This window comes from Methylobacterium sp. Gmos1 (assembly GCF_053764715.1).
The window spans coordinates 1-56,058 of record NZ_JBSNCC010000020.1; the positions used below are offsets into that span (position 1 = coordinate 1).

Sequence of the window (56,058 nt, forward strand, 5' to 3'; positions counted from 1 at the left end):
CTGCGCGAACGGGCCGGTCGCCTCGACGTCGCGACCGGCCGCATCACCTTCGTCGCCTGTCTGATGGCCCTCACCGCACTCGACAATCCAGCATAAGATCAAGCGCTCAAACAGGCTCTGAGGCGCCCGGCCAGACGATCGACAATCGGCGTACGACGATTGGATGTCGTGGCTCAGGCTATGCTGTCCGGAAGATTCCCTGCGGCACGCGTAGCACAGCGGCACGGCACCTGAGCGAAACCAATCTCCGCCCCGCGACAGCGATGGCAGAGCCATCGCCGCGCGATCACCCGGCGGTCGTATGGCGTGGCGGCGACACGGGTTCGTCGATCGTCGGAGCCGGCCGGCTCGGTCGCCGCGCCCGTTACGGATAGCGCACCGGCGGCGGATCCTCCGGCAGGGGGATGAACTCGGCGTCGTTCGGCACGGTGTCGAACCGGCCCTGGCGCCAATCCTCCTTGGCCTGGGCGATCCGCTCGGGCCGCGAGGAGACGAAGTTCCACCACAGGTGGCGCGGCCCGTCCATCGGCTCGCCGCCCAGCACCATGAAGCGGGCATCCTCCGTCGCCCGCACGCTGATCCGGTCGCCGGGGCGGAAGACCAGGAGCTGGCCCGGCCCGAAGCCGTCGCCGGCGATCTCGATCGCGCCCGACACGGTGTAGATCGCGCGCTCGTCGTAATCGGCGTCGAGCGGCAGGACGGCGCCGGCCTGGAGCGCCACGTCGGCATAGACCATCGGGGTCGAGGTCCGCACGGGCGAGCGCGCGCCGTAGGCCTCGCCGGCGATCAGCCGGACGGTCTTGCCCTCGGCCGAGACGACCGGCAGGGACGCCGCGTCGTAATGCTCGAAGGCCGGGGCGGTCTCCTCGTCCCGCGCCGAGAGGGCGACCCAGCTCTGGAGGCCGAACAGCCGCGAGCCGGTCTGGCGCAGGGCGCTGCCGGTGCGCTCCGAATGGGTGATGCCGCGCCCCGCCGTCATCCAGTTCAGCTCGCCCGGACGGATCGGCAACTCCGTGCCGAGGCTGTCGCGGTGCATGATCTCGCCGTCGAACAGGTAGGTGACGGTGGACAGGCCGATATGCGGATGCGGCCGCACGTCCATCCCCTGGCCGAGCAGGAATTCCGACGGGCCCATTTGGTCGAAGAAGATGAACGGGCCGACCATCCGGCACTGGGTCGAGGGCAGCGCGCGGCGCACCGCGAACGAGCCGAGGTCGCGCGAGCGCGGCACGATCAGGGTCTGGATCGCGTCGCAGCTGAAGCGGTCGCCCGGGACCGGGTCGTCGGCACTGTGCCAGCTCATCGCTCATGCTCCTTCTCGGAACCGACGCGCCGGCCGGGCCGGCGCGTCCAGGTGGCAGCATCCTGCCGTCTGGCGAGCGGCTTGAAAACGGAAACGACCGAAACGCATCGTTTCTGATCCTGCGCGACTAGCGCGCAAGCCCCGCGCAATCCCCGCGATGCAGCCTCCCGCTCCTGGCAGGGGGGATCGAGCGATGGGCGACGACGCGCCGACGGAGGAGCAGGCGGCCGAGCGCCTGGCCCATCATCTCCTGCGGGAAGCCTACCGCGACCTCGCCTCGGTGCTGCTGAGCGCCAATGCCCGGGCGGCCGAGAGCCTGTTCCACGCCATCGAGGCGCGCACCGCCGATGCGCTGCGGACGATCGTCGCCGAGCGCAGCGAGGGAGCCGCCTCGATCCGCATCGCCCGCGCCGTCGGTACCGAGCTCGACGAGTTGTTCGAGGACGCGCACGGCCGCACCGGCATCCCGGCCTCGCAGCGGGTTGCGTGAGCTTGACGGGGCCCGGGACATCCGCCGTCGGCCGAGGCGGGCGGTCCCGCCCGCGCTCGGCGACGCCATCCCAGGCACCCTACACCCGGAAGGCTCCGGTCCCGCGGGTGAGCGCCTTGCCACGTCCCTTGCCACGTCCGCGGGATGCCCCCCGGGTCGGCCCGCGGCATCGGGCCTCGGCTGCGACGGCAGGTGTCGTGCCTCGCCCGTGGTAGCAGGCTCCCACGGCATGAAGCGCGCGGCCGCGGATCGTCTAGCCTGCGATGGCGGGAACAGGCGGAACGCGGCGCCGCGCCGGGGCGACGTCCGATCGCGTTGCGGCCGGGCCTCGCTCCGGGTGCCTGGTTTTGCCGCATGGTCTGCGACGAACCGGTATCCGCTTTGCCGGACAAGGCTATAAGTCCGCTTCGCCGGACAAGGCCCTAGGATGGAGACACCCGATGACCGAGACCGACACCCTCCGGCACCCCGAGATCCGCGAGGAGGTCGCCAAGCTCTGCGCCCGCTTCCCCGACGAGTACTGGCGCCGGCTCGACACTGATCGCGCCTACCCGACCGACTTCGTGAACGCGCTGACCGAATCCGGCTACCTCTCGGTGCTGATCCCGGAGGAGTACGGCGGCTCGGGCCTGCCGCTCTCGGCCGCCGCCGCGATCCTGGAGGAGGTGCAGCGCTCGGGCTGCAACGGCGCGGCCTGCCACGCCCAGATGTACACGATGGGCACGGTGCTGCGACACGGCACGACCGCGCAGAAGGAGCGCTACCTGCCCGAGATCGCCGCCGGCCGCCTGCGGCTCCAGGCCTTCGGCGTCACCGAGCCGACGAGCGGCACCGACACCACGGCTCTGCGCACCACGGCGCGACGCGAGGGCGACAAGTTCATCGTCAACGGCCAGAAGATCTGGACCAGCCGGGCCGAGCATTCCGACCTGATGCTGCTGCTCGCCCGCACCACGCCCCGCGACCAGGTGGCCAAGAAGACCGACGGGCTTTCCACCTTCATCGTCGACATGCGGGAGGCGCTCGGCCGCGGCCTGACCATCCGGCCGATCCGCACGATGATGAACCACAATTCCTGCGAGGTGTTCTTCGACAACATGGAGGTGCCGGCGGAGAACCTGGTCGGCGAGGAGGGCAAGGGTTTTCGCTACATCCTGTCGGGCATGAACGCCGAGCGGCTGCTCATCGCCGCCGAGTGCATCGGCGACGCCAAGTGGTTCATCGCCAAGGCGTCCGCTTACGCCCGCGAGCGCCAGGTCTTCGGCCGGCCGATCGGCCAGAACCAGGGCATCCAGTTCCCCATCGCCAAGGCCTACGCCAACATGCGCGCCGCCGAGCTGATGGTGCAGGAGGGCCTGCGGCTCTACGAGGCCGGGGCCAATCCGGGGGCGGAGGCCAACATGGCCAAGATGCTCGCCGCCGACGCCTCGTTCGAGGCGGCCAATGCCTGCATCCAGACCTTCGGCGGCTTCGGCTTCGCCGAGGAGTACGACGTCGAGCGCAAGTTCCGCGAGACCCGGCTCTACCAGGTGGCGCCGATCTCCACCAACCTGATCCTGTCCTACATCGCCGAGCACGTGCTCGGCATGCCGCGCTCGTACTGAGGTCCCGCCGCCCTCTGGCACCGGAGGGCCGATCCGGCCATAGGGGCGACCATGAATCCGGATCTCGCCCCGCTGCTGTTCCTGCCCGGCCTCCTCAACGACGCGGTGCTCTGGCGCGCGCCGATCGACGCGCTCGCCGACAGGTCCGCCGCCGCGGTGGCGGACCTGACCCTCGACGACAGCGTCGCGGCGATGGCGCGGCGGACGCTCGCCGCCGCACCATCGCGCTTCGGCCTCGTCGCCCTGTCGATGGGCGGCTACGTCGCCTTCGAGATCCTGCGCCAGGCGCCCGAGCGGGTGACGCGGCTGGCGCTGTTCGACACCGCCGCCGCGCCGGAGAGCACCGAGCGCGCCGCCACGCGCCGCCAGGGCATGGACCAGCTCAAGGTCGGCCGCTTCGCCGGGGTCACGACGCGCCTGCTGCCGCGGCTCGTCCATTCCTCGCACGTGCACGGGCCGGTGGGCGAGGCGGTGAAGGCGATGGCCGAGCGGGTCGGCGGCGGCGCCTTCCTGCGCCAGCAGCGCGCGATCCTCGACCGGCCCGACAGCCGCCCGGTCCTGGCGACGATCCGGGTGCCGACCCTGGTGGCGGTGGGCGCCGACGACGTGCTGACGCCGCCGGCCCTCGCCCGCGAGATCCACGAGGGCATCGCCGGCTCGCGCCTGCACGTCCTGCCCGAATGCGGGCATCTGCCGCCGCTGGAGCGGCCGGACGAGACGAGCGCGCTGCTGCGGGAGTGGCTGGCGGCGTGAGGCGCGGGCCGGCCTCAGCGGTTGCCCGCCGCCGGACCGCCCGCGGTGCCGCCGGATCCCGGCGGGCCCGCGGTCGGGCTGCCGCCGATCCACACGCCCGGATTGGTCCCGGGCACCGAATTGCCGCTCGGGTTGCCCGGCAGGTTGGTGGTCGGGCGGGAAGCCGGCGGCTTCGTCCCGGTGCCGGGGCCCGGCGCGCCGACGGCGTCGCTCGCCGGCGGCACCCGGGCGGTCTGCGCTGCGGCGGTGCCCGCGAGACCGAGCGTGAGGGCGAGCGCGAGGGTAAGTCTGGTCATCGGCCTGTCCGTGCGGAAGCGGTCGGCCGTCAACACCCGGGCGGCGCCCGGGTTCACCCGCCCGGATCGTGCCCCTCCGCCACGTCCCGCATCAGGCCCGGCACCTCGCCGGACAGCTCCCGGGCCAGGAAGCCGATCGGCCCGTTTCTCTGCGCCAGGCGCCGCCCGGCCTCGCCGTGGAGAAACACGCCCCAGGCCGCGGCCTCGGCCGGCTTCGTGCCGCGGGCGAGCAGCCCGACGATGATCCCGGCGAGCACGTCGCCCGAGCCCGAGGTGGCGAGCCCGGCGCCGCCGCCGCGGTAGTGCCAGACCTCGCCCGCGGGATCGACGATCCAGGTCTCGGCCCCCTTCATCACCACGACGGCGCCGAGGAGCTCGACGGCGCGTCGCGCCGCCGCGAGGGGATCGGCCTCGACGGCGTCGCGCTCCCAGCCGAGGCAGCGCGCCATCTCGCCGGCATGCGGCGTGATCACCACCCGGCCCCCGCGGGCGCGCACGGCCTCGGCCTGCTCGCACAGCCCGTCGATGCTCGCCGCATCGAGGACGAAGGCGCCTTCCGCCGGGCCGGTCAGGAGGGCGGCGGTCAGCGCCCTGGTCGGCTCGCCCGAGGCCATGCCGGCGCCGATCAGGGTCGCGGCGGCGCGCTCGGTGCGCGGCAGCAGCACCTCGGCGGCTTGCGCGTGGTCGACGTGCCCGCCCTCCCCCTCCGGCAGGCGCACCACCAGGGCTTCGGGCACCGCGAGCGCGGCGTGCGGCGCGGTGCCGGCGGCGATCGACATCTGGAGCTTGCCGGCGCCGGCGCGGAGCGCGGCCGTACCGGCGAGGATCGCGGCGCCCGGCACCTCGACCGAGCCGGCGATGACGAGGGCGCTGCCGCGCGCCTCCTTGCTGCCGCCCGAGGGGTCCGGCAGGGGCAGCCCGCGCAGGGTCTCGGCGGTGATCTCGCGCGTCATCGGGCGGCCCCCGTGGCGTCGGGCTCGGCCGTCACCGGGGCGCCGGCTCGGGTCAGCGGCGCGACGAAGTTGTAGCGCTGGAGGACGAGCTTGCCGCTGCTGCCCAGGCTCGGGTCGAAGGCGTACTCGGTGACCGAGCAATTCGCGACGTCGCCCTCGCGGTCGATGCCGAGGATCTCCTCCTCGGTCATCCCCTCGAGCAGGTAGCGCAGGCACAGGACCACGACTTGGTGGCCCACCACCAGCACGCGCCGGCCGCCGTAATGCAGCGAGACGGTGTCGAGGGCGCTGCGCAGCCGCAGGATCACGTCGCACCAGCTCTCGCCGCCCGGCGGCCGGTGGTAGAACTTGCCGAGGAGGCGGCGCAGCTCGGCCTGCTCGGGATGGAGCTGGGTGATGCCCTCGCGGGTGAGCCGGTCGAGGATCCCGAACTCCTTCTCGCGCAGGCGCTCGTCGGCGACGTAGTCGAGCAACGGGTCGGCGACGCCGCCGGCGTCGCGGATCAGCCGCGCGGTGGCCTCGGCTCGGCGATAGGGCGAGGTCAGCACCACGTCGGGCCGCTCCGACGCCGGCTTCTCGGAGAACCACCGCCCGACCGCCGCGGCCTGGCGCTCGCCGAGCGGGCTCAGCGGCACGTCGACGTCGCGCTCGGCGATGTCGATATGGGTGTGGCCCGCCGCATCCGCGGCGTCGCGGGCGACGTTGCCGGCGCTCTCGCCGTGCCGCACGATCCAGATCCGGTCCGGCCAGCGCTGCTGCATCGACATACCCCCCTCGTGTGCCAGGGAGCTAGCGGAGGCGGGGCGCTCCGCAAGCGCCGGCGGCCTGCGGCGTTTGTCGTGCGCGGGCAGACCGTCGGTCGCGGCGGCCTTCCCGCCCCGGCGGTGGACATCGGCGCCGGGGCGGAGAGTTCAGGCCGTCTCGCCGGCCGTCAGGGTGACCGCGTCGCACAGGCAGGCTTCCCCGTGCACCACGTCGAGGCCGTACCCCGTCCCGGCCTCGGACGGGTCGCCCGACCACATCGCCGTCCGGTCGCCGAACAGGCTGGTGCCGTCGGCCAGGATCTCCGTCGGTCCGATTCCCGGTATGCCGCCCTCCGCCTCCGAGACGGGGCTCGTGGTGCCGGTCTCCGAGGGGTCCGACGGGCCGAGGATCAGGGCCTGGTCGGCCGCCGAGTCCGGCTCGGTGCAGGGCGCGCCCTCGCCGTCGACGGGGACCACCGGCATCAGCGGTCGCGGCGCGACCGCGGTGCCGACCTCCGAGGCGTCGACGTCGCGCATGGTCGGGCGGAACAGGCTCGGCGGCGCGGTGCCGGGCTCGGTCTGCGCAACCGAGACCGAGACGCCGTCCTCGCCGCCGGCTGCGTCGGCCGCCGCGACCGCAGGCTCGCCTTCCGGAGTACCGCTTTGGGTGAGTTCGCTGGACACTCTGCATCCTCCAATATCATGATGTTTGATTGCTTTTTTTGCGAAATTTTACATAAATCAAACCGTATAACATTAACAAATTTAAGACAGATGGGGCCGTCAGGATTGCTCCCAACTTAATATTATCTGTTATGTTTGTCATTTCACGTTTTCTTGGCCCCTCCAGGATTGAAACTCTCAGGGTCATTCCGGGACCGCGCAGCGGAAACCAAAATCCAGGCACTCAGTCCGTTCCGAAAGAACTGGGAGTGCCCCGCCCTGTCCTGAAGCATCCGCGGTTCCAGGCCCCGGGATCCGCTGTGCGGCCCGGGAATGACCAGAAGGATGTTAAGTCTGCAGAGACGAACCAAGCAGGCTCCCGACCCATGAGCGACGACGCTACGGAATGTGGACTGCCGGTCGCCCGGCCTCATCATACCCAGGTGACGATGCCGTCCCGCCGTGATCGCCGCGGTAGCCCGGCTCGACATGCGCTCGTCCCCGGATAGGCTCCAGATCCAGGCATGCGTGTCGGGCAGGACCGACGTCACCGGCCCCCTTCCCACAGATCCAGCTCGTCGCCCGGCAACGGCGCGAAAAAGTCCGGCCCGCGCCTGAGCCGGCCCTCCAGCAGGCCGATCTTGAACGGTTGTGGGGCGATCGGCACCAGCCGGACGACCGGGTTACGCCCCTTGGCGATCACGACCTCCTCGCCGGCGAGCGCGGCCTCGACGAGCTTCGAGAGATGGGTCTTCGCCACGCGGATGGTGATCTGCTTCATGCCGAGGATCCTGATCCGAGCTCAGGGTCCCGTCGAGAGCCTGGGGCAGTCGATTCAGCCACGCGTGCACCGGCCCTCGTGCCGGCGGATCGCCGACCCCCACGCCCGTCTGGCCAAGCTCTTGCAAGCGACGACATCCGCGGCGGGGTTCCGGTCCCCGGCGAAATCTGTGAGAACTAGCGGCAGCCGGCGGGACAGCCGGGGCCGGGGCGGGACAGGGACCTCATGCAGGACGATCGGCGGCCGATCGCCAACGACCCGCGGCTGGCGGCCCTCCGCCACGTGCTCACCGTGAACGGCCGGAGCGTGGCGGTGGAGGCGGCGCCCGGCACCCGCCTCCTCTACGTCCTGCGCAACGATCTGGCGCTCAACGGCCCGAAATACGGCTGCGGCCTCGGCCAGTGCGGCAGTTGCACGGTGCTGGTCGACGGCCGGGCCCTGCGCTCCTGCGCGATTCCCCTGCGCGCCGCGGTCGGGCGCCGGATCACCACCCTGGAGGGGTTGGCGCAGGGCGGGCGGCTGCACCCGGTGCAGGAGGCCTTCATCGCCGAGAATGCCGCGCAATGCGGCTACTGCCTGAACGGCATGATCATGACCACGGTGGCGCTGCTGTCGGCCAATCCCGACCCGGGCGAGACCGAGATCCGCGCAGGCCTGCAGAACAACCTGTGCCGCTGCGGAACCCATATCGAGATCCTGCGCGCCGTGCGCGCCGCGGCTGCGCGGATGCGCGCCCATTCCCGGGGAGACGAGGCATGACCCGGGATCCCGGCGCCGAGGGCCGGCACTGGCGGGTGGCCGGCGACCTGCTGCTGGTCTACCGCGAGACGATGGGCCGCCCGCCCCGCCTCGGCGACGCGCCGGGGGCCGCCCTCGCCGCGGGGCCGCAGCGCGCGCTTTATCTCGCGGTCGACGGCGAGGGCCGGGTCACCGCCTTCAACGGCCACGTCGATCTCGGCACCGGCATCCGCACGGCGCTCGCCCAGATCGTCGCCGAGGAGCTGGACGTGCCGCTGGCACGGGTCGCGATGGAGCTCGGCAGCACCGCGACCGCCCCCGACCAGGGCGGCACCATCGCGAGCGAGACGATCCAGATCGCCGCGATCCCCCTGCGCCAGGCCGCCGCCACCGCCCGCCGCCACCTCGTCGAGGCGGCCTCGCGCCGGCTCAACCGCGGCACCGCGGAACTCGTGGTCGAGGCCGGCACCGTCCGGGTCGCGGCGGAGCCCGATCTCGGCGTCGCCTACGGCGAGCTGGTGCGGGGGAGCCGCACCGAGCTGACCCTCGATCCCGAGGCGCCGGTGAAGCCGGTGGCAGACTACGCCATCGTCGGCCGGCCGGTGCCGCGGGTCGACATTCCGGAGAAGGCCGTCGGCGCCTGGACCTACGTCCACGACGTGCGGGTGCCCGGCATGGTGCATGGTCGCGTGGTCCGCCCGCCCGGCGCGGGCGTCGAGACGGGCTTGGGGGCCAGGCTGGTCTCGGTGGACGAGGCCTCGGTCGCCCACATCCCGGGCCTCGTCGCGGTGGTCGTCGTCGGCGACTTCGTCGGCGTGGTCGCCGCGCGCGAGGAGAACGCCGCGGAGGCGGCGCGCTGCCTGTCCGTGACCTGGCGATCCGCCGAAGACCTCCCCGACCTCAACCGGCCGGAAGCGGCGCTTCGCGGCAACCCGGCGACGGCGCGCCGGCTCCTCGAGCGCGGCGACGTCGAGCGGGCGCTGACCCACGCCGAGGCGCGGCTCGACCGCACCTATGTCTGGCCCTACCAGATGCACGGCTCGATCGGCCCGTCCTGCGCCGTCGCCGAGTTCCGCCAGGGCGATCTGGAGGCCGACCTCGTGGTGTGGTCCGGCACCCAGAACCCGCACGTGCTGCAGAGCGACCTCGCGCTCCTCCTCGACATGGCCGAGGACAGGATCGCGATCGAGCGCCACGAGGCGGCGGGCTGCTACGGCCGCAACTGTGCCGACGACGTCGCGGCCGATGCCGCGCTGCTGGCCCGGGCGACCGGCCGGCCGGTGCGGGTGCAGCTCACCCGCGAGCAGGAGCACGCCTGGGAGCCGAAGGGCGCCGCGCAGGTGATGGACGTGCGCGGCGGCCTCGATGCCGCGGGCGGACCGGCGGCCTACGATTTCGAGACCCGCTACCCCTCGAACGGCGCGCCGACGCTCGCGCTGATCCTCACGGCCAAGGTGCCGGCGACGCCCGCGACCTACCCGATGGGCGACCGCACCGCGGTGCCTCCTTACGCCTTCGGCCACGCCCGGGTGACGGTGCACGACATGCCGCCGATCGCCCGCGCCTCGTGGATGCGCGGCGTCTCGGCCCTGCCCAACACCTTCGCGCACGAATCCTACATCGACGAGCTCGCCACCGCGGCGGGCGTCGACCCGATCGAATACCGCCTGCGCTACCTGCCCGATCCCCGCGCCGCCGACCTCGTGCGCGCCGTGGCCGAGCGGGCGGCCTGGGTGCCGCATACGGGGCCCGGCAGCCATGGCGGCTCCGGCGACATCCTCTACGGGCGGGGCTTCGCCTACGCGGTCTACGTGCACGGGCCGTTCCCCGGCAAGGCCGCGGCGTGGGCCGCCTGGGTGGCGGACGTGGCGGTCAACCGGGTCACCGGGGAGGTCGCGGTGACCCGGGTGGTGGTGGGCCAGGATTCCGGCCTGATGATCAACCCGGACGGGGTGCGCCACCAGATCCACGGCAACGTCATCCAGTCGACGAGCCGAGTGCTGAAGGAGTCGGTCGGCTTTGACGCCACCGGGGTGACGAGCCGGGAATGGGGCAGCTACCCGATCCTCGCCTTCCCGCAGGTGCCGGAGATCGACGTGCTGATGCTGCCGCGCCAGGACCAGCCGCCGCTCGGGGCCGGCGAATCCGCCTCGGTGCCGAGCGCGGCGGCGATCACCAACGCGCTGTTCGACGCCACCGGGATCCGCTTCCGCGAGCTCCCGCTCACCGCGGGAGCCGTGCGCGCGGCCCTCAACCCGCCGCGGATCGCCGGGCCCGACGCCGCGAAGCCGCGCCGGCGCGGCGTCCTCGCCGGCCTGTTCGGGGCCGGCGCCGGGGCGCTGGCGCTCGGCCTCACCCTGCTGCCCTGGCGCCCGGCCTATCCGTCGATCGAGCGGCCGGACCCGGCGACGTACTCCGCAGCCACGATCGCGCAGGGGCGCCTCGTCGCGGCGGCGGGCGCCTGCCTCGTCTGCCACGTCGGCCCCGACGGCCGGTCCTTCGCCGGCGGGCGCGGGCTGGAGACGCCGTTCGGGGTCGTCTACGCCTCGAACATCACGCCGGATGCGGGCGCCGGCATCGGCGCCTGGTCCTACCCCGCCTTCGCCCGGGCGATGCGCGAGGGCGTGTCGCGGGACGGGCACCACCTCTACCCGGCCCATCCCTATACGAGCTTTTCGGGCGTCTCCGAGCGCGACCTCCAGGCGCTCTACGCCTACCTGATGGCGCAAGCGCCGGTGGCGGCGAGCGTCCCCGAGACCGCCTTGCGGGCGCCGTTCCACCTCCGGCCGCTGATGGCGGGCTGGAACGCGCTCTTCCACCGCCCGGCGACCGTCGCCGATCCGGAGCGCGGCCCGGACTGGAACCGCGGCGCCTACCTCGTCGAGGCGTTGGGCCATTGCGGCGCCTGCCACACCCCGCGCAACGGGCTCGGCGCCGAGCGCCGGGGCGGGGCGCGCCTTACCGGCGGGTTCGCCGACGGCTGGGAGGCGCCGGCGCTGGCAGGCCCGTCCCGCTCCCCCCTGCCCTGGACCGAGGACGACCTCTTCGCCTATCTGCGCTCCGGCCGCTCGCCCCGCCACGGCAGCGCCGCCGGCCCGATGGCCGACGTGGTCGCCTCGCTGGCGCCCCTGCCCGACGCCGACATCCGCGCCATGGCGGTCTACCTCGCGAGCCTCGCCCGCGCCGCGCCGGCGCCCGTCGCGGCGGCCGCGACCGCGCCCCCGCCCGCCTCGGCCCTGTTCCAGGGCGCCTGCGCCGCCTGCCACGAGGGCGGGGCCGGCGGGGAGCTGGTGCCGCTCGGCCTCGTCACCTCCGTCCACAGCGCGCATCCGGACAACCTGATCCAGGCGGTGCTCAACGGCGTCGCGGCCGCCGCCGAGCGCTTCCCCAACCCCGATCCTGCCGCGCCGCCCGCCGCGATGCCGGCCTTTCGCGACACCCTCACAGACCGGCAGGTGGCGGAGGTCGTCGCCTATACCCGCGCCCGCTACGCGCCGGATGCGCCGGACTGGCAGGGCCTGGAGGCGGCGGTGGCGCGGGTGCGGGGCCTGAAGCCGCATGCGGGGTGGTGATACCAACGGTCGTTGAAAACGACCTTTGGTTCCGTTCTCGAATTTTCGCCAAGCCTTTGGCTTGGTGTCGAAAATTTGGGATGGATCAATGGTCCGATGCGTCAGCATCCTGGGCCATTGGTATGAGGACCACCCTCACCACCGGTAGATCAGACTTCCCAGAATCTGCCGCGGCTGGCCGCGGTAGCAGGCACCGGCCTGGCAGTTGAAATAGTTGCGGTCGAGCAGATTCGAGACGTTGACCTGCGCCCGCATGCCCTTCAGCCGCGGGTCGATGCGCTCGAACTCGAAGGCCGCCACCGCGTCGAACAGGGTCACGGTGGAGTTGCGGAAGCTGCCGATCACGTCGTTGGCCGGGCTGGTGCCGGCGTAGCGTACGCCGCCGCCGAGGCTGAAGCCGCTGAGCGGCGAGGCGGTCGGGAAGGCGTAGGTGGCAAACAGCCGGAACGTGTTGCCGGGGATGCCCGAGAGCGGGAGGCCGACCGTCTCCGGGCTGCCGGGATTCTTGGTGGTGCGGATGTCGACGTGGCTGTAGGCGGCGGTCACGTTGATGCCGGGGCCGAGATTGGCCGTCGCCTCGAGCTCGGCGCCGCGGGAATTCACCTCGCCGACCGCCGCGGTGTAGAGGATCGGGTTGACCGGGTCCGGCACCAGGACGTTGGTCTGGGTGATGTCGAACACCGCCATGTTGAGGAAGACGCTGGTGCCCGGCACGTTGAACTTCACGCCGCCCTCGAGCTGGTTGCCCGTCGTCGGCTGGAACGCCTGCCCGAGCCGGTCGAGGCCGAGCTGGGGCGCGAAGGTGGTGGCGTAGCTGACATACGGCACCAGCTCGTCGGTGAGCAGGTAGTTGAGGCCGACGCGGCCGCTGAACGCTCGGTCGGAGGTCGCGGTGCGGCGCGTCGGATCGCCGGCGGTCTCGTTTGAGGTCGCGACGCTGTCGTGCCGGCCGGTGAGCGTCAGGATGAAGCGGCCGACTTTCGCCTGGTCCTGCACGTAGGTGCCGAGCTGCGACTGCGTCAGCCGCGTGGCGGTGCCGAGCACCGGCGCGGCGATGACTTGCGCCCCGTAATTCGGCCGCACCAGGCCGCCGATCTGCAGGTCCGGCGCCGCGCCGAAGCCCATGCGCTGGCTGTAGCTGGAGGTGGTGTAGTCGAGGCCGGCGACGAGATCGTGCCGGATCGCGCCGGTGGCGCCGCGGATCTCGATCTGGTTGTCGAGGGAGATGGTGTCGAGGACGTTGGTGATCCGCCCGGTGCTGCGCGTGGCCCGGGTGAGGTCGTCGCTCAGGGAATCGATCTGCGTGTAGCGCAGGTCGGCATCGACGTGGGAATAGCGGAAATTCTGCCGGACGACGATGTCGGGCGTGATCTTGTGCTCGAAGGCGTAGCCGATCCGGCCCTGCCCGGCATTGAAGTTCTGGAACGCCGGATCGCCGGAGAAGATCCGGCTCTTCTGGAAGCGCGGATCGGCGTAGTTCGAGTAGAACGAGGTGTTTCCCGGCACCGTGTTGTTCAGGTACTCGGCGAGCAGCGTGACGCTGGTATCCGCTGACGGCCGCCAGGTCAGCGCCGGGGCGATCATCGCCCGGTCGTCGATGCTGCCGGGCAGGAAGGTGCCGCCCTGCCGCACGAGGCCCGTCAGCCGGTAGAGGAGCTGGCCGTCGCTGCCCTCGACCGGACCGCCGAGATCGAAATTGCCCTGCGCGCGGTCATAGCTGCCGCCCTGGAGCCAGACCTCGCCGAACGGCACGGCGGTCGGGCGCTTCGAGGTCAGGTCGACGATGCCGCCGGGCGAGCCGAGGCCGTAGAGCCCGCCCGCCGGCCCGCGCAGGATGGTGATCGCGTCGAGGCCGTAGGGCTCGACACGCGGGATGGCGAACGGCGAGGAGGGCTGGCGCAGACCGTCGCGGTAGATGCCGATATTGGTGACGCTGAAGCCGCGGATGTAGAACGCGTCGAAGCGCGGGTCGTAGCCGAACACGTTCGAAGCGACGCCCGGCGTGTAGTTGATCGCCTCGTTGAGCGTCTGGACGTTGCGGTCGTTGAGCTGCTCGCGGGTGACGACCGAGACCGATTGCGGCGTCTCGATCAAGGGCGTGTTGGTCTTGGTGGCGGTGGGCGACACCCGGGCGGTGTAGCCCTGCACCCCGCTCGGCCCCCCGCCGCCGCCGCTGGTGGCCGAGGAATCCGCCGGCGCGCCGACGCCGCGCGGCGCCTGCGGCGCGGAGACCGAGATCTCGTCGAGCTTGATTACCTCCTGTTGGGCGAGCGCCGGCGCGGCGGCGAGCCCGGTCGCCAGGCCGGAGAGGAGCAGCGACCGGAAGGGCGGCCGGGGCGACGGACGGGAGGGGGAAGGCTGGCTCATGCCTGACGCAACTCGCAAGAGGAGGGCTGCTGCCGGATGGCCGCAACCTACGTCGCGTCGGCGATCAGGATAAGCATTCATTCCATGTCGTTTAGATCATGTCAAACTTACACCCTTGTTTGTCAGCGCATGAGGCCGCCATGCAACAATTTTTACTTGTTATAAGTCAGTTTAGAATTATACAAAACAAACATACGGGATTTGAAAGACGGGTCGTCCTCGCCTAAGAGTGCGCCGACGGGGCGCGACGGCGCCCGGCCGGACGACGCTTGAGCGAGGAGCACCCCATGGCCGACGGATCCACCTTCGTGCAGGCCTTCACCATCCTGTTCCGCGAGGGACTGGAGGCGCTGCTGGTGGTGGCGGCGCTCGCGGCGTTCCTGCGCCGGGCCGGGGCCGGCGAGCGCATCCGCCCGGTCTATGCCGGCGCCGGCCTCGCGGTGCTGGCGAGCTTCGGCATGGCCTGGGTGTTCGAGGCCTTCTTCGACGGCAACCACAACGACCTGATCGAGGCCGGCGTCATCGTGGTCGCCGCCGGCCTGATGTTCACGATGAGCGGCTGGCTCTTTCTGCGCCAGGACCCGGCGGCCTGGAAGGCCGAGATCAACCGCATGGCCGAGCGGGCGATGGGTGCCGGCACGCTCATCTCGCTCGCCGGCATCGCCTTTCTGGCGGTGTTCCGCGAGGGCGCCGAGACGGTGCTGTTCCTCCACGCGCTCGCCCGCACCGCCGGCGGCTTCGACGCCTCGCTGCTCGGCGGGCTCGCCGTCGCGGCGGTCGCGCTCGCGGCCGTGTTCGTGGCGATGCAGTGGCTGGCGCTGCGGCTGCCGCTGCGGCCGGTCTTCCTGCTCACCTCGGCCTTCCTGTTCGTGATGGGCCTGCGCATGGTCGGCGCGGCGATCCAGGAATTCCAGGAGCAGGTGCTCGTGCCGGTGCACAACGACGGCGTGCCGGACCTCGTCACGGCGCTGGGCTTCAACGGCAGCTGGGAAGCCTTGAGCGTGCAGGGCGCGATCGTGCTCTGCGCCCTGGTGTGGCTGGTGGTGCGCCGCACCCGCCCGTCGGCCGGCATGGCGGCCCGCCCGCAGGTCTCCGCCTGACCGGTTTCCGGCCGGGGATCCGCGCCCGCGCGGTACCGCCCGGACCCGGCTTGGCGTATGGGACGAGGAGCGCCGCCCCGCAACGCCGGGCGCGGCCCGCGCCGGGAGGCCTCCTTGTCCGAAACCCTCACGCTCTACTACTCGCCGGGCGCCTGCTCGCTCGCGCCCCACATCGCCCTGGAGGAGACCGGTGCGCCGTTCGAGGCGGTGAAGGTCGATTTCGCCACCGCCGAGCAGCGCGGCGGCCGCTACCTCGCGATCAACCAGAAGGGCCGGGTGCCGGCGCTCGCCGAGGGCGAGTGGGTGCTGACCGAGAACCCGGCGATCCTGCGCTACATCGCGCGGCGGCATCCCGACGCCGGGCTCTGGCCCGAGGACCCGCGCGAGGAGGGGCGGTGCGCCGAGTGGCTGGCCTGGTTCTCCTCCACCATCCACCCGGCCTACGCCCATATCCGCCGGGCCGAGCGCTACGCCACCGACGAGGCGGCGATCGAGGACGTGAAGGCGAAGGGCCACGAGACCTGCGCCGATCTCTGGACGATGATCGAGGTCGGGCTGTCGCGCGGCGGCTGGGCGGCCGGCGAGCATTACAGCGTCGCCGACCCCTACCTCCTGGTGTTCTGGCACTGGGGCCGCGGCCAGGTGCTCGGCTACGACATGGCCCGCCAGTTCCCCTACTGGACCGACCATGCCCGCCGCATGGCCGAGCGCCCGGCGGTGCAGCGGGCCTTCGCCCGCGAGGGGCTGCCGCTGCCGGCATAGATCAGCCCCGGAACGCGTCCTCGCCCGCGAGGTACTCCCGCTCGGCCGCCGTCTCGGGGCGGCCGAGTACCGCGTTGCGGTGGGGAAAGCGGCCGAAGCGGCGGATCAGGTCGCGGTGCTCGACCGCGGCCTCGAGGTGCACCGGCAGGCCGAGCGCGGTGAAGAGCGCGACGCTGCGCTCCTGGAGGGCCGGATCCTCGGCGTGGGTCAGCGGCATGTAGAGGAAGATGCGCAGTTGCGGCGCGATCGCCCGGTCGTGGCCGCGGGCGAGCGCGCGTTCGGCCGCCGCCAGCGCGAGCGCGTCGGTCGCGAAGGCCCGGGGCGTGCCGCGAAACAGGTTGCGGGGGATCTGGTCGAGGAGCAGCACCAGGGCGAGCGCGCCCTCCGGCGTCTCCTCCCACACCGCGAGGTCGCCGCGCGCCGCCGCCTCGTGCAGCGGCAGGTAATCCCGGCAGGCGGCGTCGAACCCCGGATCGGCGGTGAACCAGCGGTCGATCCCGGCCTCGCGCCAGAATTCGACAAGTCCGGCCGGGCTCGCCCCTTGCGTCATGTGGATCCTCTCGGCGCGCCTCGATCACCGCCATCCGCGCAACAAGCCGAGCAGCCATGTGCGGTTCCGCGCGCATCGCCTATTCCCTGACGCGAATCACGCCGCTACAAGCCGCCCGTCGCACGGCCGCTCCAGCGCCGGAGCGTTCGAGTTTCTCGCCATCTGCACAAGGGGGAGCCGCCATGCGGGTCTATTACGATCGTGATGCCGACATCAATCTGATCAAGGGCAAGAAGGTCGTCATCGTCGGCTACGGCAGCCAGGGCCACGCCCACGCGCTCAACCTGCGCGACTCGGGCGTCAAGGACGTGGTGATCGCGCTCCGCAAGGGCTCGGCCAGCGCCAAGAAGGCCGAGGCCGAGGGCTTCAAGGTGATGGAGGTCGCCGACGCCGCCAAGCAGGCGGACGTCGTCATGATGCTGACCCCCGACGAGCTGCAGGGCGAGATCTACCGCGACTCGCTCCAGGCCAACATGAAGCAGGGCGCCGCGCTGCTGTTCGCCCACGGCCTCAACGTCCACTTCAACCTGATCGAGCCGCGCGCCGACCTCGACGTGCTGATGGTCGCCCCGAAGGGCCCGGGCCACACCGTGCGCTCGGAGTACCTGCGCGGCGGCGGCGTGCCGACCCTGATCGCCATCGCCCAGGACGCCTCGGGCAACGCCCACGACCTCGGCCTGTCCTACGCCTCGGCCAATGGCGGCGGCCGCGCCGGCATCATCGAGACCACCTTCAAGGAAGAGTGCGAGACCGACCTGTTCGGTGAGCAGGTCGTGCTCTGCGGCGGCCTCGTCGAGCTGATCAAGGCCGGCTTCGAGACCCTGGTCGAGGGCGGCTACGCCCCCGAGATGGCCTATTTCGAGTGCCTCCACGAGGTGAAGCTGATCGTCGACCTCATCTACGAGGGCGGCATCGCCAACATGAACTACTCGATCTCGAACACCGCCGAGTACGGCGAGTACGTGACCGGCCCGCGCATCATCACGCCCGAGACCAAGGCCGAGATGAAGCGGGTGCTCACCGACATCCAGAACGGCACCTTCACCCGCAACTGGATGCTCGAGAACAAGGTCAACCAGACCTCGTTCAAGGCGACCCGCGCCCGCAACGCCGCCCACCCGATCGAGGAGGTCGGCGAGCGCCTCCGCGGCATGATGCCGTGGATCAAGGAGAAGGCCCTGGTCGACAAGGCCAAGAACTAGAGCATTTTCCGACGAAGCGGATGCCGCTTTGTCGAATAAAGTGAGTTAAAACAAGGACTTAGAGAGATTCTCGATTGCCACGCGATCGTGACGTGCTCTAAGCGCGACGCGCCGCGGCCGCCTCTAGCGGGCCGCGGCCGATCGCCTGCGAGCGCCGCGCGGCACACCCTGCCGCGCGGCGTCTCCCGTTCTTCGGGGTCGTCGAAGCGTCGAGTCGATCGGGCTACTGGGCCAAGACCCGGGGCCGGCTCTCGCAGACGCGGCGAGTTCTTCCGGTCAACGGCGAAGCTCTCTCCGCTGCCACCCACTATATGGCCGCAGCCAGTACTTCATCTTTGAAAAAATTTAACATAGGTCAAATTCGCCGGCACCGTCGCGAATGCTGCCAAATCTCGGCGAGAGGCGGCACGCCGGGGCAAGATATCATGAATGTCTCGGCCTGATGATTGTCCGTCGAGGCGAGCCCTGGCGGCGGCCATGGCTGCCACGAGACTGTCTGACGGGCCGTTCGCCGGCCGCTCCGATGCGTCAACCACTCGACACATCTTTCCGGGGTGCTGCAAGGCGCCGCGGGCGCGCCGCCGTTGACGCAGCGCAGCGCCGCGCGATCTCGCCGGCATGATTGACCACCCCGTCCTCTTCTGCCTGCACTTCCTCGGGGGCAGCGCCCGCGAGTGGCAGCCCATCGCCGAGCATCTCGGGCCCGCGGCGCGATGCGTCGCCATCGACCTGCCGGGCTTCGGCGACGAAGCCCATCGGCCGGGCGGCGCCGTCGCCGCCAGGGCCGACCACGGCGCGGCCCGGATCCGGGCCGAGGCCCCGCCCGGGCCCTGGCTGCTCGCCGGCAACAGCATGGGGGCGAAGGTTGCCCTGGCGCTGGCGCGGCGCCGTGAGGACGGCGACGAGGGCCTGCACGGCCTCGCCGGCCTCGTGCTGCTCGCAGGCTCCCCGCCCGCGCCGGAGCCGATGGCCGAGGAGCGCCGCCGGGCGATGGTCGCCTGGATCGATGCCGACCCGCAGACGAGGCGGCGGGAGGCCGAGGCCTTCGTCGCGGCCAATGTCGGCGCGCCGCTGGAGCCCGACGATCACGCCCGGACCGTCGAGGACGTGCTGCGGGCCAATCCGCAGGCCTGGAAGGCCTGGCTCACCGGCGGCGCCAACGAGGATTGGCGCGGGCGCATCGGAACCCTCTCCACACCGGCGCTCGTGGTGAGCGGGGCGGAGGACGGGGATCTGGGGCCGGAGGCGCAGGCCGCGCTGACCCTGCCCCACCTCGCCCGCCACCGCCACGAGGTCGCCCTCGGCGCCGGCCACCTTCTGCCGCTGGAGCGCCCGCAGGTCCTGGCGGCGCTGATCCGCGACTTCCTCGCGGCGCCGCCGCACGCCGCCGAGACCCCGGAGCTGCCGCCGGCCTTCGCGGCGCTGATGGCCTCCGACCGGGTCAATTCCCGCCTGCGCGCGACCTTGCGCGAGCGGATGCGCGAGCCGGATGGCCCCTTCTGCCTCAGCCCCGAGGCACGCGCGACGCTGACCGCCTGCCTCGACCGGGTGCTGCCGCAGGACGGCGCCGGCCGGATCGATCTCGCCCGCCGCATCGACGCGCGGCTCGCCAGCGGCGCCGGGGACGGCTGGCGCTACGCCGCCCTGCCGCCGGACCCGCAAGCCTATGCGAGGGCGCTGCGCACCCTCGACGCCGCCGCCCGTGCAGCGCACGGGCGTTCCTTCGCGGATCTCGACGGCGCGGACCAGGATGCGCTCCTCGACCGCGCCGCCTCGGGCCGCCTGCCGTCGACCCCCGGCGGCATCGACCCCGAACTGATGACCTGCTGGTTCGAGGAGCTGCGGGGCGAGGCGGTGCGCACCTTCCTCGCCCATCCCGCCGGCCTCGCGGCGATCGGCTTCACCGGGATCGGGGCGGGCGGCGACGACGCCGACGCCCTGCCGGGCTACCGCCTGACCGGCCTGAACGCGCGAGAGCCCTGGGAAGCCCCGATCCTCGAGACCACTGGAGACGCCCGATGAACCTCTCGGGGCAGAAGCGCTACGGCACCGACGAGGTCGTCGACGTCGTGGTGGTCGGGACCGGCGCGGGGGGCGCGCCGCTCCTCGCCGAGCTCGCCGGCGCCGGCCTCAAGGTCGTGGCGCTGGAAGCCGGGCCGAACTTCGATCCGGCTGCTTACGGCTTCGACGAGACGCTCGCCGACGAGATCTACTGGACCGAGGAGCGCCTGAGCGGCGGCTCGACCCCGGAGGCGTTCGGCGCCAACAACAGCGGCACCGGCATCGGCGGCTCGACCCTGCATTGGGGCGCCTTCGTGCCCCGGGCCGACCCGCGCGACTTCCGCCTGAACACCGAGACCGGCGAGGGCTGCGACTGGCCGATCGAGCACGCCGAGCTGGTGCCGTTCTACGACCGCGTCGAGCGGTTCATCGGCACCTCGGGCCCGACGCCCTATCCGTGGGACGAGGCCCGCCGCTTTCCCCTGCCGCCGGTCCTGCGCAACGGCCCGGCGCAGCTGATGGCCAAGGCCTGCGACAGTCTCGGCATCGCGGCGACCGACGCGCCGGCGGCGGTGGTCTCGCGCGACTTCACGATTGATCCCGCCGTGCCGGAGCGCAAGGCCTGCATCAATTGCGGCTACTGCCACCAGGGCTGCCGCACCCGCGCCAAGGCCAGCATGGACGTGACCTACCTGCCGCTGGCGGTGGCCAAGGGGGCGGAGATCCGGGCCGAGGCCCGCATGCATGGGGTCGAGCGCGACAAGGCCGGACGGATCACGGCGGTGCTCTACCGCCAGGGCGGGCGCGATCACCGCCAGCGTTGCGCCCACCTGATCCTGTGCGCCGGCGCCGTAGAGACGCCGCGGCTTCTGCTCCACCTCGACCTTGCCACCGGCAGCGGCCAGGTCGGGCGCAACTACATCGGCCACGTCGCCACGCAGGTCTGGGGCACCTTCGCCGACGAGGTCGGGATGAACCGCGGCTACCCGTCCTCGCTCATCACCGAGGATTACACGCGGCCGAAGGGCGCCGACTTCGCCGGCGGCTACCTGGTGCAGAGCCTCGGCGTCGAGCCGCTGACCTGGGCCAATTCCGTCGCCCGCGGCCGCGGCCTGTGGGGCAAGGCGCTGACCGACTACCTCAAGCAGTACAACCGCGTCGCCGGCATCGGCATCAACGGCGAGACGCTGCCCTGCGACGCGAACGTCCTGACCCTGTCGGACGAGACCGACGCGCTCGGGATGCGCAAGGCGCATGTCAGCTTCGGCTACGGCTCGAACGAGGACAGGCTCAACGTCCACGCTACCAAGCTCATGCGCGAGATCTGGGAGGCGGCGGGTGCCAGCGACGTCTGGGTGCTGGAGCGCGTCGCCCACACGCTCGGCACCTGCCGGATGGGACGGAACCCGGACGCGTCCGTCGTCGATGCCTTCGGGCGGAGCCACGAGGTCGAGAACCTGTGGATCTGCGACGGGTCGGTCTTCCCGAGCTCGCTCGCGGCGAACCCGGCCTTGACCATCATGGCGTTGTCCCTGCGCACCGCCGGCGCGTTCCTGAAGGGCACTCGATGAGCGACGATCCCCGCGAAGCCTATCCCCGGCCGCCCTTCCCCGGCGCGCAGCAGCAGCCGCGCCCCGGCCTCACCGGCCCGATGGATCCCCCGCCCGACCACGGTGAGAAAAGTTACGTCGGCAAGGGCCTGCTCACCGACAAGGTCGCGATCGTGACCGGCGGCGATTCCGGCATCGGCCGGGCGGTCGCCATCGCCTATGCCCGCGAGGGGGCGGACCTGGCGATCTCCTACCTCGAGTCCGAGGAGGACGACGCGCAAGGCACGAAGGCCTGGGTCGAGAAGGCCGGCCGGCGCTGCCTGCTGCTGCCGGGCGACCTGCGCGACGAGGCGCATTGCCGCGCGATCGTGGACAAGACCGTGGCCGAGTTCGGCCGCATCGACGTGCTCGTCAACAACGCCGCCGCGCAGGTGGTGAACGAAGGGCTCGACGACGTCACCGCCCACGACGTCGAGGGGTCGTTCCGCGCCAACGTCTTCGCGATGATCTACCTGGCGCAGGCCGCGGTGCCGCACATGCGCCCGGGCTCGGCGATCGTGAACTCGACGAGCCAGCAGGCCAAGGTCGCGGATGCCAGCATGCTGGTCTACGCCGCCACCAAGGGGGCGATCAGCACGCTCACGGTCGGGCTGTCGAACCTGCTCGCCCCGAAGGGCATCCGGGTGAACTGCGTCGCCCCCGGGCCGGTCTGGACGCCGATCCAGCCGATCGTCAAGAGCCCTGAGCAGATCGAGAAGCTGGGCTCCGACACGCCGCTCGGCCGCGCCGGCCAGCCGGCGGAGCTGGCGCCCGCCTACGTGCTGCTCGCCTCGCGCGAGGGCAGCTACATGACCGGCGCCCTGGTGCCGGTCACCGGCGGCCAGCCGATGCTCTGACGGAAGGGCAGGTTCTCGGCCGGCGGGGTGTCCGTCCGGGTACTCCGCCCTAGCCTCTTCGTCAGCGGACGAGACGGTCCCCGTCTCCGGCCAGACGGCCGGGGATGACGATCAAAACCCCGCCGCCCCATCGGAACGGCCGCCGCCCGGCCTCGTTGTTGCGGCAAATCCACGGAGTTGACCGACATGACGGATTCCCAGGGCAAGGCCGGCCAGCCGCGCCAGCACCGCACCCGCAACAACACAGACTCGAACGCCAAGCGCGTCTCGATCGAGACCCTGAATGCGCGGCTCGCCGACGGCATCGACCTCGCGCTCAACATCAAGCAGGCGCACTGGAACCTGAAGGGCCCGCAATTCATCGGCATCCACGAGATGCTCGACGGCTTCCGCACCGAGATCGACGACCTCAACGACAAGGTCGCGGAGCGGGCCGTGCAGCTCGGCGGCACGGCGCTCGGCACCGCCACGGTGGTCTCGGCCTCCTCGAAGCTGTCGCCCTATCCCACCGACATCTACGCCATCGCCGACCACCTCTCGGCCCTGATCGACCGCTACGCCGCCTACGCCAACGCGGTGCGCGAGAACATCGACCAGACCGACGAGGCCGGCGATCCGGACACCGCCGACCTGTTCACCGAGGTCTCCCGCGCCGTCGACAAGCAGCTGTGGTTCCTCGAGGCCCACGTGCAGGAGCCGACCGGCGCGATGCGCGACGGCGACGGCAAGGGCGCGCGCTGAGGCCGGCAGGATCCAGTCGCCGGGGCTCGCGATTGAGCCGGCCCCGGTTCTGAAATCAACGCCGATTCGCCCACGCTGAACAATCGAAGCATGGCTCGCCTCCCCCGTCTCGGGGGAGGCATTTTTGTGCGCAGGGACAGGTATCGACGGCAGAGGAACGGTCGTTTACGCAGGGTCACGAAGCGATGAGGCAAACCGTGTGACCGAGGCAACGCCCGATACAGCGGAGGTCGCTGCACGCCGCAAGCACACGGCGAAGCGCCTGAACGAGCACCTCAAGCTGCTTGCGGCCTACATCAACGCCATGGCGATCGCCATCGCCGGCGCGGCTATCATCGTACCGCTGGTCAGCAACCCGGATGCGGCCGTGAGGCTGTCGCATGTCTCTTGGTTCGCAGCCTCTCTCGCCTTACATCGTGCCGGTCAAGCGGTGATCCGACTTCTGCGCCGGGAGGAGTGACGATGCCCTGGGACGCCACTCTCGCGATGCTCGGCTTTTCCCTGTTCGTCTCGGTGACGGGCATTACATGTGCTTGGTACGCCGTCTACCGCTTCGAGAAGAAGTACGGCCAGACGGGGCGCACCGACACCCCGCCCGCCGAGTAGCTAAGAGCCCTACATCGCCTCCGGTCCGCGCCCCATCGCGGCGACGCCGGTGCGGGACACCTCGACCAGACCCACCGACGCCATCAGCTTGACGAAGCGGTCGATCTCGTCGGTCGTGCCGGTGAGCTCGAACACGAACGAGGTCAGGGTCGCGTCGACCGTGCGGGCGCCGAAGGCGGCGGCAAGCCGCATCGCCTCGACCCGGTGCTCGCCCTTGCCGGCCACCTTGATCAGCGCCAGCTCGCGCTCCAGTGAATCGCCCTGGAGCGTCAGGTCGACCACCCGGTGCACCGGCACCAGGCGGTCGAGCTGCGCCTTGATCTGGTCGATCACCGCGTTGGTGCCCGTGGTCACGATGGTGATGCGCGAGATGTGCCGGGCGTGCTCGGTCTCCGAGACGGTCAGGCTCTCGATGTTGTAGCCGCGGCCGGAGAACAGCCCGGCGATGCGGGCGAGCACGCCGGGCTCGTTGTCGACGATGACCGCCAACGTGTGGCGGTTCACCGGCTCGACGCGGACCGGATCGGGGTAGTGGGTGTTCATGGCGTTCATCGTCCTCAAACCCTCGCCCGGTCAGACCAGCATCTTGCCTTCGTCGGAGATCACGTCGCCCAGGTCCGCCCCGGTCTCGCCGAGGTAGTCCGAGAGCAGCATCTCGTTGTGCGCCTTGCCCGACGGGATCATCGGGAAGCAGTTCTCGGTCTTGTCGACGATGCAGTCGAAGATCACCGGGCCGTCATAGTCCAGCATCTCGGCGATCGCCGCATCGAGGCTGCCGGGATCGGAGCAGCGGATGCCCTTGGCGCCGTAGGCCTCGGCGAGCTTCACGAAGTCGGGCAGGCTCTCCGAATAGCTCTCGGAGTAGCGCGAGCCGTGCAGCAGCTGCTGCCACTGGCGCACCATGCCCATGTACTCGTTGTTCAGGATGAAGATCTTGACCGGCAGGCGGTACTGCACGGCGGTCGACATCTCCTGGATGTTCATCTGGATCGAGGCCTCGCCGGCGATGTCGATCACCAGCGCGCCGCGATGCGCGAGCTGGGCGCCGATCGCCGCCGGCAGGCCGTAGCCCATCGTGCCCAATCCCCCGGAGGTCATCCAGCGGTTCGGCTCGTCGAACTTGTAGTACTGGGCGGCCCACATCTGGTGCTGGCCGACCTCCGTGGTGACGTAGGTCTCGCGCCCCTTGGTCGCCTCGTAGAGGCGCTGGACCGCGTATTGCGGCTTGATGGTGGTGCCCGACGGCCAGTAGCCGAGGCATTCGCGCGCCTTCCAGCCGCGGATCTTCGACAGCCATTCGGTCAGGCGGCCCTTGTCGGGCTCCGGTGTCAGCTGGCGCCACTCGCGCAGCATGTCGGCGAGCACCGAGCCGCAATCGCCGACGATGCCGATATCGGCCTTGACGGTCTTGTTGATCGAGGAGGCGTCGATGTCGACGTGGATCTTCTTGGAGAACGGCGAGAAGGCGTCGAGGCGGCCGGTGATGCGGTCGTCGAAGCGCGCGCCGATGCAGACCATGACGTCGCATTCGTGCATCGCGAGGTTCGCCTCGTAGGTCCCGTGCATGCCGAGCATGCCGAGGAACTGCGGGTCGGAGCCCGGAAAGGCGCCCAGACCCATCAGCGTCGAGGTGACCGGGAAGCCGGTGGCGCGGGCGAGCTCGCGCAGCAGCTGCGAGGCCTCCGGCCCCGAGTTGATGACGCCGCCGCCGGTATAGAAGACCGGACGGCGCGCGCCCGCCATCAGCGCCACCGCGGCGCGGATCTTTTCGGGATCGCCCTGCGTCTGCGGGTTGTAGGTCTTGTGGCTGTTGTCGACCGGGCGGCGGTAGACGCCGCTGGCGAACTGTATGTCCTTCGGCAGGTCGACGACCACCGGGCCGGGCCGGCCGTGCGAGGCGACGTAGAACGCCTCGTGCAGGATCCGGGGCAGGTCCTCGATCGATTTGACGAGGTAATTGTGCTTGGTACAGCTGCGGGTGATGCCGACGGTGTCGCATTCCTGGAACGCGTCGGAGCCGATCAGGTGCGTCGGCACCTGGCCGGTGATGCAGACGAGCGGGATCGAATCGAGCAGCGCGTCGGTGAGACCCGTGACGATGTTGGTGGCGCCCGGCCCCGAGGTGACGAGCACGCAGCCGACCTTGCCCGACGAGCGGGCATAGCCCTCGGCGGCGTGCACCGCGCCCTGCTCGTGCCGGACCAGGATGTGCTTCACCGTCTCCTGGTGGAAGAGCGCGTCGTAGATCGGCAGCACCGCGCCGCCCGGATAGCCGAACAGGGTGTCGACGCCCTGATCCTGAAACGCCCGGATCACCATCTCGGCGCCCGTCATGACCTCGCCCGCACTCATCGCCGCGCTCCGTTCCTTGGGTCTCGTCCGCGCTCTCGGGTCCGTTTTACGCAACAAAAAAGGGCCCCGAAGGACCCTTGCATGCGCCACCCTTGGGATGCCGAGCTGTCAAGCTCGCCCCGTCGGTGGCGCCTCCGCTACAATAAGGACCGTACGCATGCTGTGGGTAAGCCTGCCCTTGAGAGAATGGCGCGGACCCTACGCCGCTGGCCCGGCAGGGTCAACCGATTTCGGGCCGCGCGTCAGCGATCGGACTGTCAGCGTGATGGAAGCGTCGGATAGGCGCGCCGCACGGCGCGGGCGATCAATACGGCCAGCACGACCTTCGCGGCGTCGCCCGGCAGGAACCAGGCCGAGCCGACCGCCGCCTTGGCGAGATCGATCCGGGCGACCGCGGCGATCCACGGGATGCCGACCGCGTAGGTGAGCACCACGCCGCCCAGCACCAGGATCAGCGCCTCCTTCCAGACGGTGAGGGTCTTGAGGCTGCGCTCGACCAGGAACCCGATGACGAAGGCCGCGACCGGCCACATCAGCACGAAGCCGCCGCCCGGCCCCATGACGATGCCGAGCCCGCCGCGCCCGCCGGCCATCAGCGGCAACCCGGCGCAGACGAGGAGGACGAAGAGGGCCAGGGCTGCGCCGCCGCGCTTAGGCCCGGCGATGGCGCCGGCGAGCATCACCCCCATCGATTGCGCGGTGATCGGCACGCCGATGACCGGCAGGGTCACGGGCGGGAACAGGCCGAGGGCGGCGGTGAGGGCGGCAAACAGCGCGACGAAGACGATGTCCCGGGTCGACATGGGGGTCCTTGCATCGAGAGGAGTGTCAGTTGCCGGCCCGGTCCGGATCGTAGGACCGGGCATCGATCGCCGCCGCGATGTCGTCGCTCATCTTGAGCATCCGCACGACGACCGGCACCGTCAGCGCCACCAGGCTGCGCTCGAGCCCTCGCGCCCGCTGCGCCTCGCGCACCTCGGCGGTGATGGCGGCGAGCACCGGGATGAAGCGCAAGGTCAGCGCGATGGCGAGGCCGGCCTTGGCGGGATTGACGCCCACGGGCTTGAGCCAGGCAAGCCCCCGTTGCAGCGCCTCGATCGTGTCGGCGCTGCGGGTGGTGAGCGTCACGAGGCCGGCGAGCAGCACGAGGCTCGCGAGGCGGGCGGCGACCAGCAGGCCGGCCTGCCAGCCGTCGAGGGCGAGCTGGACCACGACCAGCAGCGCGAGGATCCAGGCGAGCGGCCGCAGCTGCGCGAGCACCAGGGCACCCGGGATGCCGGCGAGCCGGTAGAGCAGGCCCGTGAGAGCGAGCGCCGCGAGCGCGAGGTCGAGCCGCGGCAGCGCGAACAGGATGGTGCCGGCCCCGATCATCGCGAAAATCTTCGCCCCCGCCGGGCAGCGGTGGATCGGGCTCGCGCCCGGGACGTAGGGGGTCACGACATCATCGCGACGTAGGCCGGGAGCGCCACGGAGGGCACGTCGTCGACGACGACGCGGCCGTCCTCGAACACCAGCACCCGGTCGAAATGCTCCAGGAAGGCGAGGTCGTGCGAGACCACGACCGCGCGCTGGGAGAGCCCGTCGATGGCCTGCGCGATCCGGCGCTTGTTGCGCAGGTCGAGCAAGGTGGTCGGCTCGTCGAACACGATCACGTCGGGCGCCATCGCGAGCACGCCGGCGATGGCGAGCAGCTGCTTCTGCCCGCCGCTGAGCAGGTGGGCCGGGTGGTCGCTGAGGTCGTGCAGGTCGTAGCGGCGCAGGGCCTCGTCGGTGCGCCGGGCGATCTCGTCCTTGGGCAGCCCAAGGTTCCTGAGCCCGAAGGCGAGGTCTTCCGAGACCACCGGCAGCACGATCTGGTTGTCGGGGTTCTGGAACACGAAGCCGACCTTGCGGCGCACCGCCTTGCCGTCGCGGCGGGTGTCGAGCCCGTCGACGCGCACCGTGCCGCGGCTCGGCACGAGCAGGCCGTTGAGCAGGCGCGCGAAGGTGCTCTTGCCGCTGCCGTTGCCGCCCACCACCGCGATCCGCCGCTCCGCGAGGTCGAGGGTGAGGTCGCGCAGGACCGTGCGCTCCCCGAAGGCATGGCCGACATGCCGGATCTCGATCATCGACGGGTCCGCTCCTCTCGCGCCGGGCGGCGCCTCATAGCACCTCCGGCCCACGCCGACAGGGCGGTTTGGAAACTTCCCCCGCCTCCCCTATCTCACGCGCGGGCAGCGGGGCCCGCGGGGATGGAACGGGATGACGACCGGGACGGCCTACCTCTTGGTCGCGATCGCCGGAACCGACTGCGCCCTGCCGCGCCGGGCGGTGCGGGAGATCCTGCCCCTGCCCCGCCTGTGGCGCCCGCCGGGGGCGCCCGGCGCGCTCGCGGGCTTCCTCAACCTCGCCGGCAGCGCCGTGCCGGTCCTCGACCTCGCGGTCCTGTTCGGCCTCGGCCGGCCGGTCACGGCGCAGGCGGCGCTCTACCGCCACCTCGTCCTGCTCCACGGCGAGGCGCCGCTCGCCCTGCTCGTCGACCGCGTCGCGGACGTCGTGCGGGTCGAGGCGGACCAGGTGCGGCCGGTCGCCGACGCGGCCACCCTGAACGGCTGCGTCGGCGCCGAGATCCGCCTCGGGGACAGGCTGGTGCACGGCCTGGCCGTCGACCGGATCCTGCTGGCCGAGGAGCGCGAGCGGCTCATGGCGCAGACGCGGGACGCGCAGGCGCGGCTCGCCGAGTGGGCGGCTTAGAGCCGGAGATGCGCAGCGTGCGGGGCGCGCCTCCCCTCGGCGACCCGGCCTTCGCGGCCCTGAAGGCGCGGCTCGTCGCCCGCACCGGCCACCATTACTACGCCGACAAGGACGACCTCCTGTGGGAGCGCGTCGGCCGGCGCATGCGCGCCCGCGGCTCGGCCGATCCAGCCGGCTACCTGATGCTGCTGGAGGAGTCGGAGGCCGAGTGGGCGGCGCTCGAGGCCGAGATCACCATCGGGGAGACGTTCTTCTTCCGCTACGCCGAGCAGTTCGCGGCCCTGCGCGGCACCATCCTGCCCGAGCGCATCGCCGCGCGGGGCGACGAGCGGCGCCTGCGGATCTGGAGCGCCGGCTGCTCCACCGGACCCGAGACCTACTCGGTCGGGATCGTGCTGCACGAGTTGCTGGGCGAGCGCCTGCCCGAGTGGCGGATCGGGCTCACCGGCACCGACATCAACCGCGACGTGCTGGCGGTCGCCCGCCGCGCGGTCTACGGCACCTGGGCGTTGCGCACCCTCGGGGCGGAGGAGCGCCAGCGCTACTTCCGGCCCGGCCCGCGGGAAGGCACCTTCGCGCTGCGCCCCGAGTTCCGCGGGCTCGCCCGGTTCGAGCCGCAGAACCTGATGAGCCTTCTCGACGGCACCGCCTCCCTGGCGCTGACCGACTACGACCTTATCCTGTGCCGCAACGTCCTGATCTACTTTCACCCGGACGTGGTCCAGGCCCTGGTGCGGGCGCTGGCGCAGCGCCTGCGGCCCGGAGGCTGGCTCCTTCTGGGACATGCCGAGCCGAACCCGGCCTTCGCGGAATTCCTGACGCCCGTCTCGCTGCCCGGCACCGCCGCCTATCGCCGCCCCGACGAGGGCGAGGTGCCGGACTTCGTCCCGCCGGCGCTGCCGGAGCCAGTGCCGGACTGGGTGCCGCTCCTGCCCCCGCTGCCGCCGGTCGTCGAGACGTCTCCTCCCGCCGGGACGCCCCCTCCCCGCCCCGCCCCGGCGACGCCCGCTCCGGTCGCGGCCGACGGCCCCCTCGCCACCGTCAGGGCGCTCGCCGATGCCGGCGACCTCGAGGCGAGCTGGCAGGCCTGCCGGGTGGCGCTGAGCCGGGACCCGACCGATCCGCGCCTGCGCTACTACGAGGGCCTGCTCGCCCGCGCCCGGGCCCGGCCGGACGAGGCGGAGCGCGCCTTTCGCGGCGCGCTGTACCTCGATAAAGGTTTCGTCATGGCGCATTACCACCTCGGGTTGACCCTGATCGCCGCCGGCCGCGCCGAGTCCGGCCGCCGCGCCGTGGCCAACGCCCTGCGGCTCGCAGCAGCCCTCCCGGCCGAGACGGAACTGCCGGAGGGCGACGGGCTCAGAGCCGCCGACCTGTCCGGCGCCGCTCGGCTGCTCCTCGGCGGCGAGGCCGCCTGATGCCGCAATCCATCAACCCGGCCGGACCCGCCCTGCCCGGCGAGGCGGCGCTCAGCGCCGCCCGGATCGCCGAGATCCTGGATGCTCGCACCCGCAACCTCGCCGCCCGCGGCACGGCGCCGGAGGCGCGACCGACCCGCTTCCTGCTCGTCTGCCGCGCCGGCGCCGAGACGGTCGGCCTGCCGCTGGAGGGCGTCGCCGAGGTGTTTCCGTCCCGGCCGTGCACGCCGGTGCCGGGGGCGCCCGCCGCCCTCGTCGGCCTCACCGGGCGGGGCGGGATCCTCGTCAGCGTGGTCGATCTCGCGCTGGCGCTCGGCGCCGCGCCGGCGCCCCCGGAGGAGAACGCCGCCCACGTCGTGGTCTTGCGCCGCGACGGGCCGCGGATCGGTCTCAGGGTCGAGCGCGTCCTGTCCGTGGCCGAGGCCGTGGTCGAGACCGAAGGCCTGGGCAGGCGGGCGGTGGCGGGCTATGCCCGCGCCGCGTCGCAGGCCTCGCGTCCGGAACAGGATGCGTCCGGTTTCGCGGTGATCGATCCCGCCTCTCTCCTGGCGCCGCTCCTCGCGGCCGGCCATCCCGGGCCGGTCTGAATTGGAGCGGTGCCCGACCGCGCTGCGATCGGGCACCGCTCCAGGTTTTTGATTTCGCCGCATTTTCCGACGAACCGGTATCCACTTCGTCGGAAAATGCTCTGGCCCTCCAGCCAAAGAGAACCCCACGCGTGTCGCTCTCGATCGGGAACCGCATCCTCCTCGGCTTCGCCGCCGTCGTCCTGGTGATCGTGGCGCTCGGCGTCTACGCGGTCGGGCAGATCGGCGAGGTGCGCAACGCCACCGACATCATCGTCACCCGCGACCTGACGGTGATGCACCAGCTCGAGAACATCCGCGAGGCGCAGCGCCGGATGAGCGACCTGCGCGACGAGGCGACCACCCGCTACTACCTTCGCACGCTCGGCCGCGAGCCGGCGGCGAAGGAGGAGCCGACGGTGACCTGGCGGCGCAACGCCGCGACCGCCGAGACGGCGCTCGCCGGCGCCATCACGACCGCGAACGACTACCGGGCCCAGTCGCTCTCGCCTGACCGCGCCGCCGCCTGGCAGCGCATCGCCGAGTTGCTGGTCGCCGCCGGGGCCGAGCTGCGCACCACCCGCACCGCCACCGAGCGCCAGTTCGAGGCGATCAACGCCAACGACGTGCCGGGCATCCAGGCGGCCGAGACCGCCCTCGATCAGTCGGGCGAGAACTTCGTGCGCACCATGGGGGCGGCGCGCGACGCCCTCGACGGCGCCATCGCGGCCGGCCAGCGCCGGGTCGGGGCGATCTATGAGGAGAGCCGGCTCTCGACCATCGCGGCGCTGGTGATCTGCGTCGTCATGGCCATCGTCATCACGGTGCTGATCCGCCGCTCGGTGGTCCAACCCCTCGACGCGGTGATGGCCTTCGTCGGCAAGGTCGGCGGCGGCGACCTGACCGGGCGCATCGCCGACACCCGCCGCGACGAGCTCGGGCGTCTGGGCTCCGTGCTCAACCAGATGGTCGAGGGCCTGCGCCAGCTCGCGAGCCAGAACCGCGCCTCGACCTCGAACCTCAACGCGGCCGCCGCCGAGATCCGCGCCTCGGCCCAGGAGCAGGCGGCGAGCGTCGAGGAGCAGTTCGCCGCCGTGCAGGAGACCGCCGCCACCGTCGACGAGATCACCCATGCGGGCGCCCAGATCGGCAAGCGGGCGCAGGAGGTCATCGCGACCGCGCAGGCCACCGCCCAGACCTCGAGCGCGGGGCTTCGCGCCGTCGACGAGACCGCGCGCGCCATGGACGCGATCCGCGAGCAGAGCGAGGCGGTGGCCGAGAACATCGTCGCGTTGAGCGAGAAGACGCAGGCCATCGGCGAGATCATCGCCACGGTCAACGACGTGTCCGAGCGCACGCATCTCCTGGCGCTCAACGCCGCCATCGAGGCGGCGGCGGCGGGCGAGAGCGGGCGCAGCTTCGCGGTGGTGGCCTCCGAGATGAAGGCGCTCGCCGACCAGGCCAAGGAGGCGACCGCCCAGGTGCGGGCGATCCTCGGCGACATCCAGCGCGGCATCAACGCCTCGGTGATGCTGACGGAGGAGGCGGTCAAGCGCGTGGCGGTCGGCAAGGAGCGCACCGACACCACCCACGCGACGATCGAGGAGATCACCGCCCGGGTGCAGGAGAGCGTGCAGACCTTCCAGCAGATCGTCGCCTCGACCAACCAGCAGCAGCTCGGCATCGAGCAGGTGATGGGCGCGCTCCAGAACATCCGCCAGGCCAGCCAGCAGACCGCCGCCGGCACCCGCCAGGTCGAGGCCGCCGCCGCCAACCTGAGCGAGCTGGCGAGCGCCCTCCTGGCGCTGGCCGAGCGCTACCGGCTCTGACCTTCGGGACATCGCACGGCTCCGATGGACGATATCCGCCAGCTTCTCCTCGCGGCCTTCGACGCCGAGCACCGCGAGCATCTCGCGGCGATCCGGGCGGCGCTCGCCGAGGCCGAGGCGGGCCGGCCGGCGGACTGGAACGACGTGTTTCGCCGCGCCCACAGCCTGAAGGGGGCGGCCCGCGCCGTCGACCTGCCGGCGGTGGAGGAGGTCGCCCACCGGCTGGAGGCCCTGTTCGACCGGGTGGTGCAGGGCCGCGGCGGCCTCGACCGGAGGACCGCGGACGTCGTCGACCTCGCCCTCGACCGGATCGAGGGGCTGGTCGCAGGCCTCGCCGACGACCCCGAGCCGGCAGCACCTTCCGATGCCATCGCGGCGCTCGATGCCTGCCTGTCCGGCGCGCCGATCCCGGAGGCCGGACCGGACGCCAATTCGGGCGCCCAAGCGGCCGTCGCGCCGGAGGCCCGCCCCGAGCCGGCGCCCGAGCGAGCCCCCGAGCCGGGCTCCCAGGACCACGCCGTCTCCTACCTGCGCATCGCCAGCGACCAGGTCGAGAGCCTGTCGAAGGCGGTGCACGACCTCACCGCCGTGCTCCAGGGCCAGGACGCGATCGGGGCTGCGGTGACGGGCCTCGAATCCGGGGCGCGCACCCTGCGCCGCAGCGTCGATTCGGTGCAGGGGCGCACCGGCGAGATGGTGGCGCTCGCCCGGCGCCTGCGCGAGGCCGGCGATCCGGCCGGCATCGCCCTCGACGGGTTCGTCGACCGGGTGCGGCGCCTCGACGGCGAGCTGAGGAGCGTGATCCGCGGCATCTCGGGCCTCGCCCGGGGGCAGAGCCGCAGCACCGGCGCGGTGGACGGCGCCCTGCGGCGCCTGCGCGACGACGCCGACCGCCTGCTGCTGGTCCCGGCCGAGACGGTGTTCGGCGGCTACGGCCGGATGGTGCGGGAGATCGCCCGCGAGGCCGGGTTGGCCGTGGAGGTGCGGCTCCACGGCCTCGACCTCCAGGTCGACCGCGGCCTGCTCCAGGCCCTCAAGGACCCGGTGCTGCACGCCCTGCGCAACACGATCAGCCACGGTGCCGAGAGTCCCGAGGCGCGCCGCGCCGCCGGCAAGCCGGAAGCCCTGTCGGTCACCCTCTCGGTGGCCTCCAAGGGCGCCCAGCTCGTCGTGACGATCCGCGACGACGGCCGCGGGCCGGACCTCGCCCGCATCCTCGAGACCGGCCGGCGCCAGGGCCTGGTGGCGCCCGGGCCCGAGCCCGGCCGGGACGAGATCCTGGACCTCGTCTTCTCTCCGGGCTTCTCGACCGCGGCCGCGATCGACCGGATCGCCGGGCGCGGCATGGGCCTGTCGGTGGTGGCGGAGGCCGCGCGGGCGTTGCGCGGCCGGGCGACCTTGCGGCCGGCGGACGCCCACGGCACCGAGGTGACCATCACCGTTCCGCTGTCGGCCGCGCGCCAGCCGGTGCTGCTGGTCGAGGCGGCGCTGCGGCCCGGCGAGGCGGCCCAGACCTTCGGCCTGCCGAGCGGCAGCGTGGCCCAGCTCCTGCGCCTCGCCGAGCGCGACCTCGCGTCCGTGGCGGGCGAGCCGGCGGCACGGATCAAGCAGGGGGGACGGGACGTTGTCGTGCCGCTCGTTCCCCTCGCGTCGCTCCTCGGATCCGGTGTTGCCCCCCTTCCCCTCCGCGACGGCCTCGTCCGCGCCGTCCTGCTGCGCTGCGGCCCGACCACCTGCGCCGTCGCCGTCGACCGGCTGCTCGACGTGCGCGTCCTCCTCGTCGGTCCGGCCCCGCCCTTCGGCGGCGATCCCGCGCTGATGTCCGGCACCGTCATGCTCGCCGACGAGACCCCGGCCCTGGTGCTCGACCCCGAGGGCCTGTGCGCCCGGTCCCGCAGCGGCGGGCTGGTGGCGGCCCCGGCGGCGACACCCGAGCGCCGGGCGAGGCGGGTTCCGACCGTGCTCGTCGTCGACGATTCGATCACCACCCGGACGCTGGAGAAGAGCATCCTGGAGGCCCACGGCTACCGGGTCTTCGTCTGCATCGACGGCCAGGATGCCCTCGACCGGCTGCGCCGCGACGGGGCCGACGTCGACCTCGTGGTCGCCGACGTCGAGATGCCGCGCCTCGACGGGTTCGGCCTGCTCCAGGCGGTCAAGGCCGATCCGGGCTTGACGCGGCTGCCGGTGATCCTGATGACCTCCCGCGGCGATCCCGCCGACATCCGCCGGGGCCTCGATCTCGGGGCCGACGCCTATATCACCAAGCAGAAGTTCGACCAGCGCGAGCTTCTCGACACGATCGGTCAGCTGCTGTGAGCGCCCCCGTCCGCGTCATGCTGGTGGAGGATTCGCTGGTGGTGCGCCAGCTCCTCGCCCACATCGTCAGCCGCGACCCGCGGCTCGCCCTCGTCGCGGCGGTGGCCTCCGGCGAGGAGGCCCTGCGCGAGATCCACCGGGTCCAGCCCGACGTGATCTCGATGGACATCCGCCTGCCGGGCATCGACGGGCTGGAGACCACCCGGCGGATCATGGCCGAGCGCCCGACCCCGATCGTGGTCGTCGCCGACGCGGTCGAGGATTCCTCGCTCAAGATCTCGATGAACGCCCTGCGGGCCGGGGCCCTGAGCGTGGTCGAGAAGCCGGTCGGCACCGGCAACCGCGCCTACGAGGCGATCTCGGACCAGATCTGCACCCAGCTGCGCATCATGAGCCAGGTGCCGGTGATCCGGCGCCGGCCGATCGGGTCCGAGCGCCTGGCGCCGCGGGACGAGGCGCGCGGGCCGACCCCGCAGATCCCTGCGACGCAGGCCCCGAGCGTGCTGGCGGTCGCCGCCTCGACCGGCGGTCCGCCGGCCTTCGCCAAGCTGCTGGGCGCCCTGCCGGCGGACTTCCCGCTGCCCGTGCTCCTCGTCCAGCACATGGGTGCGGCCTTCATGGAGGGCTTCGCCGACTGGCTGAACGGCGTCGTGCCGCTCAGCGTCGTCATCGCCGGCGAGGGCGTGCGGCCCCAACCCGGCCACGTCTACGTCGCGCCCGGCGACCGCCACCTGGCGCTCGGGCCCGGCGGGCTCCTGACCCTCCTCGACGAGCCGCCGCTCGGCGGCCAGCGCCCCTCGGCCACGGTCCTGTTCCGCTCGGTCGCGCGGATCGCCGGGCCGCGGGGCTTCGGCGTGCTCCTCACCGGCATGGGCGAGGACGGCGCCGCCGGCCTCCTCGACATGCACCGCGCGGGTGCGGCCACCATCGCCGAGCACGAGAGCTCCGCGGTCGTCTACGGCATGCCGGCGGCGGCGGTGCGCCTCAAGGCCGCCGGCAGCGTGCTCCCCCTCGACCTGATCGCGCCGCGGATCCTGCGGGCGGTGCAGCCGGGCCTTCCGGCGTGACCGCAGCCGCCCCGCCCCGCATCCTCCTGGTCGAGGATTCCGAGACCCAGGCGCTGCAACTGCGCCTGTTCCTGGAGCGCAACGGCTTCTCGGTCGCGCGCCACGCCACGGCCGAGGCCGCGCTGGAGGCGATGAACCACGGCCTGCCCGACCTCGTGGTGGCCGACTACCACCTGCCGGGAATGAACGGCGACGAGCTGACCCGGCAGATGCGCCTCGCGATGCGCACCCGGGCGACGCCGGTGCTGATGCTGACCGAGGCGAGCGGGCGCGACATCGAGCGCCAGGGGCTGGAGAGCGGCGCCGACGCCTACGTGCCGAAATCCGCCGACCGCGACCTCCTGCTCCTGCGCATCCGCGCGCTCCTGCGCGAGCGCGCCGCCGTGCCGGAGGACGAGCCGGGCCGCCCGGCGAGCTTTCGCCGCGCCCGCATCCTCGTCGTCGACGGCTCGGCGACCTTCCGCGCCTACCTCTCGGCCCTGCTCGCCCAGGAGGGCCACGAGGTCGTCGCCGCCGACGGGCCCGACCGGGCGATGGCGGCGCTCGAAGCCCCCGGCGAGGGCTTCGACTGCGTCACGGTCGATCTTCTGGGCACCGGTTTCGACGCCATCGCGCTCTGCCGCCGGATCGACGCGTTCCGGGGGGCCGCCACGGGTGCGGGGGCGCCGGGCTTCTACCTCGTCGGGATCGGCTCGGCGGCCTCCTCCAGCAAGGACCTGCTCGTCGAGGCGTTCTCGGCCGGGGCCGACGACGTGGTGGCGAAGGGGGCGGATGCCGACCTGCTGGCGATCCGGGTGCGCACGCTGGTGCGCCGCAAGCTCCTGGACGAGGACGACCGCCGCGTCGCCGACGAGGTGCGCCGGCACGCGCTCGCCGCCGAGCGTGCCAAGGCCGAGGCCACCGCGGCGGAGGCGAAGGCCGCGCTCGCCGGCGCCCTGGCGCAGGCCAACCACGACCTCGAACAGGCCAACCACCGCCTCAAGGACACGCAAGCCAAGCTCGTCCAGGCCGCCAAGATGGCCTCGCTCGGCGAGCTGGTCGCCGGCATCGCCCACGAGATCAACAACCCGCTCGCCTTCCTCCTCGCCCACCAGGGCACGGTCGAGCGGCTGGTCGGCGAGGTGGCGGGCGCGGTGCCGGAGGGAACGCCGGCCCGACGCGCCCTCGACAAGGCCCGCGACCGGGTCGGGTCGATGCGCCTCGGCCTGTCGCGGATCCAGGACCTCGTCGTTAACCTGCGCAAGTTCTCGCGCCTCGACGAGGGCGAGATGCAGACCGTCGACGTGCCGGACGCGATCGAGAACGTGCTGGCGCTGCTCCAGCACAAGCTCGGCACCCGCATCACGGTGCGCAAGGAATTCGCCGGCGCGCCCGAGATCCGCTGCTCGCCGGCCCTGCTCAACCAGGTGGTGATGAACATCCTCGGCAACGCCGCCGACGCGATCCCCGGCGACGGCACGATCACGATCGAGACCGCGATCCGCGACGAGAACGACGTGATCCGGATCTGCGACAGCGGCCCGGGCGTGCCGGAGCACTTGCGCGAGCGGATCTTCGAGCCGTTCTTCACCACGAAGCCGGTCGGATCCGGCACCGGGCTCGGTCTCGCCATTGCCTACAGCGTCGTGCAGGCGCATAGCGGACAATTATCCGTGGAATCGTCGCCGGAGGGAGGGGCCTGCTTCGTGATCAGCATTCCGAGGCGGGCCGCATGACCATGGGTGCGACGGACAGACCGATGACCCCTGCCGTGCGCGGGACGATCCTGGCGGTCGACGACGAGCCGGACATCCTCGTCGCCCTTGAGGACCTGTTCGAGGACGAGTACCGGGTGCTCACCACCAGCCAGCCGGCCGAGGCCCTGGAGCTGATCGCCGCCGAGCCCGACATCGACGTGATCCTCTCCGACCAGCGCATGCCGGGCCTCACCGGCGACGCGCTGCTCGCCCGGGCGCGCGAGATCTCGGACGCGCAGGCGATCCTGCTCACCGGCTACGCCGACATCTCGGCGGTGGTCTCGGCGCTCAACCGCGGCGGCATCACCGGCTACGTCACCAAGCCCTGGGACCCGGCGCTCCTGCGCAACGCGGTGCGCGGCGCCTACGAGCGCCACCGCCTCGCCCGGGAGCTCGCCACCGAGCGCGCGCTCCTGTGCGGCCTCCTCGACCATTCGGGCGACGCGATCGCCTTCAAGGATACCGACGGGCGCTTCCTGCGCCTCAACGCCCGCATGGCGCAGCGCCTCGGCGCCCCATCCGCCGAATCCTGCCTCGGCCGCACGGAGGCGGAGATCCTCGGCTCCGCGGCGGGCGAGGTGGAGGCCGCCGACCGGGCGGCGATCGAATCCGGCGCGCCGACCGAGACGGTGGCGGCGAGCGGGCCGGAGGCGGCCCCGACCTGGAACCAGGTCACCCGGGTGCCGATCCGCGACACGGCCGGCGCGGTCGTCCACCTCGCGGTGATCGCCCGCGACATCACCGAGCAGCGCCTGCTCGAGACGCGGCTGCGCCAGGCCGATAAGATGCAGGCGCTCGGAACCCTCGCCGGCGGCGTCGCGCACGACTTCAACAACCTGCTCACCGCGATCCTCGGCAGCCTGGAGCTCGCCCTGCCGAAGGTGGCGGGCGACGCGCGCCTGTCGCGGCTGATGACCAACGCCGCCCAGGCGGCGCAGCGCGGCGCGGCGCTGACGAAGCGCCTCCTCACCTTCAGCCACCGCCGCGACCTCCAGGCCCGCACGGTCGACCTCAACGCGGTGATCCGCGGCATGGACGACCTGCTCGGGCGCAGCCTGGGGGGCTTCGTCCAGGTCGAGCGCGCCTTGAGCGAGGATCTGTGGCCGGCCAAGGTCGATCCCGACCAGCTCGAACTCGCGATCCTCAACCTCTGCATCAACGGCCGCGACGCGATGCCGGAGGGCGGCATCGTCGCCCTCTCGACTCGCAACGAGACGGTGCAGGGCAGCACCGACCCGAACCTCAAGGACGGCGACTACGCGGTGATCGCGATCCGCGACACCGGCACCGGCATCCCGCCGGAGATCTTGGGCAGAGTGTTCGAGCCGTTCTTCACCACCAAGGGCGTCGGCCAGGGCACGGGCTTAGGCCTCGCCATGGTGTTCGGCCTCGTCCAGCAATCGGGCGGCACGATCCGCATCGACAGCGCGGTCGGGCACGGCACCACCGTGCTCCTCTACCTGCCGCGCTCGCACGAGGCGGTCGAGGCGGCGCCCGCAACCCAGGCCTCACCGGCGCCCGCGCCGCGCCGGGCCCGCGTGCTGGTCGTCGACGACGATCCGCAGGTGCGCCACGTCACCGCCTCGTTCCTCAACGGCTTCGGCTACGACGAGGTCGAGGTGCCGAGCGGCGAGGCGGCGCTGGAGCGGCTCACCGCGGAGCGGTTCGACATCGTCGTCGCCGACCTGGCGATGCCGGGCATGAGCGGCCTCGACCTCGCCGAGGCGGTGCGCGGGCGCTTCCCCGCCCTGCCCTTCCTGCTCGTCACCGGCCACGCCGAGGCGGCGCGGATCCCGGCGGATTTCTCGGTGCTGGAGAAGCCGTTCCACTCCGCCGACCTCGCGGCGCGGGTGGCGCGCCTGCTCGATCCGAAGGCGTGACCTGACCTGGGAAGTATAAGGCGCGGGTCCCCCCTCTCCCGTGCGGGAGAGGGGCCGGGGGATCGAAGATCCCGCGTGAGGGTGACACGCTTCAGTATGCGGCACTGAGCGTCGTGCTGGCAGCTCAGCACTCGGCACTTTACTCGGAAGCGTAGCACCCTCACCCCTACCCCTCTCCCACACGGGAGAGGGGATCCCGCGCCATATCTTCCAAGATTTTTTATACGACGCCGGGGCGACCTTGCTTCCGGCATCCTCTGACACCCGCGCCCAAGTGTATCGCCGGCAACACAGCCGGCGGGCATTCCGTCGCGCCCGCGCGTCATTCATGCTTGTGTCAGCAAGGTTTGCTAAGTGTTGCCTGCGCGTTGCCGATCGGTCATCCCCGTCGCGCCGCAGCGGCGCGCCTGCCGACGAAGAGTGTGACGAACATGCCCCGGACGCTGAGACCGATCAGCCAAGTCGTCGTCCTGGCCGTCGTGGCCGCAGGCGCGGTCTTCGCCTATGCCACGCTGCGGCAGGGCCACCGCCAAGAGCCGATCACCGCGTTCGCGGACGTGCCGGCCCGGCAGCAGGGCTCGAAGGGCTTCACCCTCACCCCGTCGCAGCTCGCGACCGTGTCGAGCGAGCCGGTGGTCAAGCGCCGCTTCTTCGAGGAGATCGCCACCGAGGGCAAGATCGGGGTCGACGAGTACCAGGCGACGCCGGTCTTCTCGCCCTATCCCGGCCGCGTCATCGCGATCTTCGCCCGCACCGGCGAGCAGGTGAAGCGCGGCCAGCCGCTGTTCTCGGTCCAGGCCAACGAGATGGTGCAGGCCCAGAACGACTACCTCGCCGCCCTCAACGTGCTGAACAAGAGCCGCTCGCAGCTCAGCTTCGCCCAGGCCGCCGAGAAGCGCCAGCGCGACCTGTTCGAGACCCGCGCCACTACCTTGCGCGAATTGCAGGTGGCCCAGAACGACCTCACCACCGCCACCAACGACAACCGCACCGCCGAGGTCGGGCTCGAGGCGGTGCGCAACCGCCTGCGGATCTTAGGGCTTCGCGACGAGGAGATGGCGGCGCTCCAGAAGGGCTCGGCGATCAACCCCGACACGCCGATCAACGCGCCGCTCAGCGGCACCATCATCCAGCGCAAGATCGGCCCGGGCCAGTATGTCGGGTCGAGCGGCGAGCCGTCCTACATCATCGGCGATCTGTCGAAGGTGTGGCTGGTGGCGCAGCTGCGCGAGGCCGACGCCGCCAAGGTCGAGATGGACGAGAAGGTGACCTTCCGCGTGCCGGCCCATCCCGAGCGCGAGTTCGTCGGCCGGATCAACTTCATCGGCACCTCGGTCGACCCGACGACCCGGCGCATCACCGTGCGGGCCGAGATCGACAACCGCCAGGGCCTGCTCAAGCCCGAGATGTACGCGAGCGTGCGCATCATCAACGAGCGCGAGACCCTGTCCCACGCCGTGCCCCGCGCCGCCGTGATCCTGGAGGGCAACAAGGCCAGCGTCTGGGTACTGCGGGCCGACAACTCGGTCGAGAGCCGGCCGATCCGGGCCGGCATCGTCGACGGCTCCACCGTCGAGATCCTCGACGGGTTGAAGGAGGGCGAGCGGGTGATCTCCCGCGGCTCGCTCTTCATCGACCGGATGTCGACCCAGAGCTGACGCGCGCGCCGCCCACAGATCCCGCTCTCTTTCGGATAAACGGCCATGACCGGCATCGTCGGCCTCGCCCTGCGCCAGCGCGCCCTCGTCGTCCTGGCCTTCGTGGCCCTGATGCTCGGCGGGCTCGCGGCGTTCCAGAGCCTCAACATCGAGGCCTATCCCGACCCGACGCCGCCGATGGTGAACGTCATCACCCAGGCGCCGGGCCTCTCGGGCGAGGAGATCGAGCGCTACATCACGGTGCCGATCGAGGTGATCACCTCGGGCCTGCCCGACCTCAAGCAGGTCCGCACCGTCTCGCTCTACGGCCTGTCCGACGTGAAGCTGCAATTCGGCTTCGCCAACAGCTACCGCGAGGCCGAGCAGCAGGTGCTCAACCGGCTGGGGCAGCTCGACGCGCTGCCGAACGGCGCCAAGCCGACGATCTCGCCGGTGAGCCCGATCGGCGAGATCTTCCGCTACAAGCTCGTCGCGCCGGAGGGCTACAGCGTCCTCGACCTCAAGACGCTCCAGGACTGGGTGCTGCGCAAGCGCTTCCGCGCCGTGCCGGGCGTCATCGACGTGATCGGCTGGGGCGGCAAGACCAAGACCTTCGAGATCGGCGTCGACCTCGACCGGCTGATGGCCTACGGCCTGACCCTGTCGGGCTTGGTCAAGACCCTCAACGACAGCAACCTCAACGTCGGCGGCAACCGCATCACCCTGGGCAGCCAGTCGGCGGTGGTGCGCGGCGTCGGCCTGATCCGCTCGGTCGACGACATCGGCGAGACGGTGCTGACCCAGTCCGGCGGCGCGCCGGTGCTGGTGAAGGACGTCGCCACCATCACCATCGGCCACCAGCCGCGGCTCGGCATCGCCGGCATGAACGAGGACGACGACATCGTCCAGGGCATCGTCCTGATGCGCCGCGGCGAGCGCTCGACCCCGTCGATCGAGGCGGTGAAGGCGGAGGTCGCGCGGATCGAGGCCGCCGGCATCCTGCCGCCCGGCGTCAAGATCGAGCGCATCTACGACCGCGCCGACCTCATCGCCGTCACCACCCACACGGTGCTCCACAACATGATGGTCGGCATCCTGCTGATCCTGGTGGTGCAGTGGCTGTTCCTCGGCAACCTGCGCAGCGCACTGATCGTCGTCGCGACGATTCCGTTCGCGCTGTTCTTCGCGGTCATCATCCTGGTGGTACGGGGCGAATCGGCGAACCTGCTGTCCGTCGGGGCGCTCGATTTCGGCCTGATCGTCGACGGCACCGTCATCATGGTCGAGGCGATCTTCCGGCGGCTGTCCGGCCACGGGCCGCCCCTGCCTCCCGGCCTCGTCGGCGCCCGGGGCATGCCGCGCAAGCTCGGGCTGATCGCGCTCGCCTCCTCCGACGTCAGCCGCTCGATCGTGTTCGCCGCGGTCATCATCGTCACCGGCTTCCTGCCGCTCTTCACCCTGTCGGGCGTCGAGGGCAACATCTTCGGGCCGATGGCCCAGACCTACGCCTACGCGCTGCTAGGGGGCCTCATCGCCACCTTCACGGTGACGCCGGTCCTCTCGGCCTACCTGCTGCCCGAGCACATCGACGAGGTCGAGACGATCCTGGTGCGGACCCTCGACCGGCTCTACCGGCCGGTGATCCGGGCCGCGCTTAGCCATCGCACCCTGACGCTCGGCCTCTCCGCCCTGATCTTCGCCGGCGTCGCGGTGGAGGGGCGCAACCTCGGCCTCGAATTCCTGCCGAAGCTCGAGGAGGGCAACCTCTGGATCCGCGCCACCATGCCGGCGACGATCTCGCTGGAGGAGGGCAACACCTACGTCAACCGCATCCGCCGGGTGATCGCCGAGGTGCCGGAGGTCGAGCGGGTGGTCTCGCAGCACGGCAGGCCCGACGACGGCACCGACGCCGCCGGCTTCTTCAACGGCGAGTTCTTCGCGCCCTTGAAGCCCGCCGAGCAGTGGCGCGAGGGCATCACCAAGGACGCGATGACCGGCGCCCTGCTGGAGCGGCTGCGCACCGAGTTCCCGGGCGTCGAGTTCAACCTGTCGCAGTACCTCCAGGACAACGTCGCCGAGGCGGTCTCGGGCATCAAGGGCGAGAACTCGTTCAAGGTGTTCGGGCCCGACCTGCAGAAGCTCACCGACGTGGCGCGCCAGGTCGAGGCGACCCTGAAGCGGGTGCCCGGCGTCACCGATCTCGGCGTCTTCACCTCGCTCGGCCAGCCGACGGTGCAGATCAACGTCGACCGGGTGCGCGCCGCCCGCTACGGCCTGACGCCGGGCGACATCAACACCACGGTGCGCACCGCGGTCGGCGGCGACGCGGCGGGCGAGCTCTACGACACCGGCAGCGAGCGCCACTACCCGATCATCGTGCGCCTCGCCTCGCAGTACCGCCAGAGCGTCCGCGCGATCCGCGAACTGCGCATCGCCGGCCAGACCCAGGGCGGCGCGATGGTCCAGATCCCGTTGAGCGCCGTCGCCGACGTCGAGCTGGTGTCGGGGCCCGCCTACATCTACCGCGAGGGCCAGGAGCGCTACCTCCCGGTCAAGTTCAGCGTGCGCGACCGCGACCTCGGCAGCACCATCATCGAGGCCCGCGAGCGGGTGGCGCAGGAGGTGACGCTGCCGCCGGACTACCGGCTGGAGCTCGTCGGCGAGTTCAACAACATGCAGGGCGCGCTCGCCCGCCTCTCCGTCACGGTGCCGCTGGCGATCCTGCTGATCGCGGTGCTGCTGTTCGTGAATTTCGGCTCGCTCGTCGACACGCTGCTCGCGCTCAGCGTGATCCCGATGGCGGTGGCCGGCGGCATCGTGGCGCTTGCCGTCACCGAGACGCCGTTCTCGGTCTCGGCGGCGATCGGCTTCATCGCGCTGCTCGGCATCGCGGTGATGGACGGCATCATCGTGCTCACCCACTACAACGGGCTGATCGCCCGCGGCGAGGCGCGGGCGGAGGCGATGCTGAAGACCTGCTACACCCAGATGCGCCCGGTGGTGATGACCTGCGTCGTCGCCGGCGTCGGCCTCCTGCCCGCCGCCTTCTCGCAGGGCGTCGGCTCGCAGGTGCAAAAACCCCTGGCGCTGGTGGTGGTCGGCGGGATGAGCCTGGCGCCGATCCTGATCCTGATCATCCTGCCGGTGCTGATCCTGCTGTTCTCGCGGCGGCGGCCGGCGGTGGTGCCCGTGCCGGCGGAGCCGGGCGCGCCGGCACCGGCCGGGGTGGCGATGCATTGACCGGGCGCGGGCGTTCGTCGCCCGTGTCCCGAACAGGGCTGGCCAGCCGCGCGGCAGGAGCTAACATTCTCCGGCCTGCCGACGAGTGGACTTGCCCGTGAGCGTCGTACCCCGGTCCCTCTTCACGACGGACAGCCTGCCCGAGCGCGACCGTTTCGACGCCTGGCGCAGCCTGTTTGCGGCGCACGCCCTCGACGCCGACCCGATCGGGTTCTCGGGCCGCATCGAGACGACCCTGGTCGGGCCGATGGCCTTGCGCGTGATGAACGCCGCCCCCCAGGGTCCAGCCCGCTCCCGATCCCAGATCCAGCGCGACGGCCAGGACGGCTTCGTCCTGCATCTGAGCCGGCACGCCTACAGCGTCGAGACCGAGCACGGCGTCACGGACGTTCCGGCCGGCGCCGTCAGCCTCAACGACCTGTCGCAGCCTTATCGCCGCAGCCGGGTGCCGGAGACGGGCTCGCTGATCCTCGCCTTGCCGCGCTCGTCCCTCGCCGCCCTGCTGCCCGACGAGGAGGCGTTGCACGGGTTGATCCTGAACGGCGGCGCCGGCCGCCTCCTGGCCGATCACCTGCGGAGCCTCGCCGCGCACAGCCACGCGATCACGACGCTGGACGCGGCCCACATCGCCCAGGCCACGCTCCACATGGTCGCGGCCTGCGCCCGCCCGAGCCTGGAGGCCGCCGAACGCGCCGGCCCGCCACTCGACGCCGCCCGCCTGCGGACCGCGAAGCAATTCCTGCGCGGCCATCTCTGCACGCCCTTGCGGATCGAGGCGATGGCCAAGGCGCTCGGCATGTCGCGCTCGCAGCTCTACCGCCTGTTCGAGCCGGACGGCGGAATCGCGCGCTACCTGGCGCGCCAGCGCCTCGCGGCGATCCGGATGGCGCTCGACGACCCCCTGGAGCGCCGATCCATCGGCGAGATCGGCGAGGCCTACGGCTTCGGCACCAGCGCCCTCCTCAGCCGCGCGTTCCGGCAAGCCTACGGCGTGAGCCCGCGCGACTACCGGGCGTCCGTCGGACGGGGTTGAGGCGGCGGGCGTGAAGCCGATGGCCTCCTCGCGCGGGCTCCGCGACACGAGATCCGGACGCGATCTTCCGGATCTCGCATCAGCCGCCGGAAACCATCAGGCCGTCGCGATGTACTCGCGCAGGGCCCGGTGCTCGGCCTCGACCGACTCGATGCGGTGCTTGACGACGTCGCCGATCGACACGAGGCCGGCCAGGCGGCCGTCCTCGACCACCGGAACGTGGCGGAAGCGCCCGTCGGTCATCAGCTCCATCACCTCGTCGATGGCGGTGGCGCGGGTGCAGCACACCACCTTGGCGGTCATGTGCCGGGACACGGGCGCTTCGAGCGCCGCGCCGCCGCCGCGGACCACCGCCCGGATGATGTCGCGCTCCGAGAGCATGCCGAGGACGCTCTGACCGGCATCGCTCACCACCAGGGCGCCGATGCCCTTCTCGGTCAGGAGCGCCGCGGCCTCCGCCAGCGTGCGGTGGGGCTGCACGGTCACCACGGTGCGGCCCTTCTGCGACAGGATGCGCGCAACGGTCATCAACACCTCCCTGCTCGGGGCCCCGCCGGCCTCGTGGCGTTCCGGGCGGGGCGCTCGTTTCGGAGGGTCAGTGTGTGTCCGTGCGCCGATCGAGGCAAGCACCCCGGAGGTCGAAGGGAAACAATCTCCCGCGTGACCCGACGATTCCCCGGCGCAGGCCCTCGCCTGCCTCAGCGTCGCCCGAGCCGGTCGACCAGGGGCAGCAGCAGGAACCCGACGACGAACCCGCCGAGATGCGCGTCCCAGGCGACCGCGGAATCGCTCAGGCCGAGCGGCAGGGCGGCGAGGCCGAACAGCAGGTTGGTGACGAACCAGATCGCCAGGAACACCACCGCCGAGCGGTTGCGCAGGAGCTCGGGGATGGTCTGGAGCCGCGTCGGCACCGGGCGCTGCCACGGCACGGCGCCGGCGCCCGCCACCTCCGGCGGCTGGAAGGCGAAGCGCACCGCCGCCGCCATCAGCCCCGACACGCCGGCCGAGGCGCCGATCAGCGGCACGGTGCTCAAGGGGTCGATCAGCACGTGCAGGAAGCCGCCGGCCGCGGTCGAGACGAGCGCGATCAGCCCGTAGCGCCAGGCGCCGCAGCGCCGCGCCACCGGCGTGCCGAAGGCGGCGAGCCAGACGCTGTTGAGGAGCACGTGGGCCCAGGAGCCGTGCAGGAGCGCGTAGGTGACGAAGGTCCAGGGCATCGCGCCCGGATCGGCAACGAGATAGGCCGCGAAGGCCTTGCGCGCCTCGACCTCGAGGGCCCCTCCCCCCGAGGCGGCGGCGGCCCGGATCACGTCGGCGGCCCGGTCGGGATCGAGGGCGAGGGTCCAGCGCGCCGGCACCAGGGCGAGGTCGAGGAGGAGGGTGATGTCCCAGACGTCCGGCAGCACCTGCCGCACGGCGTGGATCAGCACCAGGATCCCGACCGAGGCGGTGACCACGGCGGGCATGTTGAACACCGGCACGCGCGGCGGTCGCGGGAGGTCGGGGGTGGCATCCATCCCGGCACCATTGCGGGCCCGGGGGCGGGACCGCAAGGGCGACCGCCGCCGCGGGCCCGGCACACGCCCGAAAAGAGGGCGCCGCACCCGAAAAAACACGGTCGCGCGACAAAAAAAGGGAGAGCGTCGCCGCTCTCCCCGGAAGAGGATGCCTCCGCGCCCGACCGCTGCGCGGCCGCACGCGAAACGCCGTCAGGACCGTGACGACGCGGGCCGGATCCGGCCCTCACCCCTTGGTACGCGGGCGGGCATAGGGTGGGTGCTCCACCCCTGCCAGCCCGAAATCACCATCGCCCACGACAATCGCGCAAGTGTGGGAGAAACACAACATTCATGACTTGGTAACCCTAATAAAACCTTACGCTCTCGCGCCTCGGCCGTTCGGCATACGGTCTGCTGAACCGAATCAGCTGAGTTGCTCGGCGTCCCGAAACGGGACGCCGGCCGGCAGCCCCTGGACCGCCCGACCCGACGCCCGTGCCAGACCGAGACGCCATGAAGCACCCGACGAGCCGCATGCTCCACGCCTACTGGAACGGCCTGCGCGGCGCCCGCGCCGCGCCGGAGCGGGGCGAGATCGAGCCCGGCGAGATCCGCCACGTGCTCGCCGACAGCCTGATCCTCGAGATCGACGCCCCCCGGCACGCCGCGACGGTGCGGCTCGCCGGCACCCGGCTGTGCGCGCTGTTCGGGGCCGAATTGCGGGGCCTCTCCTTCGCCGGCCTGTGGGGCGAGGCGCCGGCCGCCGATCCGTGGCGGCTCGTCGAGGCGGTGATCCAGGACACCACCGGCGTCGTGGTCGGCCTCGTCGGGGTGACGGAGGCCGGCGAGACGATCGACCTCGAATTGCTGCTCCTGCCCCTGCGCCACCGCGGCAAGACCCAGGCCCGGGTGATCGGCGCGCTGTCGCCGGCGGTGATCCCGACTTGGCTCGGCCTGCGCCCGATCGTGGCCCTGCGCACCGTGTCGCTGCGGATCCTCACCCCCGAGGCGAACGCCGCCGCCGCCCCGCTCGCCGCCCCCCCGCCCGCGGCCAACGACGAGCCGGGCTCCGAGCGGCGCAAGCGGTTCGTGGTGCATCGTGGCGGGCGGCTCTAGCACGACCTTGCGACGTCACCGCCCGCCGAACCTGCCACGGATCGCCACGGAAGGTCATCGCGGCGAGCGGGTGCGGCGGGACACGGGTGGACTTGTCGTACCGGTCAGAACCGCACGCGCGATCGCAGCATGGCGACCAATTCCATCGGGTCGGACTGCCGCAGAATCACGGCTTCGCAGAGACGACCGAGATCCTCGCCGTCATTCACGGCGTACTCGCCGCCGTTGCGTTCGATGAATTCCAAGGCGGCGAAGAACGCCGTGCGTTTGTTGCCCTGCTGAAAACAGTGGTTCTGGCCGATGCCTGCCAGGAAGCGCACGGCCAGCACGACGCGATCGTCCTCACCTTCGTAAGCTCAGGCATTGAGCGGCCGGGCGGCTGCGCTCTCGAGGCCGCCACGGCTCAGGACGTGGAAGGGCTCCGAGGTCCCGCTCAAGATCTCCTGGTTGATCGCCTCGATTTCATCCGCCGTGATCCAGATGGGAGGATCAGCGGGCAAGGTAGGCAGCCGTCTTCGGGAACTGCTTCAACCGGCGCGCCGTCCGTTCTCTGACGCCCTCGACGTCGGCCGGCCGGTGGAGGGCATTCTGCAGGTAGTCGGCCTTCCCATGCTCCTCCGGCAAAGAGACGGGCGCGAGGGCCTGGGATTCCACGAAACCGTCCAAGCGCGCCTTGGCCTCTCTGATCCGAGCCAGGAGTTTTTCGTATGTATCCGCCCGAGCCTTCGCCATCCGCTCGACGCGCCTGATCTCTCTGCGCACGAAGCGCCCGGTGTCGATTGAGATCTGACTCGCTTGCTCTGCCATCGGCAGGGCGCGGCGGATGCTTTCATCGTCCAACTCGGCAAAGGCCGTGCGGCCGGCCTCTACTTCCTTCAGCTGGTCCGCAAGATGGCCCGATAGTGATCGAAGCAATTCAAGAGGCTGCGAACGACATGCATCCTGGAGCAACGCATGCATCTCGGATATACCCCGCAGCACATCGGCGCGCCAAGATATGTAATCCTCGATCGGCGCATCCGTTGAGGCGCGAACCTGCTCCCTCAATTCCTCGATCGAGGCGCTGGACTTGAATTCCTGCGCAAGAAACATGGTCGTAGCTGCGCGCGGCTTACTCGTGACTGCGCTCTGCGCATACTCGAAGGCCGATATATCGAAGGCGGGCAAGCCCATCGGAGTCTCCTGCCGATCGGAATGTAGGGCGCAGGCCGCTCGTGATGCAATCCGACGTCTCGCCTCACCGCTTCGTCGCTGCTTTGGCCTGCTCGGCGATGTGCGCCGTGTTTCTCGCTCGGCTCCACGAGCGGATCAGGCTTATATCGCCCCGTCCCGCAGCCGGTCCCCGGCCGCGCCGTAGCCCGAGGCCGCCGCCGCCCGGTTGGCGATGCCGCGGCTCAGCGTCACCCATTCGAGGTCGTTGATCGCCTTGACCAGCCGCTCGCGTTCCGGCGCCTCGGCCTCGTCGCCGAACGACGCCTCGGCGAGGTTCACGGCGGCGATCAGGACCTGGTCGCGGCAATCCTCGATGCGGGGATCGCGCTCGACATGGCCGCGCACGTCGTCGTCGAAGCGCTTGATGACGGCCCAGGGCAGCGCCTCGGCGCTGCACCCCGACGGGTAGCCCCGGGCGACGAGCCGGGCTTGGGCCGCTGCCTCCCGGACGAGTTCGACGAGCTTGGCGGCCATGGCCTCTTCCTACCGGCACCTGCGGAGCGGGAACCCGCGAGATCGCCCGCGGGTCCCGGAGCGTCAGCGCGCCAGGCGCCCCTCCCCTGCCGCCTGCTCCATCTCGGCGGCATCCGCCGGCAGCAGCGTGCGCTCGGCCACCATCCGCTCGGCCGCGGCCTTCACCGCCGCCGCGTAGGCGCCTTCATCCGGGTAGCGCTCCTCCAGCGAGACCCGCGGATCGTTCGCGGCCTTGGCCGCCGCCCGCGTCTCGGGAAAGGCGAGGACGCCGCCCTTCTGGTTGCACAGGGTGTCGGCGGCGACGCCGCGGGTCGGGTTCCAGGCGGTGTAGGTCGCCCGCGGCGCCTCGATCAGCGGCAGGCGGATGCCCGCCAGCGTGTTGCCGTCGGGATCGACCTTCGGCAGCAGCACGGGATAGGTGCCGCGCACCACCGGCGGGTCGCCCTGCTCCACCCATTGCGCCGGGTTGTAGCGGCCCGCATAGGGCAGGCCGGGGATCGCCGGATAGAGATGGGCGGGCGATCCGAGCGTGCCGTCGGCCCGCGACGCGTAGCGGCTCGCCGGGGGCGCGATCCCGTCGGTGATCCAGGATTCGAGCGCGGCGAGGAGGGCGCGCGAGGCCGCCCCGGCATGGACCGGGCTCAGCGGCAGGGCGCAGGCCGGGTCGCTCGCGGTCCTGGCGTCGGGATCGGCGAAGTGCGGCGCGCCAGTCACCATGTAGACCCGGACCTCCGGCGGCTGGGGCAGGTCGGCGCCGCGCGTGTCGGTGGTCACGAGCGCGCCGCGCGAGCCCCACAGCTCGTACTCGCTGTCGACGTGCATCAGGCGCGGGCAGGTACTGGTCAAGCGGCAGCGCAGGAAGAGGCCGTCGCGCTTGCCCGTGAGCGCGTCGGTGGTGGTCGTGTAGGCGAAGGGGAACTGGTCGGCGGGGTAGTAGCGGTCGAGATGGGGGCCGGGATTGCGGCCGGGCTGGGCGAAGCGGGCATTGGTGAAGCTGCGCCGGCTGCCGGCGATGTGCGGCATCATCCCGTCGAACACCATCCGACCCTGCTCGTCCTCGTTGAGGCCGAGATAGAGCACGTCGCGCAGGACCCGGCCCGATTGCGAGATGCCGAAGCCCACCGCCCGGTCGATGGTGCTGCGGCCGTCCCGGGCGAGCGGGTTCCGGTCACCCGTCTCGTGGCGCAGGAAGGTCGCGACGTCGCGGATCGCCGCGAGTCCCATCCCCATCACCGCCGGGTCGCGGGCGGTGTAGCTCAGCTCGTAGAGCGCGCTGCCGTCGAACCCCGAAGGCCGCGTGATCTCGATGCGCTTGGGGTCGAGGTAGCGGAACGACAGGCCCGGCGGCGTGGTGCGCGGGTCCTCGGGGCGCGCCCGCACGGTGAGGCGGGCCTTGGCCGGGTCGAGATCGGCGGCGGGCCAGGTCAGGGGAGCGGTGATCGGCGAGGTGGTGTTGTCGAAGCTCCATTCCTCGCGCGATCGTCCGGTGACCCCGGCCACCACCGGCAGCCGGATGCCCATGCCGGCTCCCGGCGCGATGTCGCCCTGCCAGCCGATCCAGGCCAGCGTGTAGCCGCGCGACAGGAGGAAGCCCCGTCCGGCGTCGCCCGCCTGGTCGAGCCGGCCCGAGGCCTCGGTCGAGGAGCCCTCGACGAGGGGGCCGATCAGCTTGCGGCCGCGATTGGGGATCTCGACGAGCAGCAGCCCGTTCGGGCGCTCGGGGCGCAGCAGCACCACGTCGGCCACCGCCTCGACCCGGCCCTCGGCGTTGCGGGGCGCGAGCGCCAGATCGGCGATGACCGCGTTGTGGGGGTCGGCCGGGTCGAGGGCGATGGTCGCCCGGCCGGTGATCTTCTCGGCCTGGCCGCGCTCGCCGAAGCTGCGGCCCTGCAGGGCGGGCTTGTCCGCGGCCACGGTCTCGAACCGCGTCACCTCCGCCCCGGCCGGCCCGGCGGCGAGGCCGCATCCGAGCATCGCCAGGGCCATGGCCCTCGGCATCCTAAGCAGACTTGCGTTGGCAGGCCAACACTTCGTCAGCTTAGGCTCTTGTTTTGCCGCAGATTTTTGGCGCCGAACCGGCAACCGCTTCGGCGAAATCTGCTTAGTCATCGCTGGTCCTCCCGGCGGCGCCACGATCGGGCGCCTTTCCGGGAGACCGTAATCGCGCCGGCCCCGGCTGTGAACCGGGGCCGGTGGCGTCAGGGGGCGAGCACGCTTCCGAGGTAGTGCCGCACGAAGGCGGGCATCCGGGCGGGATCGAGGTCGGCGGCGTCGCGCACCCCGACGATCGCCGACAGCTCCGGCTCGGCCTCCGCCGCGAGATGGGCCATGATGCCCGCCCGCACCGTCGCCTCGTCCTCGGCGAGCGGCACCGGACGCAGCAGGGCCATCAGGCCGCCGTCGCGCACGATCACCCAGCCGGGATCCGGCCCTTCGGGAGCGACGAGCCCGGTCTCCTCCCGCAGCTCGCGGAGCGCGCTCGCCGCAAGGTCGACCGTGCCGTCGGGGCCGATATCGGTCGGGTCCGGCGTGCCGCAAGGGAAGTAGACCCGGCCGGCGGCGGCCGTGTGCGGGGCCATCTCGCCGAGCAGGAAGGTGCCGTCCCGGGTGCGCGGCACCGCCGCCGCGAAGACGTTGAGGACGCTTCCGTCTGGGAACCCCCAGTCCTTCAGGGCGGTGAGGGCGGCGTAGTCGGCCTCGAACAAGTCGGCGTCGAGCACGCCGTCGGCGAGGCTCCAGCGGCGCAGCATCAGCACCGTGCCGTTGAACATCGCCGGGCGTGCAGCCCGGCGCTCGTCCCAATGGGCCATGATGGCGGCCCGGTTGTCGCGGGCCCAGGGCCAGTCGTGGGCGACCATCCGGGCCTCGACCCGGCGGGCCGGCGTGAGGGTGACGCTCATCGGATGTGCAGCACGCCCTCGGAGACCAGGACGGCGCTGCCGCCGATCTCGGCCGCGCGCAAGGCGCCGTCCTCGATCGTGAGCTGGAGTGCGATCTCGCTCGGCCGGCCCATCTCGACCCCCTGCGCGATGACGAGGTCGTGCGTGCCGCCCCCTAAGGGCTCGAACTGCATCAGGGCGCCTGCGAAGGCCGCGACCGCGCCGCCGGTCGCCGGGTCCTCGGCGATGCCGGCGGCGGGGGCGAACATCCGGGCGCGGAAGCTGTGGCCCGGCTCCCCGGTCTCGCCGGTATAGAGGAAGGCCTTGGCGCCGGGGCCGAGGGCCTGCACCATCGCCTCGGCGCTGGTGCGGGCCCGCGCCAGGGCGTCGAGCCCCTGGACCGGCACGAGGTGAAACGGCGTGCCGGCGCTGTAGCGGCTCGGCCGGTGGCGGGCGAACCCGATCTCGGACGGCGACAGGCCGAGCGCGCCTGCCAGCGCCGTCGCGTCCGGCTCCTCGCCCCAGCTCTCCGGCAGGCGCGGCAGGCGGAAGCGGGCGCGGCCGCGCCCCTCGCCGGTCTCGACCACGCAGGGCACCACCCCGACCTGCTCCTCGAGGCCGAACGCCACCGCGTCGGCGATCTCCGCCCGCCGGTCGCCGAGGGCGAGCAGCACTGCGGTGCCGACGGTCGGGTGGCCGGCGAAGGCGAGCTCCTGGGCCGGGGTGAAGATCCGCAGCCGGGCCCGGTGCCGGCCTTCCGCGGGCGGCAGCACGAACACCGTCTCCGACAGGTTGAACTCGCGGGCGATGGCCTGCATCGCGGCGTCGTCCAGCCCCTCGGCGTCGAGCACCACCGCCAGCGGGTTGCCGGCGAGGGCGGTCTCGGTGAAGACGTCCAGGGTGGCGTATCGGCGTGCGGGCATCGGGTTTCCGTCCTTCCGAGAAGCTCAGCGCGCGAGGCAGCACGGATCGGGTGAATGGTGCAAGCCCCGGGGGTCGAGGGACGGTCACGCGGAGATGTTGTGGCAGCTTGGCGAAACCGCCGTAACGGCGCTCAGCCGCCTTGCCCGAGCCGCTTCGCGGCACGCTTGACCGTCTCGTTGATCCGGGTCTGCCAGCCCGGGCCCGTGGCCCTGAAGGCGGCCAGCGCCTCCGGATCGAGCCGCAGTGTGACCTGCACGAGCCGGTTCGGCGACTTCGGCCGCCCCCGGTTCGTGAGAGCCTCGAACACGGCCGGTGGCAGGACTTCGCGGGCCGGCCGCATCCGGCCGAGTTCCTTGTCCGTCATCTCCCGGGCATCGGGATCCGCTTTCATCCGGGCCTGAAGCTCGGCCTCCTCGGCGTCGCTCAACATCGGGACCGTTCGCTCACTCGAATCGCGCGGCATAGGCTCTCCTCTCGCGGTTGCTGGCGGTTCGCAGGCTGATGGCGGAGATGGCCTCCGTACCGAGGAGCGAGAAGGTGAGCGTGACGAGCTTGCCATCGAGATATCCGGTTGCGATGTACCGGGCGCCACCGGATGGGCTGCCGTAGCTCTCGCTGATCGCCGCGGTCTCCCACTCGAAGCGATCACGGGCATCCGCGAAATCAAGCCCGTGACCGGCCGGGGGCGGCTGGCGATTCCTGTCTCGCTTGGGCTCGTCCCAGACCATCCGCATACATTTTCCGTAACTCCAGAAAATAAGGATGGCAAGCTGCGACGGTGGCGACGGATGGTGTAGGCGTTCGGCATGTTCCGACGGAGCGCCCTCCCATGCCCCACAGCCTGACCCCCGAGACCGCCGCCCGCTTCGCCGCCCTCACCCTCGGCCACGTCACCCGGGAATACCCGAACAAGCCCGACCACACGCTCGCCGGCCCCGAGGATGCCCGCACGCCGGCCGCGCTGCATCCGGTGTTCTACGGCAGCTTCGACTGGCATTCCTGCGTCCACAGCTACTGGCTGCTCGCCCGGGTGCTGCGCCGTTTCCCCGACGGCCCGCAGGCCGACGCGATCCGGGCTCTGTTCGACCGGCAGCTGGTGCCTGAGAAGGTCGCGGGCGAGTGCGCCTATCTCGACGCGCCGACGGCCCGCGGCTTCAAGCGGCCCTATGGCTGGGCCTGGGCGCTCAAGCTCGCCGACGAGCTGGGGCGCCTGCCCGAGCCGCGCTGGTCGCGGGCGCTGGCGCCGATGGCGGAGATCTTCGCGCAGCGATTCCGTGAGTTCCTGCCGCTCTCGCCCTATCCGGTGCGGGTCGGCACCCACTTCAACACCGCCTTCGGCTTGCGCATGGCGGCGGATTACGCCGACGGCACGGGGGACGCCGCCCTGACGGCGCTGCTGCGCGCCACCGCCGCGCGCTGGTACGGCGCGGACGCCGATTGCCCGGCCTGGGGCGAGCCGAGCGGCGACGACTTCCTGTCCTCGGCACTGATCGAGGCCGAGTGCCTGCGCCGCCTGATGCCGGCGGACGACTTCCGGCCCTGGTTCGACCGCTTCCTGCCGCGCCTCGCCGCGCGACAGCCCGAGACCCTGTTCCGGCCGGCGACCGTCACCGACCGCAGCGACGGCAAGATCGCCCATCTCGACGGGCTCAACCTGAGCCGGGCCTGGTGCCTGCGGGCGCTCGCCGGCGCGCTGCCGGCGGACGATTCCCGCGTGCCGGTGCTCACGGAGACGGCGCAGGCGCATCTCGAGGCGGCTTTGCCGCATCTCGCCGACGACTACATGGGCGAGCACTGGCTGGCGAGCTTCGCGCTGCTGGCGCTGGAGGCGTAGCGCCTCACACCGCCTCGACCGGGAAGGTGCGGCTCGGCGCCACGAACTCGTCCTGGGCCGCCACGGTCAGGATCTCGCGAGCGCCGGCCTCCTCGGTGCGGCGCAGGAGGCCGTAGATCGAGGCGGCGGCGGCCCCCAGGGCCTCGCCGGCCGAGCGGCTGCGGGCGTAGTGCACCAGGAACAGGGCGGCGGTGGCGTCGCCCGCGCCGTTGACGCTGAGCGACAGCCGCGGGGTGCGCAGGCGCCAGAACAGGCCGTCCGCGCCGGCCAGCATGTCGATGCTGTCCTCGGGCGTCTCCTCGGTGTGGAGCGAGGTGACCAGCACCACCTTCGGGCCGCTCGCCTGCACCGCCGCCACCGCCGCCTTGGCGTCGGCGAGCGTGCGGGTCTCGATCCCGCTCAGGTAATCGAGCTCGAACTGGTTCGGGGTGATGAGGTCGGCCGCCGGCACCGCGTGGTCCCGCATGAATTCCGGGATGCCGGGGCGCACGAACACCCCGCGGCCGGTATCGCCGATCACCGGGTCGCAGCAGTAGAGCGCCGCAGGGTTGGCCTCCCGCACCCGCGCCACCGCCCGCAGGATCGCGGTGCCGATATCGGCCGAGCCCATGTAGCCCGACAGCACCCCGTCGCAGGTCG

At 71.8% G+C, this 56,058-nt stretch carries 51 protein-coding genes (1 of these 51 only partly in view); 27 read left to right on the forward strand and 24 right to left on the reverse strand.

Annotation, left to right across the window (positions count from 1 at the left end; translation table 11 throughout):
* Window positions 1-364 precede the first annotated feature (364 nt).
* Window positions 365-1,303: a pirin family protein gene (locus ACS5PV_RS26785; protein WP_455398381.1), complete on the reverse strand. Its 939-nt coding sequence runs from the start codon at window positions 1,301-1,303 to the stop codon at window positions 365-367.
* Window positions 1,304-1,496: 193 nt separating this feature from the next.
* Between ACS5PV_RS26785 and ACS5PV_RS26790 the strand changes: the two genes are divergently transcribed.
* From ACS5PV_RS26790 to ACS5PV_RS26800, 3 genes are all read left to right on the forward strand, one after another.
* Window positions 1,497-1,793, forward strand: coding sequence for a hypothetical protein (locus ACS5PV_RS26790; RefSeq protein WP_455398382.1), 297 nt, complete (start codon window positions 1,497-1,499; stop codon window positions 1,791-1,793).
* 440 nt (window positions 1,794-2,233) lie between these two features.
* The gene (locus tag ACS5PV_RS26795; RefSeq protein WP_455398383.1) at window positions 2,234-3,397 is read left to right on the forward strand and encodes an acyl-CoA dehydrogenase family protein; all 1,164 of its coding nucleotides are present in this window, start codon (window positions 2,234-2,236) and stop codon (window positions 3,395-3,397) included.
* Between the two features lie 51 nt (window positions 3,398-3,448).
* On the forward strand, window positions 3,449-4,150 hold the full coding sequence (locus ACS5PV_RS26800; RefSeq protein ID WP_455398384.1) for an alpha/beta fold hydrolase: 702 nt from the start codon (window positions 3,449-3,451) through the stop codon (window positions 4,148-4,150).
* Window positions 4,151-4,164: 14 nt separating this feature from the next.
* On the opposite strand, the gene ACS5PV_RS26805 is transcribed toward ACS5PV_RS26800, so the two are convergent.
* The 5 genes from ACS5PV_RS26805 to ACS5PV_RS26825 all read right to left on the reverse strand — a co-directional run bounded on the left by ACS5PV_RS26805 (window position 4,165) and on the right by ACS5PV_RS26825 (window position 7,586).
* The gene (locus tag ACS5PV_RS26805; protein WP_455398385.1) at window positions 4,165-4,446 is read right to left on the reverse strand and encodes a hypothetical protein; all 282 of its coding nucleotides are present in this window, start codon (window positions 4,444-4,446) and stop codon (window positions 4,165-4,167) included.
* Window positions 4,447-4,499: 53 nt separating this feature from the next.
* Window positions 4,500-5,399: an NAD(P)H-hydrate dehydratase gene (locus ACS5PV_RS26810; protein WP_455398386.1), complete on the reverse strand. Its 900-nt coding sequence runs from the start codon at window positions 5,397-5,399 to the stop codon at window positions 4,500-4,502.
* A complete protein-coding gene (locus ACS5PV_RS26815; protein ID WP_455398387.1) occupies window positions 5,396-6,166 on the reverse strand; it encodes a histidine phosphatase family protein in 771 nt (256 codons plus the stop codon). Before ACS5PV_RS26815 ends, ACS5PV_RS26810 begins: the two co-directional genes overlap by 4 nt.
* A gap of 144 nt (window positions 6,167-6,310) precedes the next feature.
* Window positions 6,311-6,826, reverse strand: coding sequence for a hypothetical protein (locus tag ACS5PV_RS26820; RefSeq protein ID WP_455398388.1), 516 nt, complete (start codon window positions 6,824-6,826; stop codon window positions 6,311-6,313).
* A gap of 526 nt (window positions 6,827-7,352) precedes the next feature.
* The gene (locus ACS5PV_RS26825; RefSeq protein ID WP_455398389.1) at window positions 7,353-7,586 is read right to left on the reverse strand and encodes a type II toxin-antitoxin system Phd/YefM family antitoxin; all 234 of its coding nucleotides are present in this window, start codon (window positions 7,584-7,586) and stop codon (window positions 7,353-7,355) included.
* A 225-nt stretch (window positions 7,587-7,811) separates the two neighbouring features.
* On the opposite strand from ACS5PV_RS26825, the gene ACS5PV_RS26830 reads away from it, so the two are divergent.
* Both ACS5PV_RS26830 and ACS5PV_RS26835 read left to right on the forward strand, forming a co-directional pair.
* Complete coding sequence (locus tag ACS5PV_RS26830; protein WP_455398390.1) at window positions 7,812-8,345, forward strand: (2Fe-2S)-binding protein; 534 nt, start codon at window positions 7,812-7,814, stop codon at window positions 8,343-8,345.
* A gap of 71 nt (window positions 8,346-8,416) precedes the next feature.
* Window positions 8,417-11,896, forward strand: a complete 3,480-nt coding sequence (locus ACS5PV_RS26835; protein ID WP_455398473.1) for a molybdopterin cofactor-binding domain-containing protein — start codon at window positions 8,417-8,419, stop codon at window positions 11,894-11,896.
* A 135-nt stretch (window positions 11,897-12,031) separates the two neighbouring features.
* Here the strand turns inward: ACS5PV_RS26835 and ACS5PV_RS26840 are convergent, their stop codons facing one another.
* On the reverse strand, window positions 12,032-14,263 hold the full coding sequence (locus tag ACS5PV_RS26840; RefSeq protein ID WP_455398391.1) for a TonB-dependent siderophore receptor: 2,232 nt from the start codon (window positions 14,261-14,263) through the stop codon (window positions 12,032-12,034).
* 287 nt (window positions 14,264-14,550) lie between these two features.
* Between ACS5PV_RS26840 and ACS5PV_RS26845 the strand changes: the two genes are divergently transcribed.
* On the forward strand, window positions 14,551-15,363 hold the full coding sequence (locus tag ACS5PV_RS26845) for an FTR1 family iron permease (protein WP_455398392.1): 813 nt from the start codon (window positions 14,551-14,553) through the stop codon (window positions 15,361-15,363).
* Between the two features lie 114 nt (window positions 15,364-15,477).
* Window positions 15,478-16,125: a glutathione S-transferase family protein gene (locus ACS5PV_RS26850; RefSeq protein WP_455398393.1), complete on the forward strand. Its 648-nt coding sequence runs from the start codon at window positions 15,478-15,480 to the stop codon at window positions 16,123-16,125.
* Between the two features lies 1 nt (window position 16,126).
* On the opposite strand, the gene ACS5PV_RS26855 is transcribed toward ACS5PV_RS26850, so the two are convergent.
* Window positions 16,127-16,675 (reverse strand): DUF924 family protein, encoded by a 549-nt coding sequence (locus ACS5PV_RS26855; RefSeq protein ID WP_455398394.1) that lies wholly within the window; start codon window positions 16,673-16,675, stop codon window positions 16,127-16,129.
* 182 nt (window positions 16,676-16,857) lie between these two features.
* Between ACS5PV_RS26855 and ilvC the strand changes: the two genes are divergently transcribed.
* The 7 genes from ilvC to ACS5PV_RS26890 all read left to right on the forward strand — a co-directional run bounded on the left by ilvC (window position 16,858) and on the right by ACS5PV_RS26890 (window position 23,671).
* On the forward strand, window positions 16,858-17,877 hold the full coding sequence (gene ilvC, locus ACS5PV_RS26860; protein WP_048451919.1) for a ketol-acid reductoisomerase: 1,020 nt from the start codon (window positions 16,858-16,860) through the stop codon (window positions 17,875-17,877).
* Window positions 17,878-18,495: 618 nt separating this feature from the next.
* Window positions 18,496-19,899, forward strand: a complete 1,404-nt coding sequence (locus ACS5PV_RS26865) for an alpha/beta hydrolase (protein ID WP_455398395.1) — start codon at window positions 18,496-18,498, stop codon at window positions 19,897-19,899.
* Entirely contained in the window at window positions 19,896-21,449 is a 1,554-nt protein-coding gene (locus ACS5PV_RS26870) for a GMC family oxidoreductase (protein ID WP_455398396.1), read from the forward strand. Before ACS5PV_RS26865 ends, ACS5PV_RS26870 begins: the two co-directional genes overlap by 4 nt.
* Window positions 21,446-22,324, forward strand: coding sequence for an SDR family oxidoreductase (locus ACS5PV_RS26875; protein ID WP_455398397.1), 879 nt, complete (start codon window positions 21,446-21,448; stop codon window positions 22,322-22,324). The genes ACS5PV_RS26870 and ACS5PV_RS26875 overlap by 4 nt, the downstream gene beginning before the upstream one ends.
* Window positions 22,325-22,510: 186 nt before the next feature.
* Entirely contained in the window at window positions 22,511-23,065 is a 555-nt protein-coding gene (gene dps / locus ACS5PV_RS26880; protein WP_455398398.1) for a DNA starvation/stationary phase protection protein Dps, read from the forward strand.
* 199 nt (window positions 23,066-23,264) lie between these two features.
* The gene (locus ACS5PV_RS26885; protein ID WP_455398399.1) at window positions 23,265-23,525 is read left to right on the forward strand and encodes a hypothetical protein; all 261 of its coding nucleotides are present in this window, start codon (window positions 23,265-23,267) and stop codon (window positions 23,523-23,525) included.
* A 2-nt stretch (window positions 23,526-23,527) separates the two neighbouring features.
* Window positions 23,528-23,671 carry a hypothetical protein gene (locus ACS5PV_RS26890; RefSeq protein ID WP_455398400.1) on the forward strand — a complete coding sequence of 48 codons (144 nt, stop codon included), beginning with the start codon at window positions 23,528-23,530 and terminating at the stop codon, window positions 23,669-23,671.
* A gap of 9 nt (window positions 23,672-23,680) precedes the next feature.
* On the opposite strand, the gene ilvN is transcribed toward ACS5PV_RS26890, so the two are convergent.
* The 5 genes from ilvN to ACS5PV_RS26915 all read right to left on the reverse strand — a co-directional run bounded on the left by ilvN (window position 23,681) and on the right by ACS5PV_RS26915 (window position 28,131).
* Window positions 23,681-24,223: an acetolactate synthase small subunit gene (ilvN, locus tag ACS5PV_RS26895; RefSeq protein ID WP_455398401.1), complete on the reverse strand. Its 543-nt coding sequence runs from the start codon at window positions 24,221-24,223 to the stop codon at window positions 23,681-23,683.
* Between the two features lie 21 nt (window positions 24,224-24,244).
* Window positions 24,245-26,023, reverse strand: a complete 1,779-nt coding sequence (locus tag ACS5PV_RS26900) for an acetolactate synthase 3 large subunit (RefSeq protein WP_455398402.1) — start codon at window positions 26,021-26,023, stop codon at window positions 24,245-24,247.
* A gap of 257 nt (window positions 26,024-26,280) precedes the next feature.
* Window positions 26,281-26,826, reverse strand: a complete 546-nt coding sequence (locus ACS5PV_RS26905; RefSeq protein ID WP_455398403.1) for a biotin transporter BioY — start codon at window positions 26,824-26,826, stop codon at window positions 26,281-26,283.
* Window positions 26,827-26,851: 25 nt separating this feature from the next.
* On the reverse strand, window positions 26,852-27,460 hold the full coding sequence (locus ACS5PV_RS26910) for an energy-coupling factor transporter transmembrane component T family protein (protein WP_455398404.1): 609 nt from the start codon (window positions 27,458-27,460) through the stop codon (window positions 26,852-26,854).
* Window positions 27,457-28,131 (reverse strand): energy-coupling factor ABC transporter ATP-binding protein, encoded by a 675-nt coding sequence (locus ACS5PV_RS26915; RefSeq protein ID WP_455398405.1) that lies wholly within the window; start codon window positions 28,129-28,131, stop codon window positions 27,457-27,459. Before ACS5PV_RS26915 ends, ACS5PV_RS26910 begins: the two co-directional genes overlap by 4 nt.
* A 133-nt stretch (window positions 28,132-28,264) precedes the next feature.
* On the opposite strand from ACS5PV_RS26915, the gene ACS5PV_RS26920 reads away from it, so the two are divergent.
* From ACS5PV_RS26920 to ACS5PV_RS26970, 11 genes are all read left to right on the forward strand, one after another.
* On the forward strand, window positions 28,265-28,756 hold the full coding sequence (locus tag ACS5PV_RS26920) for a chemotaxis protein CheW (protein ID WP_455398406.1): 492 nt from the start codon (window positions 28,265-28,267) through the stop codon (window positions 28,754-28,756).
* A gap of 8 nt (window positions 28,757-28,764) precedes the next feature.
* On the forward strand, window positions 28,765-30,174 hold the full coding sequence (locus ACS5PV_RS26925) for a CheR family methyltransferase (RefSeq protein WP_455398407.1): 1,410 nt from the start codon (window positions 28,765-28,767) through the stop codon (window positions 30,172-30,174).
* Window positions 30,174-30,761 (forward strand): chemotaxis protein CheW, encoded by a 588-nt coding sequence (locus tag ACS5PV_RS26930; RefSeq protein WP_455398408.1) that lies wholly within the window; start codon window positions 30,174-30,176, stop codon window positions 30,759-30,761. Before ACS5PV_RS26925 ends, ACS5PV_RS26930 begins: the two co-directional genes overlap by 1 nt.
* 131 nt (window positions 30,762-30,892) lie before the next feature.
* Window positions 30,893-32,569, forward strand: coding sequence for a methyl-accepting chemotaxis protein (locus tag ACS5PV_RS26935; RefSeq protein ID WP_455398409.1), 1,677 nt, complete (start codon window positions 30,893-30,895; stop codon window positions 32,567-32,569).
* A 24-nt stretch (window positions 32,570-32,593) separates the two neighbouring features.
* On the forward strand, window positions 32,594-34,888 hold the full coding sequence (locus tag ACS5PV_RS26940; protein WP_455398410.1) for a hybrid sensor histidine kinase/response regulator: 2,295 nt from the start codon (window positions 32,594-32,596) through the stop codon (window positions 34,886-34,888).
* Between the two features lie 17 nt (window positions 34,889-34,905).
* Window positions 34,906-35,955, forward strand: a complete 1,050-nt coding sequence (gene cheB / locus ACS5PV_RS26945; protein WP_455398474.1) for a chemotaxis-specific protein-glutamate methyltransferase CheB — start codon at window positions 34,906-34,908, stop codon at window positions 35,953-35,955.
* On the forward strand, window positions 35,952-37,670 hold the full coding sequence (locus ACS5PV_RS26950; RefSeq protein WP_455398411.1) for a response regulator: 1,719 nt from the start codon (window positions 35,952-35,954) through the stop codon (window positions 37,668-37,670). Before cheB ends, ACS5PV_RS26950 begins: the two co-directional genes overlap by 4 nt.
* 23 nt (window positions 37,671-37,693) lie before the next feature.
* Window positions 37,694-39,571 carry a response regulator gene (locus ACS5PV_RS26955; protein WP_455398412.1) on the forward strand — a complete coding sequence of 626 codons (1,878 nt, stop codon included), beginning with the start codon at window positions 37,694-37,696 and terminating at the stop codon, window positions 39,569-39,571.
* A gap of 431 nt (window positions 39,572-40,002) precedes the next feature.
* The gene (locus ACS5PV_RS26960) at window positions 40,003-41,229 is read left to right on the forward strand and encodes an efflux RND transporter periplasmic adaptor subunit (RefSeq protein WP_455398413.1); all 1,227 of its coding nucleotides are present in this window, start codon (window positions 40,003-40,005) and stop codon (window positions 41,227-41,229) included.
* Window positions 41,230-41,274: 45 nt separating this feature from the next.
* Complete coding sequence (locus ACS5PV_RS26965; RefSeq protein ID WP_455398414.1) at window positions 41,275-44,448, forward strand: efflux RND transporter permease subunit; 3,174 nt, start codon at window positions 41,275-41,277, stop codon at window positions 44,446-44,448.
* A 97-nt stretch (window positions 44,449-44,545) separates the two neighbouring features.
* The gene (locus ACS5PV_RS26970; protein ID WP_455398415.1) at window positions 44,546-45,481 is read left to right on the forward strand and encodes a helix-turn-helix domain-containing protein; all 936 of its coding nucleotides are present in this window, start codon (window positions 44,546-44,548) and stop codon (window positions 45,479-45,481) included.
* A gap of 96 nt (window positions 45,482-45,577) precedes the next feature.
* On the opposite strand, the gene ACS5PV_RS26975 is transcribed toward ACS5PV_RS26970, so the two are convergent.
* Together ACS5PV_RS26975 and ACS5PV_RS26980 are read right to left on the reverse strand one after the other, a co-directional pair.
* Window positions 45,578-46,009 carry a CBS domain-containing protein gene (locus ACS5PV_RS26975; protein ID WP_093568120.1) on the reverse strand — a complete coding sequence of 144 codons (432 nt, stop codon included), beginning with the start codon at window positions 46,007-46,009 and terminating at the stop codon, window positions 45,578-45,580.
* A 170-nt stretch (window positions 46,010-46,179) separates the two neighbouring features.
* Window positions 46,180-46,998, reverse strand: coding sequence for a rhomboid family intramembrane serine protease (locus ACS5PV_RS26980; protein ID WP_455398416.1), 819 nt, complete (start codon window positions 46,996-46,998; stop codon window positions 46,180-46,182).
* A 495-nt stretch (window positions 46,999-47,493) separates the two neighbouring features.
* Here ACS5PV_RS26980 and ACS5PV_RS26985 point away from each other — a divergent pair, with 495 nt between their 5' ends.
* Window positions 47,494-48,096 carry a PAS domain-containing protein gene (locus tag ACS5PV_RS26985; protein WP_455398417.1) on the forward strand — a complete coding sequence of 201 codons (603 nt, stop codon included), beginning with the start codon at window positions 47,494-47,496 and terminating at the stop codon, window positions 48,094-48,096.
* Between the two features lie 104 nt (window positions 48,097-48,200).
* Here ACS5PV_RS26985 and ACS5PV_RS26990 read toward each other — a convergent pair whose 3' ends face one another.
* From ACS5PV_RS26990 to ACS5PV_RS27025, 8 genes are all read right to left on the reverse strand, one after another.
* Window positions 48,201-48,425: a Fic family protein gene (locus ACS5PV_RS26990; protein WP_455398418.1), complete on the reverse strand. Its 225-nt coding sequence runs from the start codon at window positions 48,423-48,425 to the stop codon at window positions 48,201-48,203.
* Between the two features lie 160 nt (window positions 48,426-48,585).
* On the reverse strand, window positions 48,586-49,269 hold the full coding sequence (locus ACS5PV_RS26995) for a hypothetical protein (RefSeq protein WP_455398419.1): 684 nt from the start codon (window positions 49,267-49,269) through the stop codon (window positions 48,586-48,588).
* A gap of 141 nt (window positions 49,270-49,410) precedes the next feature.
* The gene (locus ACS5PV_RS27000) at window positions 49,411-49,782 is read right to left on the reverse strand and encodes a hypothetical protein (protein WP_455398420.1); all 372 of its coding nucleotides are present in this window, start codon (window positions 49,780-49,782) and stop codon (window positions 49,411-49,413) included.
* A 63-nt stretch (window positions 49,783-49,845) separates the two neighbouring features.
* The gene (locus ACS5PV_RS27005) at window positions 49,846-51,768 is read right to left on the reverse strand and encodes an alpha/beta hydrolase domain-containing protein (RefSeq protein ID WP_455398421.1); all 1,923 of its coding nucleotides are present in this window, start codon (window positions 51,766-51,768) and stop codon (window positions 49,846-49,848) included.
* Window positions 51,769-51,980: 212 nt separating this feature from the next.
* Window positions 51,981-52,682: an NUDIX domain-containing protein gene (locus tag ACS5PV_RS27010; protein ID WP_455398422.1), complete on the reverse strand. Its 702-nt coding sequence runs from the start codon at window positions 52,680-52,682 to the stop codon at window positions 51,981-51,983.
* A complete protein-coding gene (locus ACS5PV_RS27015) occupies window positions 52,679-53,584 on the reverse strand; it encodes a PhzF family phenazine biosynthesis protein (protein ID WP_455398423.1) in 906 nt (301 codons plus the stop codon). Before ACS5PV_RS27015 ends, ACS5PV_RS27010 begins: the two co-directional genes overlap by 4 nt.
* A 131-nt stretch (window positions 53,585-53,715) precedes the next feature.
* Complete coding sequence (locus ACS5PV_RS27020; protein WP_455398424.1) at window positions 53,716-54,015, reverse strand: BrnA antitoxin family protein; 300 nt, start codon at window positions 54,013-54,015, stop codon at window positions 53,716-53,718.
* Between the two features lie 13 nt (window positions 54,016-54,028).
* A complete protein-coding gene (locus ACS5PV_RS27025) occupies window positions 54,029-54,313 on the reverse strand; it encodes a BrnT family toxin (protein WP_455398425.1) in 285 nt (94 codons plus the stop codon).
* 101 nt (window positions 54,314-54,414) lie between these two features.
* Between ACS5PV_RS27025 and ACS5PV_RS27030 the strand changes: the two genes are divergently transcribed.
* On the forward strand, window positions 54,415-55,419 hold the full coding sequence (locus tag ACS5PV_RS27030; protein ID WP_455398426.1) for a DUF2891 domain-containing protein: 1,005 nt from the start codon (window positions 54,415-54,417) through the stop codon (window positions 55,417-55,419).
* A 4-nt stretch (window positions 55,420-55,423) separates the two neighbouring features.
* On the opposite strand, the gene pdxY is transcribed toward ACS5PV_RS27030, so the two are convergent.
* A protein-coding gene (gene pdxY / locus ACS5PV_RS27035) for a pyridoxal kinase PdxY (protein ID WP_455398427.1) crosses the window boundary here: on the reverse strand, window positions 55,424-56,058 show its 3' portion. Its footprint extends 214 nt past the window's final position; the window shows 635 of its 849 coding nt (coding positions 215-849); its start codon lies beyond the right edge, outside the window; it ends in the stop codon at window positions 55,424-55,426.

Bases quoted from the DNA above. Each gene is read 5' to 3' on its own strand.
- ACS5PV_RS26855 (WP_455398394.1), bottom strand. From the start codon at position 16,675: ATGACGCAAGGGGCGAGCCCGGCCGGACTTGTCGAATTCTGGCGCGAG.
- ACS5PV_RS26840 (WP_455398391.1), bottom strand. From the start codon at position 14,263: ATGAGCCAGCCTTCCCCCTCCCGTCCGTCGCCCCGGCCGCCCTTCCGG.
- ACS5PV_RS26875 (WP_455398397.1), top strand. From the start codon at position 21,446: ATGAGCGACGATCCCCGCGAAGCCTATCCCCGGCCGCCCTTCCCCGGC.
- ACS5PV_RS26825 (WP_455398389.1), bottom strand. From the start codon at position 7,586: ATGAAGCAGATCACCATCCGCGTGGCGAAGACCCATCTCTCGAAGCTC.
- ACS5PV_RS26995 (WP_455398419.1), bottom strand. From the start codon at position 49,269: ATGGGCTTGCCCGCCTTCGATATATCGGCCTTCGAGTATGCGCAGAGC.
- ACS5PV_RS26865 (WP_455398395.1), top strand. From the start codon at position 18,496: ATGATTGACCACCCCGTCCTCTTCTGCCTGCACTTCCTCGGGGGCAGC.
- ACS5PV_RS26975 (WP_093568120.1), bottom strand. From the start codon at position 46,009: ATGACCGTTGCGCGCATCCTGTCGCAGAAGGGCCGCACCGTGGTGACC.
- ACS5PV_RS27000 (WP_455398420.1), bottom strand. From the start codon at position 49,782: ATGGCCGCCAAGCTCGTCGAACTCGTCCGGGAGGCAGCGGCCCAAGCC.
- ACS5PV_RS26905 (WP_455398403.1), bottom strand. From the start codon at position 26,826: ATGTCGACCCGGGACATCGTCTTCGTCGCGCTGTTTGCCGCCCTCACC.
- ACS5PV_RS26960 (WP_455398413.1), top strand. From the start codon at position 40,003: ATGCCCCGGACGCTGAGACCGATCAGCCAAGTCGTCGTCCTGGCCGTC.
- dps (WP_455398398.1), top strand. From the start codon at position 22,511: ATGACGGATTCCCAGGGCAAGGCCGGCCAGCCGCGCCAGCACCGCACC.
- ACS5PV_RS26800 (WP_455398384.1), top strand. From the start codon at position 3,449: ATGAATCCGGATCTCGCCCCGCTGCTGTTCCTGCCCGGCCTCCTCAAC.
- ACS5PV_RS26955 (WP_455398412.1), top strand. From the start codon at position 37,694: ATGACCCCTGCCGTGCGCGGGACGATCCTGGCGGTCGACGACGAGCCG.
- cheB (WP_455398474.1), top strand. From the start codon at position 34,906: ATGCTGGTGGAGGATTCGCTGGTGGTGCGCCAGCTCCTCGCCCACATC.
- ACS5PV_RS26965 (WP_455398414.1), top strand. From the start codon at position 41,275: ATGACCGGCATCGTCGGCCTCGCCCTGCGCCAGCGCGCCCTCGTCGTC.
- ACS5PV_RS26985 (WP_455398417.1), top strand. From the start codon at position 47,494: ATGAAGCACCCGACGAGCCGCATGCTCCACGCCTACTGGAACGGCCTG.
- ACS5PV_RS26815 (WP_455398387.1), bottom strand. From the start codon at position 6,166: ATGTCGATGCAGCAGCGCTGGCCGGACCGGATCTGGATCGTGCGGCAC.
- ACS5PV_RS26900 (WP_455398402.1), bottom strand. From the start codon at position 26,023: ATGAGTGCGGGCGAGGTCATGACGGGCGCCGAGATGGTGATCCGGGCG.
- ilvN (WP_455398401.1), bottom strand. From the start codon at position 24,223: ATGAACGCCATGAACACCCACTACCCCGATCCGGTCCGCGTCGAGCCG.
- ACS5PV_RS26790 (WP_455398382.1), top strand. From the start codon at position 1,497: ATGGGCGACGACGCGCCGACGGAGGAGCAGGCGGCCGAGCGCCTGGCC.
- ACS5PV_RS26980 (WP_455398416.1), bottom strand. From the start codon at position 46,998: ATGGATGCCACCCCCGACCTCCCGCGACCGCCGCGCGTGCCGGTGTTC.
- ACS5PV_RS26795 (WP_455398383.1), top strand. From the start codon at position 2,234: ATGACCGAGACCGACACCCTCCGGCACCCCGAGATCCGCGAGGAGGTC.
- ACS5PV_RS26870 (WP_455398396.1), top strand. From the start codon at position 19,896: ATGAACCTCTCGGGGCAGAAGCGCTACGGCACCGACGAGGTCGTCGAC.
- ilvC (WP_048451919.1), top strand. From the start codon at position 16,858: ATGCGGGTCTATTACGATCGTGATGCCGACATCAATCTGATCAAGGGC.
- ACS5PV_RS26835 (WP_455398473.1), top strand. From the start codon at position 8,417: ATGGGCCGCCCGCCCCGCCTCGGCGACGCGCCGGGGGCCGCCCTCGCC.
- ACS5PV_RS26925 (WP_455398407.1), top strand. From the start codon at position 28,765: ATGCGCAGCGTGCGGGGCGCGCCTCCCCTCGGCGACCCGGCCTTCGCG.
- ACS5PV_RS26785 (WP_455398381.1), bottom strand. From the start codon at position 1,303: ATGAGCTGGCACAGTGCCGACGACCCGGTCCCGGGCGACCGCTTCAGC.
- ACS5PV_RS27025 (WP_455398425.1), bottom strand. From the start codon at position 54,313: ATGGTCTGGGACGAGCCCAAGCGAGACAGGAATCGCCAGCCGCCCCCG.
- ACS5PV_RS27015 (WP_455398423.1), bottom strand. From the start codon at position 53,584: ATGCCCGCACGCCGATACGCCACCCTGGACGTCTTCACCGAGACCGCC.
- ACS5PV_RS26920 (WP_455398406.1), top strand. From the start codon at position 28,265: ATGACGACCGGGACGGCCTACCTCTTGGTCGCGATCGCCGGAACCGAC.
- ACS5PV_RS26930 (WP_455398408.1), top strand. From the start codon at position 30,174: ATGCCGCAATCCATCAACCCGGCCGGACCCGCCCTGCCCGGCGAGGCG.
- ACS5PV_RS26915 (WP_455398405.1), bottom strand. From the start codon at position 28,131: ATGATCGAGATCCGGCATGTCGGCCATGCCTTCGGGGAGCGCACGGTC.
- ACS5PV_RS26830 (WP_455398390.1), top strand. From the start codon at position 7,812: ATGCAGGACGATCGGCGGCCGATCGCCAACGACCCGCGGCTGGCGGCC.
- ACS5PV_RS27030 (WP_455398426.1), top strand. From the start codon at position 54,415: ATGCCCCACAGCCTGACCCCCGAGACCGCCGCCCGCTTCGCCGCCCTC.
- ACS5PV_RS27010 (WP_455398422.1), bottom strand. From the start codon at position 52,682: ATGAGCGTCACCCTCACGCCGGCCCGCCGGGTCGAGGCCCGGATGGTC.
- ACS5PV_RS26940 (WP_455398410.1), top strand. From the start codon at position 32,594: ATGGACGATATCCGCCAGCTTCTCCTCGCGGCCTTCGACGCCGAGCAC.
- ACS5PV_RS26805 (WP_455398385.1), bottom strand. From the start codon at position 4,446: ATGACCAGACTTACCCTCGCGCTCGCCCTCACGCTCGGTCTCGCGGGC.
- ACS5PV_RS26845 (WP_455398392.1), top strand. From the start codon at position 14,551: ATGGCCGACGGATCCACCTTCGTGCAGGCCTTCACCATCCTGTTCCGC.
- ACS5PV_RS26890 (WP_455398400.1), top strand. From the start codon at position 23,528: ATGCCCTGGGACGCCACTCTCGCGATGCTCGGCTTTTCCCTGTTCGTC.
- ACS5PV_RS27020 (WP_455398424.1), bottom strand. From the start codon at position 54,015: ATGTTGAGCGACGCCGAGGAGGCCGAGCTTCAGGCCCGGATGAAAGCG.
- ACS5PV_RS27005 (WP_455398421.1), bottom strand. From the start codon at position 51,768: ATGGCCCTGGCGATGCTCGGATGCGGCCTCGCCGCCGGGCCGGCCGGG.
- ACS5PV_RS26810 (WP_455398386.1), bottom strand. From the start codon at position 5,399: ATGACGCGCGAGATCACCGCCGAGACCCTGCGCGGGCTGCCCCTGCCG.